The sequence below is a fragment of the Pedobacter sp. AK017 genome (assembly GCF_014200825.1).
In the GTDB taxonomy this organism is placed as follows: Bacteria; Bacteroidota; Bacteroidia; order Sphingobacteriales; family Sphingobacteriaceae; genus Pedobacter; species Pedobacter heparinus.
In genome coordinates this window covers 1-57,671 of record NZ_JACHCW010000021.1, presented here as the reverse complement: position 1 = coordinate 57,671, position 57,671 = coordinate 1, and the positions used below count along the sequence as shown (strand labels likewise).

50 protein-coding genes (1 of these 50 running past the window's edge) are annotated in these 57,671 nt (G+C 42.4%); 33 read left to right on the top strand and 17 right to left on the bottom strand.

Annotated features, from left to right (window positions below; genetic code table 11):
• From HDC92_RS22565 to HDC92_RS22535, 7 genes are all read left to right on the top strand, one after another.
• Nucleotides 1-1,028, top strand: partial view of a RagB/SusD family nutrient uptake outer membrane protein gene (locus HDC92_RS22565; protein WP_183877205.1) — the 3' portion only. 499 nt of this gene lie to the left of the window's left edge; 1,028 of the gene's 1,527 nt are visible here — the last part of the coding sequence; its start codon lies beyond the left edge, outside the window; the stop codon is at nucleotides 1,026-1,028.
• Nucleotides 1,029-1,047: 19 nt separating this feature from the next.
• Nucleotides 1,048-1,971: a LamG-like jellyroll fold domain-containing protein gene (locus HDC92_RS22560; RefSeq protein WP_183877204.1), complete on the top strand. Its 924-nt coding sequence runs from the start codon at nucleotides 1,048-1,050 to the stop codon at nucleotides 1,969-1,971.
• A 55-nt stretch (nucleotides 1,972-2,026) separates the two neighbouring features.
• A complete protein-coding gene (locus tag HDC92_RS22555; protein ID WP_183877203.1) occupies nucleotides 2,027-3,694 on the top strand; it encodes a glucoamylase family protein in 1,668 nt (555 codons plus the stop codon).
• Nucleotides 3,695-3,707: 13 nt separating this feature from the next.
• Entirely contained in the window at nucleotides 3,708-5,081 is a 1,374-nt protein-coding gene (locus HDC92_RS22550) for a glucoamylase family protein (protein ID WP_183877202.1), read from the top strand.
• 24 nt (nucleotides 5,082-5,105) lie between these two features.
• Entirely contained in the window at nucleotides 5,106-7,406 is a 2,301-nt protein-coding gene (gene bglX, locus HDC92_RS22545) for a beta-glucosidase BglX (protein ID WP_183877201.1), read from the top strand.
• Nucleotides 7,407-7,488: 82 nt separating this feature from the next.
• On the top strand, nucleotides 7,489-7,836 hold the full coding sequence (locus tag HDC92_RS22540) for a hypothetical protein (protein WP_015809439.1): 348 nt from the start codon (nucleotides 7,489-7,491) through the stop codon (nucleotides 7,834-7,836).
• A gap of 401 nt (nucleotides 7,837-8,237) precedes the next feature.
• The gene (locus HDC92_RS22535; protein WP_255484651.1) at nucleotides 8,238-9,026 is read left to right on the top strand and encodes a prolyl oligopeptidase family serine peptidase; all 789 of its coding nucleotides are present in this window, start codon (nucleotides 8,238-8,240) and stop codon (nucleotides 9,024-9,026) included.
• Here the strand turns inward: HDC92_RS22535 and HDC92_RS22530 are convergent.
• Both HDC92_RS22530 and HDC92_RS22525 read right to left on the bottom strand, forming a co-directional pair.
• On the bottom strand, nucleotides 9,023-9,751 hold the full coding sequence (locus HDC92_RS22530) for a YebC/PmpR family DNA-binding transcriptional regulator (RefSeq protein ID WP_015809442.1): 729 nt from the start codon (nucleotides 9,749-9,751) through the stop codon (nucleotides 9,023-9,025). The two genes, HDC92_RS22535 and HDC92_RS22530, sit on opposite strands and share 4 nt — an antisense overlap.
• A gap of 86 nt (nucleotides 9,752-9,837) precedes the next feature.
• Nucleotides 9,838-10,782 carry an NAD-dependent epimerase/dehydratase family protein gene (locus tag HDC92_RS22525; protein WP_049772322.1) on the bottom strand — a complete coding sequence of 315 codons (945 nt, stop codon included), beginning with the start codon at nucleotides 10,780-10,782 and terminating at the stop codon, nucleotides 9,838-9,840.
• 270 nt (nucleotides 10,783-11,052) lie between these two features.
• Between HDC92_RS22525 and HDC92_RS22520 the strand changes: the two genes are divergently transcribed.
• From HDC92_RS22520 to HDC92_RS22450, 15 genes are all read left to right on the top strand, one after another.
• On the top strand, nucleotides 11,053-11,742 hold the full coding sequence (locus HDC92_RS22520) for a gluconate 2-dehydrogenase subunit 3 family protein (protein ID WP_183877200.1): 690 nt from the start codon (nucleotides 11,053-11,055) through the stop codon (nucleotides 11,740-11,742).
• A gap of 21 nt (nucleotides 11,743-11,763) precedes the next feature.
• A complete protein-coding gene (locus HDC92_RS22515) occupies nucleotides 11,764-13,467 on the top strand; it encodes a GMC oxidoreductase (protein ID WP_183877199.1) in 1,704 nt (567 codons plus the stop codon).
• 2 nt (nucleotides 13,468-13,469) lie between these two features.
• Nucleotides 13,470-14,627: a Gfo/Idh/MocA family protein gene (locus tag HDC92_RS22510; protein ID WP_183877198.1), complete on the top strand. Its 1,158-nt coding sequence runs from the start codon at nucleotides 13,470-13,472 to the stop codon at nucleotides 14,625-14,627.
• Between the two features lie 4 nt (nucleotides 14,628-14,631).
• On the top strand, nucleotides 14,632-15,684 hold the full coding sequence (locus HDC92_RS22505) for a sugar phosphate isomerase/epimerase family protein (RefSeq protein ID WP_183877197.1): 1,053 nt from the start codon (nucleotides 14,632-14,634) through the stop codon (nucleotides 15,682-15,684).
• A gap of 11 nt (nucleotides 15,685-15,695) precedes the next feature.
• A complete protein-coding gene (locus HDC92_RS22500) occupies nucleotides 15,696-16,103 on the top strand; it encodes a c-type cytochrome (RefSeq protein WP_183877196.1) in 408 nt (135 codons plus the stop codon).
• 12 nt (nucleotides 16,104-16,115) lie between these two features.
• On the top strand, nucleotides 16,116-17,537 hold the full coding sequence (locus tag HDC92_RS22495) for a Gfo/Idh/MocA family protein (protein ID WP_015809449.1): 1,422 nt from the start codon (nucleotides 16,116-16,118) through the stop codon (nucleotides 17,535-17,537).
• 44 nt (nucleotides 17,538-17,581) lie between these two features.
• Complete coding sequence (locus tag HDC92_RS22490) at nucleotides 17,582-18,274, top strand: DUF1080 domain-containing protein (protein ID WP_183877195.1); 693 nt, start codon at nucleotides 17,582-17,584, stop codon at nucleotides 18,272-18,274.
• A 32-nt stretch (nucleotides 18,275-18,306) separates the two neighbouring features.
• Entirely contained in the window at nucleotides 18,307-19,509 is a 1,203-nt protein-coding gene (locus HDC92_RS22485; RefSeq protein ID WP_015809451.1) for a nucleoside permease, read from the top strand.
• Between the two features lie 12 nt (nucleotides 19,510-19,521).
• Nucleotides 19,522-20,403 carry a hydroxypyruvate isomerase family protein gene (locus HDC92_RS22480; protein ID WP_183877194.1) on the top strand — a complete coding sequence of 294 codons (882 nt, stop codon included), beginning with the start codon at nucleotides 19,522-19,524 and terminating at the stop codon, nucleotides 20,401-20,403.
• A gap of 10 nt (nucleotides 20,404-20,413) precedes the next feature.
• Entirely contained in the window at nucleotides 20,414-21,292 is an 879-nt protein-coding gene (locus HDC92_RS22475; RefSeq protein WP_183877193.1) for a sugar phosphate isomerase/epimerase family protein, read from the top strand.
• A 154-nt stretch (nucleotides 21,293-21,446) separates the two neighbouring features.
• Nucleotides 21,447-22,439 (top strand): aspartate-semialdehyde dehydrogenase, encoded by a 993-nt coding sequence (locus HDC92_RS22470; RefSeq protein WP_015809454.1) that lies wholly within the window; start codon nucleotides 21,447-21,449, stop codon nucleotides 22,437-22,439.
• A 64-nt stretch (nucleotides 22,440-22,503) separates the two neighbouring features.
• Nucleotides 22,504-23,910, top strand: coding sequence for a D-alanyl-D-alanine carboxypeptidase/D-alanyl-D-alanine-endopeptidase (gene dacB, locus HDC92_RS22465; protein ID WP_183877192.1), 1,407 nt, complete (start codon nucleotides 22,504-22,506; stop codon nucleotides 23,908-23,910).
• Nucleotides 23,911-23,958: 48 nt separating this feature from the next.
• Nucleotides 23,959-25,926, top strand: a complete 1,968-nt coding sequence (locus tag HDC92_RS22460) for a beta-N-acetylhexosaminidase (RefSeq protein WP_183877191.1) — start codon at nucleotides 23,959-23,961, stop codon at nucleotides 25,924-25,926.
• Nucleotides 25,927-25,938: 12 nt separating this feature from the next.
• Nucleotides 25,939-26,748, top strand: coding sequence for a tRNA pseudouridine synthase A (locus HDC92_RS22455; protein WP_183877190.1), 810 nt, complete (start codon nucleotides 25,939-25,941; stop codon nucleotides 26,746-26,748).
• Nucleotides 26,749-26,837: 89 nt separating this feature from the next.
• Nucleotides 26,838-27,293, top strand: a complete 456-nt coding sequence (locus HDC92_RS22450) for a DoxX family protein (protein WP_015809458.1) — start codon at nucleotides 26,838-26,840, stop codon at nucleotides 27,291-27,293.
• A gap of 3 nt (nucleotides 27,294-27,296) precedes the next feature.
• Here HDC92_RS22450 and HDC92_RS22445 read toward each other — a convergent pair whose 3' ends face one another.
• From HDC92_RS22445 to HDC92_RS22430, 4 genes are read right to left on the bottom strand one after another with little or no spacing between them, the layout of a single operon-like run.
• A complete protein-coding gene (locus tag HDC92_RS22445) occupies nucleotides 27,297-27,806 on the bottom strand; it encodes a shikimate kinase (RefSeq protein ID WP_183877189.1) in 510 nt (169 codons plus the stop codon).
• Nucleotides 27,807-28,862 carry an ABC transporter permease gene (locus HDC92_RS22440; RefSeq protein WP_183877188.1) on the bottom strand — a complete coding sequence of 352 codons (1,056 nt, stop codon included), beginning with the start codon at nucleotides 28,860-28,862 and terminating at the stop codon, nucleotides 27,807-27,809.
• A 2-nt stretch (nucleotides 28,863-28,864) separates the two neighbouring features.
• The gene (locus tag HDC92_RS22435) at nucleotides 28,865-30,016 is read right to left on the bottom strand and encodes a BT_3928 family protein (RefSeq protein WP_183877187.1); all 1,152 of its coding nucleotides are present in this window, start codon (nucleotides 30,014-30,016) and stop codon (nucleotides 28,865-28,867) included.
• Entirely contained in the window at nucleotides 30,016-30,558 is a 543-nt protein-coding gene (locus HDC92_RS22430) for a DUF1599 domain-containing protein (RefSeq protein ID WP_183877186.1), read from the bottom strand. Before HDC92_RS22430 ends, HDC92_RS22435 begins: the two co-directional genes overlap by 1 nt.
• Before the next feature lie 72 nt (nucleotides 30,559-30,630).
• Here HDC92_RS22430 and folP point away from each other — a divergent pair, with 72 nt between their 5' ends.
• Together folP and cdaA are read left to right on the top strand one after the other, a co-directional pair.
• Entirely contained in the window at nucleotides 30,631-31,488 is an 858-nt protein-coding gene (gene folP / locus HDC92_RS22425; protein ID WP_255484650.1) for a dihydropteroate synthase, read from the top strand.
• A 28-nt stretch (nucleotides 31,489-31,516) separates the two neighbouring features.
• Nucleotides 31,517-32,308, top strand: a complete 792-nt coding sequence (cdaA, locus tag HDC92_RS22420; RefSeq protein ID WP_015809464.1) for a diadenylate cyclase CdaA — start codon at nucleotides 31,517-31,519, stop codon at nucleotides 32,306-32,308.
• 45 nt (nucleotides 32,309-32,353) lie between these two features.
• On the opposite strand, the gene HDC92_RS22415 is transcribed toward cdaA, so the two are convergent.
• From HDC92_RS22415 to HDC92_RS22365, 11 genes are all read right to left on the bottom strand, one after another.
• Nucleotides 32,354-32,917 (bottom strand): hypothetical protein, encoded by a 564-nt coding sequence (locus tag HDC92_RS22415; protein ID WP_183877184.1) that lies wholly within the window; start codon nucleotides 32,915-32,917, stop codon nucleotides 32,354-32,356.
• A 99-nt stretch (nucleotides 32,918-33,016) separates the two neighbouring features.
• Entirely contained in the window at nucleotides 33,017-34,180 is a 1,164-nt protein-coding gene (gene porV / locus HDC92_RS22410) for a type IX secretion system outer membrane channel protein PorV (RefSeq protein WP_255484649.1), read from the bottom strand.
• A 26-nt stretch (nucleotides 34,181-34,206) separates the two neighbouring features.
• Nucleotides 34,207-34,611: a hypothetical protein gene (locus HDC92_RS22405; RefSeq protein ID WP_183877182.1), complete on the bottom strand. Its 405-nt coding sequence runs from the start codon at nucleotides 34,609-34,611 to the stop codon at nucleotides 34,207-34,209.
• Nucleotides 34,612-34,613: 2 nt separating this feature from the next.
• Nucleotides 34,614-41,075 carry an FG-GAP-like repeat-containing protein gene (locus HDC92_RS22400; protein WP_183877181.1) on the bottom strand — a complete coding sequence of 2,154 codons (6,462 nt, stop codon included), beginning with the start codon at nucleotides 41,073-41,075 and terminating at the stop codon, nucleotides 34,614-34,616.
• A gap of 19 nt (nucleotides 41,076-41,094) precedes the next feature.
• On the bottom strand, nucleotides 41,095-41,565 hold the full coding sequence (locus HDC92_RS22395) for a T9SS type A sorting domain-containing protein (protein WP_183877180.1): 471 nt from the start codon (nucleotides 41,563-41,565) through the stop codon (nucleotides 41,095-41,097).
• A gap of 130 nt (nucleotides 41,566-41,695) precedes the next feature.
• Nucleotides 41,696-42,100 (bottom strand): ATP-binding protein, encoded by a 405-nt coding sequence (locus HDC92_RS22390; protein WP_183877179.1) that lies wholly within the window; start codon nucleotides 42,098-42,100, stop codon nucleotides 41,696-41,698.
• A gap of 98 nt (nucleotides 42,101-42,198) precedes the next feature.
• Entirely contained in the window at nucleotides 42,199-42,609 is a 411-nt protein-coding gene (locus HDC92_RS22385) for a BrxA/BrxB family bacilliredoxin (RefSeq protein ID WP_183877178.1), read from the bottom strand.
• A gap of 126 nt (nucleotides 42,610-42,735) precedes the next feature.
• Nucleotides 42,736-43,665: a bestrophin family protein gene (locus HDC92_RS22380; RefSeq protein WP_183877177.1), complete on the bottom strand. Its 930-nt coding sequence runs from the start codon at nucleotides 43,663-43,665 to the stop codon at nucleotides 42,736-42,738.
• A gap of 25 nt (nucleotides 43,666-43,690) precedes the next feature.
• A complete protein-coding gene (locus HDC92_RS22375) occupies nucleotides 43,691-44,176 on the bottom strand; it encodes a hypothetical protein (protein WP_015809471.1) in 486 nt (161 codons plus the stop codon).
• 114 nt (nucleotides 44,177-44,290) lie between these two features.
• Nucleotides 44,291-45,670 (bottom strand): sensor histidine kinase, encoded by a 1,380-nt coding sequence (locus HDC92_RS22370; protein ID WP_015809472.1) that lies wholly within the window; start codon nucleotides 45,668-45,670, stop codon nucleotides 44,291-44,293.
• A gap of 7 nt (nucleotides 45,671-45,677) precedes the next feature.
• Nucleotides 45,678-46,361 (bottom strand): response regulator transcription factor, encoded by a 684-nt coding sequence (locus HDC92_RS22365; RefSeq protein WP_183877176.1) that lies wholly within the window; start codon nucleotides 46,359-46,361, stop codon nucleotides 45,678-45,680.
• Between the two features lie 544 nt (nucleotides 46,362-46,905).
• Between HDC92_RS22365 and HDC92_RS22360 the strand changes: the two genes are divergently transcribed.
• From HDC92_RS22360 to HDC92_RS22320, 9 genes are all read left to right on the top strand, one after another.
• On the top strand, nucleotides 46,906-47,553 hold the full coding sequence (locus HDC92_RS22360; protein ID WP_183877175.1) for an RNA polymerase sigma factor: 648 nt from the start codon (nucleotides 46,906-46,908) through the stop codon (nucleotides 47,551-47,553).
• A 42-nt stretch (nucleotides 47,554-47,595) separates the two neighbouring features.
• Nucleotides 47,596-48,741, top strand: a complete 1,146-nt coding sequence (locus HDC92_RS22355; RefSeq protein ID WP_183877174.1) for a FecR family protein — start codon at nucleotides 47,596-47,598, stop codon at nucleotides 48,739-48,741.
• 220 nt (nucleotides 48,742-48,961) lie between these two features.
• Nucleotides 48,962-52,369 (top strand): SusC/RagA family TonB-linked outer membrane protein, encoded by a 3,408-nt coding sequence (locus tag HDC92_RS22350; protein WP_183877173.1) that lies wholly within the window; start codon nucleotides 48,962-48,964, stop codon nucleotides 52,367-52,369.
• Between the two features lie 17 nt (nucleotides 52,370-52,386).
• Nucleotides 52,387-53,820: a RagB/SusD family nutrient uptake outer membrane protein gene (locus tag HDC92_RS22345; RefSeq protein ID WP_183877172.1), complete on the top strand. Its 1,434-nt coding sequence runs from the start codon at nucleotides 52,387-52,389 to the stop codon at nucleotides 53,818-53,820.
• A gap of 62 nt (nucleotides 53,821-53,882) precedes the next feature.
• Nucleotides 53,883-55,175, top strand: a complete 1,293-nt coding sequence (locus tag HDC92_RS22340; protein WP_183877171.1) for a TlpA family protein disulfide reductase — start codon at nucleotides 53,883-53,885, stop codon at nucleotides 55,173-55,175.
• Nucleotides 55,165-56,535 (top strand): alkaline phosphatase family protein, encoded by a 1,371-nt coding sequence (locus HDC92_RS22335; RefSeq protein WP_183877170.1) that lies wholly within the window; start codon nucleotides 55,165-55,167, stop codon nucleotides 56,533-56,535. Before HDC92_RS22340 ends, HDC92_RS22335 begins: the two co-directional genes overlap by 11 nt.
• Before the next feature lie 8 nt (nucleotides 56,536-56,543).
• Nucleotides 56,544-56,843, top strand: coding sequence for an IS66 family insertion sequence element accessory protein TnpB (gene tnpB / locus HDC92_RS22330; RefSeq protein WP_183877169.1), 300 nt, complete (start codon nucleotides 56,544-56,546; stop codon nucleotides 56,841-56,843).
• A gap of 15 nt (nucleotides 56,844-56,858) precedes the next feature.
• Entirely contained in the window at nucleotides 56,859-57,173 is a 315-nt protein-coding gene (locus HDC92_RS22325) for a helix-turn-helix domain-containing protein (protein WP_183877168.1), read from the top strand.
• Nucleotides 57,174-57,291: 118 nt separating this feature from the next.
• Entirely contained in the window at nucleotides 57,292-57,651 is a 360-nt protein-coding gene (locus HDC92_RS22320) for a hypothetical protein (RefSeq protein WP_255484648.1), read from the top strand.
• The last annotated feature ends 20 nt before the right edge of the window (nucleotides 57,652-57,671 follow it).

Below are 57,671 nucleotides of genomic sequence, written 5' to 3'. Positions count from 1 at the left end.
TTGGCAGGGTGCCCTTGATAGACAAAGTATTTGATGATCCCGTTGTCCAATCTAACGTTGCCCAAAGTGAACCGGCCGCTACCTATACCTTAATTGAAAGTGACCTGCAGTTTGCCGGAACCAACCTGCCCTTAAGCTGGGATCCAAGCAAGTTTCCCGGACGAGCAACCAGAGGTGCGGCGAACGGCTTACTGGCCAAAGTATACCTTACCCGTCAAAACTGGGCAGCTGCCCAAAGTGCCGCTAACCTGGTTATTACCTCACAACAGTACAACCTAAGCACTCCATATGATGATATTTTTAAAGAAACAGGTGAAAACAGTAAAGAATCTGTATTCGAAATTCAGGCAACAGCTAACCTGACGGAAAAAAGAAGTTTCGGAAGCCAGTTTGCAAGTATCCAGGGTGTAAGGGGAACAGGTATCTGGAACCTTGGCTGGGGCTTTAATATCCCAAGTCCACAACTCGAAGGTACTTATGAAACCGGCGATCCACGTAAAGCCAGAACCATTTTATACGCCGGAGGCACCTCAGTTTTTGGTGAAGTTGTTCCTACCGGTTTACCAAATACCAGGTACAACCACAAAGTACACAGTAATCCTGCAACGCGAAATGCACTGCTTGACAATTTCAGCTATTGGATGAACATCCGGATCCTGCGTTATGCAGATGTATTACTGATGTATGCAGAAGCTGCAAATGAAGTAGGTGGCACCGCAAATACCACTGCTGCGCTAGATGCATTGAACAGTGTAAGAAAAAGAGCAAGAGGAACAACTCCGGGTATTTTACCAGACATCACGGTAACTGATCAGGCGCAGCTGCGCGAGATCATCCGCCACGAAAGAAGGGTTGAGCTAGCCATGGAACATGAGCGTTTCTTTGACCTGGTACGCTGGGGCATTGCCGGACAGGTACTGCAAAATGCAGGGAAAAATTTCGTTACCGGCAAGCACGAACTCTTACCTATCCCTTTTGCACAGATAGAGATCAGCAAGGGTGTATTGAAACAAAATTTTGGTTATTAATCATTAAAAATATACGAACATGAAGTTTTCAACATCATATTTCAATTATTGCGTTCTTTCCCTTACAGTCGGGCTCCTAATCAGTTCCTGTAAAAAAGACGGCAATCCAAATAACCTGCCCGATGCAGACGCATCAAAATATGCGGGGACGATTGATGGCTATAACAATTCCGATGAAGTTGCCTCGGCAAATCTGATTGCTTACTGGGATTTCGATGGCACAAACAATGAGAAAATCAGCGGTGCTGCCCCAACAACAGCAGCCGGCAATTCGTTTATTGATGGTGGTGTTAAAGGCAAGGCCCTCAGCCTCAGCGCCGGCTACCTTTATTATGCCACACAGTTTGCCAAATTTAAAACAGATGTTTTTGCCAATTTTACCATCAGTACATGGGTACAGATTTTGAACAATGGTTCAAAAAAAACCATGGTCTTCCAGTTGGCGCGTCCGGGTATATTTAACGGAAACATCAATTTCATTTTAAATACCCAAAGTTTTCCGGCCAGCAATACGGATGAGCTCAAGATCAATCCAACTTTTACAGCAGTAAGTGGTGGCATGCAGGACAATGTCAATACCAAAAGGGATAACCCTGGTGATGCCAATTATTTTCCTTACCTGACCCCAAAAATAGGCGCGAGTAAATGGACACACCTTTTGCTGACCTATGAAGGTACTACAGGTGTATTTAACATCTGGGCCGATGGCATAAGGGTTGGCGCCTTTTTTAGCAGAGGCCTTGGAACTGCACTCTTTAAATCCTATGAGCCAAGCGAAGTGATCATTGGAGGAAACTATAATGTTATACCTGGCAAAAGTGTAAGTACCGATGTAAGTTTTGCAGCAATGACTGGCAGAATTGACGAATTGAAAGTCTGGAACATTGCTTTAACAGACGCACACATCCAGGCCATTTATAAATTAGGCCTTGCCGGAAAATAAATATGTAGCGGAGCTACAACATGCAGCTCCGCTCATTAAACACCATTTGAACCCTATGACCCAATTTAAAAAGCTATTGTTTTACACCGGATGTTCCTGTCTTTTGCTACTGCTTGCCAGTTGCAGTAAAAGCAAAGAATCGGGCGTGTCAGCTACCGATACCTCCTTATCCTTTACCGTAAACGGAGCTTACAATGGCACTTTAAATTATGAGGTAAATGGAAAACCGGTTATCAAATTCAGCTTTACAGAAGCGATAGATCCGGCAACAATAGCTGCAGGTGTTAAACTTACCGATGCAGCCGGCGCAAATGTGGCCTTTAGCCAGGCTTTACAGGATGCAGATAAAACCCTCAGCATTACCCCACAAAACAACTTTTTGTCCTTTGCCGGTTATCACCTCGAAATAACCAATGCCATAAAACCGGCAAAGGGTGGACGACTGCTCAATCCGGTAAGGATCAGCCTCAGTACCGGTTTTGACGATACTGATAAATTTCCTCGGATTTCTGATGATGAACTGCTTACACTGATCCAGCAACAGACTTTTAAATACTTTTACGATTTCGGACATCCCGTAAGTGGCCTGGCCCGTGAAAGGAGCACTTCCGGCAATACAGTAACTTCCGGTGGTTCCGGATTTGGTGTTATGGCGCTGGTTACCGGTGTACACCGCAGTTTTATTACCCGTGCCGCGGGCCTGGCAAGAATGCAGAAAATCGTAGATTTTTTAAAAAACAAAGCCAGCCGTTTTCATGGGGCTTACCCCCACTGGCTGGATGGCAATACCGGGGCCGCATTGCCCTTTAGTACAAAAGACAATGGCGGCGACCTGGTAGAAACTTCCCTGCTGATGCAGGGTTTGCTTACTGCACGCCAGTATTTTACTGGCAGTGATGCTGCCGAAACCGCTTTAAGGAATGACATTACTTCCATTTATAACGGAGTGGAATGGGACTGGTACCGTAAAAACAACAGTGATGTATTGTACTGGCACTGGAGCCCGGATTACAACTGGGAAATGAACCTGCCCATTAGCGGCTATAACGAATGTCTGATCACTTATGTGCTGGCCGCATCTTCCCCTACCCATAGCATCCCCAAATCGGTGTACGATATAGGCTGGGCAAAAAACAGTGCCGTAAAAAATGGCAACAGCTATTATGGCATACCATTGCCATTGGGCACTGCCAACGGCGGTCCGCTGTTTTTCGCCCATTATTCCTTTCTCGGCCTGAATCCTATGGGCTTAACAGATACTTATGCCAATTACGAAACACAGAACAGGGCGCATACCCTCATCAATTATAAATACTGTGCAGACAATCCTAAAAAATATGCCGGTTATAGCGAGAACTGCTGGGGACTTACCGCCAGCGATATTCCTAATGGTTATGCAGCAAGCTCTCCAACTAACGATCGTGGTGTAATTGCACCAACAGCAGCCCTTTCTTCTTTCCCTTATACACCTGTAGAATCTATGCAGGCCTTAAAATTCTTTTATTACAAACTTGGCGACAAACTCTTTAAGGACTATGGCTTTGTAGATGCCTTCTCGCTACAGGAAAAATGGTTTGACACCCAAACCCTTGCCATAGACCAGGGACCAATTGTCATTATGATCGAAAACTACCGCAGCAAATTGCTATGGAATTTGTTTATGACTGCGCCGGAAGTTAAATCGGGCTTGCTTAAACTGGGTTTTAACAGCCCTAATTTATAAATTACACTTTAACATGAAACGAAACTTATTTTACCTGTTTTTACTTTTAACCCTTTTTACAAGCTCTACTTATGCCCAGGTAAAAACACTGCCCAATAAAAATGAAGGCATAAAGCCTGAAATGAAAATCAGGAAAGACCTGAACGACGAACAGCTGTTAGACCTGGTACAAAAACAAACCTTCCGCTATTTCTGGGATTTTGGACATCCGGTAAGCGGTATGGCCCGCGAACGCAGCAATACTACCTTAAATTATGGCCCTGAAGTGGTTACCACCGGCGGCACCGGATTTGGCGTAATGGCCATCATTGTGGCTGCCGAAAGAAAGTTCATTACCCGCGAACAGGCCGCTGCAAGAACAAAAAAGATTGTCGATTTTCTATATAAAGCAGATATGTACCATGGCGCATTTCCACATTGGCTGAACGGAGAAACAGGCAAGACCATCAGGTTTAGCCTTAAAGATGATGGGGCCGACATTGTAGAAACTTCCTTACTGTTTCAGGGCCTGCTTACTGCGCGCCAGTATTATACGGCAGACAACCCGGTCGAAAACAGTATCAGAAGTAAAATAAACGAAATGTGGAATGCCATAGAATGGGACTGGTTTACCCAAAACCAGCACGTGCTGTACTGGCACTGGAGCCCCAACAACGGCTGGGCTATGGACCACCCCATCAAGGGATACAATGAATGCCTCATTACCTACGTCCTGGCAGCATCCTCAACACGCCATAGCATTGATTACAAAGTATATAAAGATGGTTTTGCCAACAACAACACCTACCTGAATGGTAAAAAATTTTACGACATTACCCTGCCTTTGGGCTTCGACTATGGTGGCCCTTTGTTTTTTGCCCATTACTCTTTTACTGGCCTCGATCCCCGTGGTTTAAATGATGCCGGTGCCGATTACTGGGAACAGAACAGGAACCACACCCTGATCAACAGGGCTTATTGTATCGATAATCCTAAAAAATACAAGGGCTACGGTGCCAATAGCTGGGGTTTAACAGCCAGCGATAGCTGGTCTGGCTATGCTGCACATTCTCCAACTAACGATGATGCTGTAATTACCCCTACCGCAGCTTTATCTTCCTTTCCTTATACACCTGCAGAATCTATGCAGGTCTTAAAACATTTCTATTTTAACATGGGCGATAAGTTATGGACTGAATATGGTTTCATTGATGCCTTTAGTGAAGAAAAAAACTGGTATGCAAAATCCCACCTGGCCATTGATCAGGGACCGATCATTGTGATGATCGAAAATTACCGAAGTGGCTTGCTCTGGAAACTTTTTATGAGCAGTCCCGAGGTACAAAATGGTCTGCGCAGCCTGCATTTCAAAAGTCCCGCTCTCCAGAAACCTGTCATCAAAAACTAACAGCACAAACGAACACGCACCACCATGAAAATAGCTAACTTTTTTATCCTTACGCTCATTTTTACTGCCCATATAACTTTTGCCCAAACCAAAAAAACGGGCAAGGCTGCCCATCAGCAAATGAATACCTTCATCAGTAACCTGATGTCAAAAATGACATTAGACGAAAAGATCGGGCAGCTAAATCTGCTTACCGGTGGCGAAGCTACTACGGGCTCGGTAGTAAGCACCGATGTAGAAAGTAAAATCAAGAAAGGACAGGTAGGGGGTATTTTTAGCTTAACCACCCCTGCACGCATCCGTAAGGCCCAGGAAATAGCCGTTAATCAAACCCGGCTCAAAATACCCATCATATTTGGTCAGGATGTGATCCATGGATACAAAACTACTTTCCCTATTCCGCTGGCCTTATCCAGTACCTGGAACATGGAAATGATCCAAAAAACAGCCCGGATTGCCGCCATAGAAGCTACAGCAGATGGGCTGAACTGGACCTTCTCGCCCATGGTCGATATTTCCAGAGATCCCCGCTGGGGCCGTATTTCTGAAGGTTCAGGAGAAGACACCTATCTGGGCTCAGAAATTGCCAGGGCCATGGTAAAAGGCTATCAGGGTGATGACCTTGCTAAATACAATACCATGGTGGCCTGTGTAAAACATTTTGCTTTATACGGGGCCTCAGAAGCGGGCAGAGACTACAATACCACGGATATGAGTCTGGATCGCATGTATAATGAATACTTGCCGCCCTATAAAGCTGCGCTTGATGCGGGCGCAGGCAGTATCATGACCTCCTTTAACGACATCAATGGAGTGCCTGCCACTGCAAACAAATGGTTCATGACTGATCTTTTGCGTAAAGAATGGGGGTTTAAAGGTCTTGTGGTTACCGACTATACTGCGGTTAACGAGCTGATAGACCATGGCCTGGGCGATCTGAAAGCCGTATCGGCCCTGTCCATTAACGCAGGTGTAGACATGGACATGGTTGGCGAAGGCTTTTTAACCACCCTGAAAAAATCTGTACAGGAAGGCAAAGTAAAAGCACAACGCATAGATGAAGCCTGCAGATTGGTTTTAGAGGCCAAATATAAGCTGGGCTTATTTGACGATCCTTTCCGTTATTGCAATGAAGAAAGGGCTAAAACGGAAATTTTAAAACCTGAACACCTTGCTTTTGCCCGAGAGGTAGCTGCCGAATCTTTTGTGCTCCTGAAAAATGAAAACCAGACCTTGCCCCTTAAAAAAACGGGCACCATAGCTTTAATAGGCCCCCTGGCCAATACAGGGGCCAATATGCCTGGTACCTGGAGTGTAAACAGCGACCTGGCCAATACCGCCTCTCTTTTAACAGGCATGAAGGCCGTTTTGGGCAAACAGGTAAAAGTGGTACACTGCCTGGGTTCAAACCTGGTAACAGATGAGGCCTACCAGCAGCGTGCCACCATGTTTGGCCGCGACATTCCAAGAGACAACCGCCCTGAAGCAGAAGTGATAAAAGAAGCTGTGGAACTGGCCAAAACTGCAGATGTAGTTATTGCTGCATTAGGTGAAAGTTCTGAAATGAGCGGCGAAGCCTCCAGCCGTACCAACCTGGAAATCCCGGAAGTTCAGCAGCGTTTGTTACAAGCCCTGTTAAAAACAGGTAAACCTGTTGTACTGGTCTTGTTTACCGGCAGGCCACTGGTACTGAACTGGGAGCAGCAAAACGTACCGGCCATTTTAAATGTCTGGTTTGGTGGTACAGAAACGGCAAAAGCAATAACTGATGTACTGTTTGGCGATGTGAACCCTTCGGGAAAATTAACAGCCACCTTCCCGCAAAATGTGGGGCAGATTCCCTTATATTATGCGCATAAAAATACCGGCAGGCCATTGGCAGATGGAAAATGGTTCAGTAAGTTCCGCTCCAACTATCTGGACGTAAGCAACGAACCCCTATACCCTTTCGGTTACGGCCTAAGCTATACCAGTTTTGCCTACAGCAATTTAAGGTTAAGTAAAAACAGCTTTAAACCTGGTGAATCTATTACCGCCAGCATCGATATTAAAAACATCGGTTCAAGGGAGGGCAAGGAAGTGGTACAATTGTACATACGCGACCTGGTGGGCAGTTCTACCCGTCCGGTTAAAGAACTAAAGGCTTTCCAAAAGATCAGCCTAAAACCCGGAGAAAGCAAAACTGTGAGCTTTAAGCTGACCGAAAATGATTTGAAGTTCTATAATACGGCTTTAAGGTTTGTTGCCGAACCCGGTGATTTTAACTTGTTTATTGGCGGAAATTCCAGAGATGTGCTGGAAACGAAGTTTAGTTTAAGAAATTAATAGCAAATGTCCCTCTTTTGCAGGGACATTTTGTTAAAAACATTTCCTTATCTTACCACATCTAAAAACGCATTTCAAAAAAATGAACCAAACTTTACGAATCATTTCATTTAGCGCCTTTGCGATTATCTCTACATTTAAAATAATCCGCTATGTTAACAGGCCTGATGGTAACGCAGAAATCATTGACAAATATTTTCAAACTGAATGGCGTAATGACGGCAGATCAATGGAGCAATGGGTAAAATTAGCCCTGAAGGAACGTCACATCAACTATTCCAGTTTTTTCGTTAAAACAAACGGCAGCGACAATAATGAGGCCGTTGTGGCTTGTACCAATGACGACGAAACATTTCAGTATTATAAATACAATTATACCTATAAAAGCCTGGAACCTATTGAAGATGATGGGATAGCGAAGCCTAAATGAGCTTTACAATAAGATAGCTATAATAATTCAATAACCATGAACCAGCCCGATTATTCAACGTTCCCAACATTAAAAACCCCAAGACTGCTACGCAGAAGGCTTTTATTAGCCGACACTCCTGTAATTTATGAGTTGCGTTCTGATCCTGAAGTAGCAGTTTTAACTTACTCTACCTCTTCCTAACAGTTCATTGAAGGCTTGGTTGAGGTTTGCTGGGCTAAAGGGTACCTCTACCCCAGCAAACCCCAACCAAAGTTGCACTAAGCTCCCTTTCAGCCCAATATCAATGTGCCCCGCCACGTTCTTCTGCGTTTCCGATATTATTGCTGCGATTCCGTCATCGCTTCGAAATAAATACAGATTGCTTTTTTAATCCTGCGCAAAATCGATATTTTAGCCTGATGAGCAGATTCAAAATGACCTTTATGATGGTTTTACTGTTTTGCGGATTAAACGGTATTGCCCAGGATTTCACCAAATATGAAAAAGGGAGCTTTATTAAAGGAAAGGACAGCATTTTATACCGGGTACTTTTTCCTGAAAATTTCGATGCTGCAAAACAGTACCCCATTCTGTTCTTTTTACATGGAAGGGGCGAAAGCGGCAACGACAACCAGAAGCAACTGACGCATGGCGCAAAACTGTTTTTAAAACCCGAAATCAGAAAACAGTTCCCAGCTATTGTGGTGTTTCCGCAATGCAGTTCAGACAGCTACTGGGCCAATGTAAACATCAGTACAGAGGCTAACGGCAAACGCGTTTTCAATTTTCAGGAAAAAGGAAAACCTACAAAGGCCATGCAGGCTTTACTGGGCATGGTAAATAATTTTATGGACAAGCCTTATGTAAACAAAAAGCAGGTTTATGTGGGCGGCTTGTCTATGGGGGGGATGGGTACCTACGAACTGCTGAGGCGTAAACCCCGCTTGTTTGCTGCTGCTTTTGCCATATGCGGGGGCGACAATGTGGCCAATGTACAGCGCTATCAAAAGGTTCCCCTATGGATTTTTCATGGTGAAAAAGATGACGTAGTACCGGTAGGCTGCTCAACCATTATTGCTGATCAGTTAAAAGTACTGGGCCATCCTGCTAAACTTACCTTGTATCCTGAAGCCAATCACAACAGCTGGGACCCGGCCTTTGCAGAGCCGGATCTGTTGCCCTGGTTATTTTCTAACAGTAAAAATTAATCTGGCATGTTGTGGTAAACGGCCTGAACATCATCGTCCTCTTCCAGTTTATCGATCAGCTTCAATACATCAGCAGCCTGTTCTTCGGTCACTTCATGGTGTGAAAGGGCAATGCGTTCCAGCTTGGAACTTTTGAGTTCTATGCCCTTCTCTTCCAGTGCTTTTTGCAGGGATCCAAAACTTTCAAATGCGCCCTGTGCAACTGCAATATCGTTACCTTCTTCATCAGCTTCTACATAGAGTTCTTCCAATCCGGCATCAATCAATTCAAACTCCAGTTCTTCCAGGTCCAGGTCATCGGCAGGCACAAACCTGAATACAGATTTCCTGTTGAATACAAAATCCAATGAACCCGTTTTACCTAAAGTACCATTGGTTTTATTGAAATAACTACGCACATTGGCAACGGTACGGTTGGTATTGTCAGTAGCAGTCTCTATCAGTACTGCCACCCCATGCGGAGCATATCCTTCATAAACAATTTCCTCATAGTTGGCCATGCTTTTATCGGAAGCCCTTTTTATGGCGGCATCCACACGGTCTTTAGGCATGTTTACAGCTTTCGCATTTTGTATAGCCGTACGCAGGCGCGAATTGGTTTCAGGATGTGGCCCGGCCTCTTTCACTGCCATCACAATATCCTTACCTATCCTGGTAAACTGTACGGCCATTTTGGCCCAACGTTTAAATTTTCTTTCTTTTCTGAATTCAAATGCTCTTCCCATTTTCTTGCTATATTTTTCGTCAACCTGAAATTTCCAGGGTTTGATCTGGTCTTGCAGCCACTAACGGACAGGTTGCGAATTTATAGTTATTTTTTTAAATTTTTCAACATATCGGTTGTCAGTTTTGCGAGGTCAAATTCCGGCTTCCAGTTCCAGTCGCTGGCTGCATAGCTGTCATCAATAGAACGTGGCCAGCCATCGGCAATATGCTGGCGCGGATCATTGGCGGTATAAGTTAATTTAAAGTCCGGAATATGTTTCCTGATCTCAGCAGCCAGAATCTCTGGTGTAAAGCTTACACCGGCAAAATTATAACTGGAACGGATTGAGATTTTGCCGGCCTCGGCATCCATCAATTCAATGGTCCCCCTGATCGCATCGTCCATATACATCATCGGCAATTCGGTTGCAGCATTTAAAAAAGAAGCATAACTTCCTTTTTTGAGTGCATCGTGAAAAATATGGATGGCATAATCTGTAGTACCCCCACCCGGTGCAGCCTTCCAGCTGATCAGTCCTGGATAACGGATACTGCGCACATCAAGCCCATACTTCTGGTGGTAATATTCGCACCAGCGCTCGCCTGCCAGCTTGCTTATCCCATATACCGTGTTCGGATCCATCACACAAAACTGCGGGGTCTGGTCTTTAGGCGAATTGGGACCAAAAACGGCTATAGAGCTTGGCCAGTATACTTTTGCAGTTTTATAGGTGATGGCCAGCTCTAAAATATTGAGCAGACCGTTCATGTTCAGGTCCCATGCCAGCTTTGGGTTTTGCTCACCTGTAGCCGATAACAAAGCGGCCAGCAGATATACTTGTGTAGGTTTATATTTTTGGAAAATGGTGTTCAGTGTTTCTTTTTCCAGCACATTCACAAATTCAAAAGGTCCGGAATTCTTAATGTCATAATCAGGCCGGCGGATATCGCAGGCGATCACATTATCTTCACTATAGGTCTTCCGCAATGCAGTAACCAACTCTGTGCCGATCTGACCGTTGGATCCCAATACTAATATTTTTTCGATCATCATTTGATATGAATTATAGTAATCAGTAAGTATAAGAGCAAACCTATTTAAAATTGTTCATAGCGACCAAATTTGTGCCCAATAATTAAGGATAAACCTGTTTATCCGTTCAGATCTGTGAACTATGTAAATACACAAAAAATTGATTTAGTAACAAAAACATTATATATTTACTTTATGGTGTATTTATAACACTATCTATTTTTTTTTGCTTAATATTACAAAACAGAACACACTTTAAATACACACGGACACCCTTAATAACCAAATATGAACAGAAGAGAAGCGGTGAGAAGTGTTGCCTTTTTAATGGGCGGCGCACTATCGGCAACTACAATTGGCGTATTTTTAGAAAGTTGCAATTCACCATCCACTAAAACAAACGGAACTTTATTTACCGACGATCAGCAAAAGCTGATCACCGAAGTTGCAGACATTATTATTCCTACCACCAGCTCTCCCGGGGCCAAAGCCGCAGGAGTTGGGCCATTCATCAGCATGATGGTTAAAGACTGTTATCCCGATGATGCGCAAAAGGCTTTTGTGAAAGGGCTGGAGGACCTGGACAAGCAGTCGAAGGAAACCTACAAGAAATCTTTTCTGGAACTGAGCGTGGCACAACGCCAGGAACTGCTGGGTAAAGTAAGGGATGAAACAGTTGCAGCTACCAAGGCCGAAAAGGAAAATCTTGACAAGCAGCAGCAGGCCGAACAAGATAAACAAAAGACAAATCCGGCAGATGCCGCCAAATCGCAGACAGAGAATGCGGGCAACATTTCGATCTTACCGAAGGACAAGCCTAAAATGGAACCTCGTTTTTTTGCCATCATCAGGGATTTAACGTTACTGGGCTATTTTACTTCAGAGATAGGTGCTACACAAGCATACGCTTTTGTAGAGATCCCGGGCCGTTACGATGGTTGTGTAGACCTGAAACCAGGTCAGAGAGTTTGGTCGTAAACCTTTTATAGAATTAAATAAATGAGCAATTTAAATACTAAAGCAACTGCGCAGAACACTTATGATGCGATTGTTGTAGGATCTGGCATTAGCGGCGGCTGGGCAGCAAAAGAACTGACAGAAAAAGGTTTAAAAGTTTTACTGCTGGAAAGAGGCAGGAACATTGAACATATAAAAGATTATACCACGGCCATGAAAAAGCCCTGGGAATTTGAACACAGGGGTAAACTGACTGAAGAACAGAAGGCCACGCACCCTGTACAGAAAAGAGACTATCCTTATACAGAATTTAACGAAAGCTTTTGGGTGAACGACCTGGAATGCCCTTATACAGAGGTAAAGCGTTTCGACTGGTACCGTGGCTTTCATGTGGGTGGCAAATCACTGATGTGGGGCCGTCAGAGCTACCGCTTCAGCGACCTGAACTTTGAGGATAACCTGAAAGACGGACATGGGGTAGACTGGCCGATCCGCTACAAGGACATTGCGCCATGGTACGATTACGTGGAGAAATTTGCCGGGATAAGCGGACAGGCAGAAGGCTGGCCGGCATTACCTGACGGACAGTTTTTACCGCCCATGGAAATGAACTGCGTAGAGAAAGAGGTAAAAAAACGAATTGAAGCCAAATGGAACAAATCAAGGATCATGACCATTGGCCGCACGGCGAACCTTACGGTACCCCACGGCGGACGTGGCAGTTGCCAATACCGCAACCTGTGTAGCAGGGGCTGTCCTTTTGGTGCTTACTTTAGTACCCAATCATCTACCCTTCCGGCGGCTGTGGCTACCGGAAACTTAACACTTCGTCCTTTTTCGCTGGTAAATACCATCATTTACGATAAAGAAACACAAAAAGCAAAAGGCGTGGTTGTGATCGATTCCGAAACCAAAGAAACGACAGAATACTTTGCAAAGATTGTATTTGTAAACGGCTCTACACTGGCCTCGACCTTCATTTTATTGAATTCTGTATCTGATGAACATCCCAACGGATTGGGCAATGGCAGCGGACAGCTGGGCCATAATTTAATGGACCACCATTTCCGTTGCGGTGCCAACGGGCGGATTGAAGGTTTTGACGATAAATATACTTACGGCAAACGGGCCAATGGCATTTACATTCCGAGGTATCGGAACATGGGCAATGATAAACGTGACTATGTGAGGGGCTTTGGTTACCAGGGCGGCGGAAGTAGAGGTAACTGGCATGCCGATGTAGCAGAAATGGCTTTCGGTGGCGAGTTTAAAGACCAGATGACCGTACCTGGCTCCTGGAATATGGGCCTGGGTGGTTTTGGTGAATCGCTCCCTTATTTTGAAAACAGGGTGTATATCGATAAGAGCAAGAAAGACAAATGGGGACAACCTGTACTGGCCATTGATTGCGAGTTTAAAGATAACGAACGTAAAATGCGGGTAGACATGATGAACGATGCCGCTGAAATGCTGGAGGCATCTGGTGCAAAAGATGTTAAAACTTTTGACAATGGCTCGGCACCGGGCATGGCCATTCATGAAATGGGTACGGCACGTATGGGCCACGACCCTAAAACATCTGTACTGAACAAATGGAACCAGATGCACGAAGTAAAAAATGTTTTTGTAACAGATGGTTCATGTATGGCCTCTGCTGCCTGTCAGAATCCATCATTAACATATATGGCTTTAACTGCAAGGGCCTGTGATTTTGCAGTTAGTGAATTAAAAAAAGGTAACCTTTAATAATGAAAAGAAAATTAAGAATGGGCATGGTTGGCGGCGGTAAAGATGCTTTCATCGGAGCCGTTCATCGCATTGCTGCAAACATTGACGGGCAAATAGAACTTTGCTGTGGTGCATTGAGCGTCCACCCTGATGTGGCTAAAGAATCAGGAAAAATGTTGTTTCTTCCGGAAGACCGCACGTATTTGAATTTTGAAGAAATGATCCGCAAGGAAAGTCAGCTTCCTGCTGATCAGCGGATTGATTTTGTAACAATAGTTACCCCTAATTTTGCCCATTTTGCACCCGCAATGATGGCATTGGAGCATGGCTTTAATGTGGTGATAGAAAAACCAATTGCCCTTTCGCTGGATGAAGCAAAACAATTGCAGCAGAAGGTGGAAGAAACCGGATTGATTTTATGCCTTACCCATACCTATTCTGGCTATCCTATGGTAAAACAAGCCAGGCAAATGGTAAAAGAAGGAAAATTAGGTGCCATCAGGAAAGTAGTGGTTGAATATCCTCAGGGCTGGTTGAGTACGCTGACCGAAAGGGAAGGCAATGCACAGGCGGCCTGGCGTACTGATCCTTCAAAAAGCGGAAAAAGTGGATGTATGGGCGACATTGGCACCCATGCGGCACAACTGGCCGAATATATTTCCGGCTTAAAGATCAGCAAGCTGTGTGCCGACCTGAACATTGTGGTTCCTGGAAGGGCCCTGGATGATGATGGCAACGTACTGCTGAAATTTGACAACGGTGCAAATGGTATTTTAATGGCTTCGCAAATTGCTGCCGGAGAAGAGAATGCTTTAAAAATAAGGATTTACGGCGAAAAAGGTGGCATGGAATGGCACCAGATGGAACCCAATACCCTGCTGGTTAAATGGCTGAATGAGCCTGCACAGGTTTACAGGGTTGGACAGGCATACATGTCTGACATTGCCAAACACAATACCCGTGTACCGGGTGGACATCCCGAAGGGTACCTGGAGGCCTTTGCCAACATTTACAGGAATTTTGCCTTAACTGTAGCTGCTAAACTTGAGGGCAGTACACCTACTGAGGCCATGCTGGATTTTCCAAGGGTTGAAGATGGGGTAAGAGGAATGGCTTTTATTGAAAACGTAGTGGCATCGAGCCAGTCTGACCAGAAATGGTTTGATTTTAAAATCTGAATAAATGAAAACAATTAAAGGACCGGGTGTATTTTTAGCCCAGTTTATAGGAGATGAGGCCCCGTTTAATTCCTTAGATGCGATATGCGAATGGGCAGCAGGCCTGGGTTTTAAAGGTATACAGATGCCTACCCTGGATGCGAGGTTCATAGACCTGCAAAAAGTATCGGAAAGTAAAACTTATGCCGATGAATTAAAAGGCAGGGTAGCTGGACACGGACTGGAGATCACAGAATTATCTACCCATTTACAGGGACAGCTGGTAGCGGTAAACCCGGCTTACGACCTTGCCTTTGATGCTTTTGCACCAGATGCTTACAAAAACAATCCAAAAGCAAGAACAGAATGGGCGGTACAGCAGCTGAAATATGCGGCCAAGGCCTCTCAGAACCTTGGCTTAAATGCACATGCCACTTTTAGCGGTTCGCTGTTATGGCATATGTTCCATCCCTGGCCGCAACGCCCGGAAGGATTGGTGGATGCCGGTTTTACAGAGCTGGCAAAAAGATGGATGCCCATCCTGAACGAATTTGATGCCTGTGGCGTAGACGTTTGTTATGAGATCCATCCGGGTGAGGACCTCTTTGATGGCATCACTTACGAGATGTTCCTGGAAAAGGTGAACAACCACCCCCGCGCCTGTTTGCTTTACGATCCTTCACATTTTGTATTGCAGCAGCTGGATTACATCCAGTACATAGATTTTTACCATGAGCGCATCAAAGCCTTCCATGTGAAGGATTCTGAATTTAACCCCACTGGTCGGCAGGGTACTTTTGGCGGCTACCAAAGCTGGGCCAACCGTGCCGGAAGGTACCGTTCGCCGGGTGATGGACAGGTTGATTTTAAGACCATCTTCAGCAAATTGGCGCAGTACGATTATACCGGTTGGGCGGTGATGGAATGGGAATGCTGCATCAAGGATGCGCAGGTTGGTGCAAAGGAAGGTGCAGAATTTATCCGCAAGAACATCATTAAGGTAACCGACAGGGCATTTGACGATTTTGCGGCTTCGGGCGGGAATGATGATTTTAACAAGAAGATCTTAGGCTTATAATAAATACACAAATGAAAAAAACACTATTTATCCTGGGCTGCTATGTACTCGCAATGACAGCTTGTGCTAGTCCGGAAGAAAGGGCTGCTGCCCTTAAACAAGCAGAAACTACTAAAGATACTGCCGGGAATGGGGCGGCAACTTCTGCATCTGCGGCCGACATTACAGCGGGGGAACAACTGATTGCAAAGAATGACTGCATTGGCTGCCACAATAAAGACAATAAGATCATTGGCCCAGCCTATGTAGACATTGCGGCCAAATATCCTTTAAATGAAGGAAATGTGAACCACCTGGTAGAGAAAGTCATCAGTGGTGGTAAAGGGGTATGGGGCGAGATCCCGATGACACCTCACGATGCCTTAAATAAGGATGATGTAAAAAAAATGGTTACTTATATTTTATCGGTCAAAAAATAAACCAGCAAGGTCATGGAAAAATCGAGACGTAATTTTCTAAAAACAAGCGCAGTAGCAGCTTCTGCATTTATGATTGTGCCCCGTCATGTACTGGGTGGCAAAGGTTTTTTAGCCCCAAGCGACAGGCTGATCGTTGCCAGTATAGGTGCCGGTGGCAAGGGCAAAGCAGATATTGCGGGAATTTATAAAAGTGGCAAGGCCGATATTGCTTTTCTTTGTGATGTGCACGACAGCAGGGCTGCCGATAGCGTAAAAGCTTTTCCTAAAGCAAAATATTATAAGGACTACCGTCAGATGCTGGATAAAGAAGCCAAACATTTTGATGCAGTCTCTGTTTCTACACCCGACCATAACCATACCATTCAGGCACTTGCTGCTATGCAGCTGGGCAAGCATGTATATGTGCAGAAACCACTGACCCATGACATTTATGAAGCGCGGATGCTGACTTCAGCTGCCGATAAATACAAAGTGGTAACCCAGATGGGTAACCAGGGCGCATCTAACGATGGCCCCAGGCTCATGAAAGAATGGTATGATGCCGGCCTGATTGGGGATGTACATACCGTTTATGCCTGGACTGACAGGCCGGTATGGCCACAGGGTATTCCCTGGTCGGCCAATAAAGCACAAGTACCTGCAGACCTGGCCTGGAACTTATGGCTGGGTACCGCACCCTATAAAGATTATGTAGACAAACTGGTACCTTTTAACTGGCGTGGCTGGTGGGATTACGGTACCGGTGCACTTGGCGATATGGGTTGCCACCTGCTGGAAGCCCCATTCAGTATACTGAACTTAAAATATGCTACCGAGGTTCAGGCCAGTGTGGGCTCTGTGTATGTAGATGAGTTTAAAAGAGGATATTTTCCAGACAGCTGCCCGCCATCCAGCCATGTAACCTTAAAATTCCCTAAAACCAATAAAACCCAGGGCGACATTGTGGTACATTGGATGGACGGTGGCATTCAGCCGGAAAGACCAGAAGAACTGGGTGCCAACGATGTGTTTGGCGATGGCGGCAACGGAACTTTGTTTATAGGCACTAAAGGTAAAATGATGGCTGGCACTTATGGCCGGAACCCCCGCTTATTGCCATTGAGCAGGAACGAAAATTTAAATGTGGCGCAAAAATTTGCCCGTGTACCGGATGGCGAGAATGGCCATTACAAACAATGGGTTGATGGCTGTATTGCCGGCTATGGCAAACAGGAACTGAGCTCGCCCTTTTCAATTGCCGGCCCGCTTACAGAATCACTGCTGATGGCAAACCTGGCCATCAGGGCTACAGACATACAGCGCAAAGATGCAGAAGGCAAAATTAAATATCCGGGCAGAAACATTAAGCTATTGTGGGACAATGCCAACATGAGGATCACCAATTTTGATGACGTAAACCAATTTGTAAAAAGAGAATACCGTACAGGATGGTAAGCAAAACCTGCTAACTTTAAACAACCAAAACCAATTATAAAAACATGAAACAATATATTTTTTCGGCCATGATACTTACCCTGATGGGCGGTAGTATTGCAAACGCCCAGTCGGGCAAAAAAGGATTTACTAAATTATTTGATGGCAAAACCACCAAAGGCTGGCATACTTACGGTAAAACCACTACCGGATCAAAATGGAAAGTTGAAGATGGCACCCTTCATTTTACACCTGCGGGAGATAAAAGTGAGGGTGGCGACCTGGTAACAAACGATGAATACAGCAATTTCCACTTAAAACTCGACTGGAAGGTTGCCCCTAAAGCCAATAGCGGTATCATTTTTTATGTACATGAGGATGCAGCAAAATATCCGCAAACCTATAGTACGGGGCTGGAAATGCAGGTGCTGGACAATGATGGCCATCCTGATGGCAAGATCACCAAACATCGTGCAGGCGACCTGTATGATCTGGTAAAAAGCAGCTCAGAACCGGTTAAACCTGTGGGCGAATGGAATACTGCCGAGATCATTTCTAAAAATGGCAAGCTGGAACAATACCTGAATGGCGTAAAAGTGGTATCTACCACGCTTTGGGATGAGAACTGGAAAAACCTGGTTGCAGGAAGTAAATTTGCCAAATGGGAAAACTGGGGTACTTTTAAATCTGGTAAAATTGCTTTGCAGGATCATGGCAATGAGGTATGGTACCGCAACATCATGATTAAAAAGCTGTAATTCACCGAAAAAATAAGAATAATCAACCAAACATGAATTTAAACAACCGCATTAAATTATCCACCATGATGTTCCTGGAGTTTTTCATCTGGGGCTCCTGGTTTGTGACCATGGGTACTTACCTGGGCAAAAACCTGTTGTCAGATGGTGTACAAATTGGCTCTGCCTATAGTACCCAGTCGCTGGGCGCTATCATTGCCCCATTTATTATTGGCTTAATTGCCGACAGGTTTTTTGCGGCACAAAAAATACTCGGGGTTTTACACCTGGCTGGAGGTGCCCTGCTGTGGTTTGCTTCTACCTCACTAAATTTCGAAAGCTTTTTCCCTTTCATCTTAGGCTATATGATTGCTTATATGCCTACGCTGGCACTGGTCAATTCCATTTCCTTTAAGCAAATGAAAGATCCGGAAAAAGAATTTCCTTCTATCCGTGTGTTTGGAACCATTGGCTGGATTGTAGCCGGGATCATCATTGGCTGGTTAAATTGGGAACAATCAGGAAACCTGGTGCTTACCTTTAAAATGGCAGCTGTAGCCTCAATAGTCCTGGGCTTGCTGAGTTTTGCACTTCCACATACACCTCCGGCAAAAAAAGGAGAAAAAACGAGTTTAGGGGATATTCTTGGCCTGGATGCACTAAAACTGCTTAAAAACAAGTCTTTCCTGATCTTCTTTATTGCCTCCATTGCGATCTGTATTCCACTGGCCTTCTATTATAATTTTACCAATCCCTTCCTGAACGAAATTGGGGTAAAAGCTGCCGCCGGGGTCCAGGTATTGGGCCAGGCCTCAGAAACCTTGTTTATGTTGCTGATGCCATTGTTCTTTATCCGCCTGGGCGTTAAAAAGATGCTGGCCATCGGAATGATTGCCTGGGTAGCCAGGTATTTGTTTTTTGCGTTTGGCAATGCCGATGCAAATTACTGGATGCTGATTGGCGGTATTGTACTGCACGGCATCTGTTACGATTTCTTTTTTGTTACCGGTCAGATTTATACGGACAGGCTTGCCGGAGAGCGGTTTAAAAGTGCTGCACAGGGTTTCATTACATTGGCAACTTATGGTGTAGGTATGCTGATCGGCTCTATTATTTCTGGCATGGTAGTAGATAAATATGTAGTAGATGGCAGCCATTTATGGAAAGAAATATGGATGATACCTGCAGCTATTTCTGCAGCAGTAGCCATTATGTTCCTCTTATTCTTTAGTGACAAAAAGAAGGTTGAGGCTTAAGAAAACAGAAAAATGAACAAAGATTTAAGCAGAAGAACTGCATTGAAAAACATTGTTGCCGGAACTGCTGCTTTAGGCGTTTCGGCAGCAATACCCGCTTTTGCTGCAGCATCACAACAATCCACTATGTTAAAAGGAAATGTAAACCACGCTGTGTGCCGCTGGTGCTTTAGCAAGATGGACCTGGACAGCCTGTGTATAGAAGCCAAAAAGATTGGCATTAAAGCCATTGATCTGGTAGGGCCTAAAGACTGGCCTACACTTAAAAAACATGGCCTGTACTCATCTATGTGCAACGGCGCCGAGATTAACCTGGTAGACGGGTGGAACGACCCGCAATTTCACCCTACATTGATCAAAAACTATTCGGAAATGATTCCTAAAGTGGCAGAAGCCGGTTATACCCAGCTCATCTGTTTTAGTGGGAGCCGTCGCGGTAAAGATGACGAAACAGGATGGAAAAACTGTGTAGATGGTCTGAAACAGGTATTACCACTGGCAGAAAAACATGGTGTGGTACTGGTTATGGAACTGCTGAACAGTAAGGTTAACCATAAAGATTACCAGTGCGACCATACAGAATGGGGTGTTGAACTGTGCAAAAGACTAGGTTCTGAAAATTTTAAACTGCTATACGACATTTACCACATGCAGATTGATGAGGGCAATGTCATCAGCAATATACAAACCTATCACCCTTACATTTCGCATTATCATACTGCCGGTGTACCTGGAAGGAATGAGATTGACGATACCCAGGAACTGTATTACCCCGCCATTGTTAAAGCGATTGTGGCTACGGGCTTTAAAGGCTACCTGGCACAGGAATTTATTCCTAAATATGCAGATAAGATCAAATCATTAAGAGACGCCGTAAATATATGCGACGTATAATCCAATCCTTATGAATTCGAGAAGAACTTTTATTAAACATGCGGGCCTGGCAGCAGCAGGGGCGGTACTCCTGCCCTCTTTTGCCTGCAGCGGAGCTGCTGCGGAACAAAAAGTCGGGCTCCAGTTGTACACCCTAAGGGAGCAGATCCCCCATGATGTAAAGGGTGTAATTGAAAAAATTGCCCAGGCTGGCTACAAAGAGGTTGAGACCTTTGGTTATTCGGCAAATGCTGGCTATTGGGGCCAGGATCCCAAATCCTTTAAAGACCTGCTTAAAGCCAATGGATTAACCAGTCCGAGCGGGCATTTTGTGATTGACGATTTCATCACCTCTGACAATAAGGAATTGTTAAAGCCACTTATAGAAGGTGCGGCCGCCATCAACAACCAGTATTTTACTGTCGCCCACATAGCCGAGCCGATCAGAAAAACGCTGGATGATTACAAAAAAATTACTGCACGTCTGAACGAGGCCGCAGAGCTGGTGGCACAATCGGGCTTAAAACTGGCTTACCATAACCATGCATTTGAGTTCGATAAGCACGAAGGGGGAAGTACTGGATACGAGATCATGCTGAACGGAACCGATAAAAACCTGATCAGGTTTGAAATGGACCTGTACTGGGTGGTGCGTTCGGGGAATGATCCTGTTGCGTTGTTTAACAAATATCCCGGCCGTTTTGTGATGTGGCATGTGAAAGATATGGACAAAGCCAATCATGCCATCAATACCGAAGTAGGTACCGGTACAATTGATTTCAAAAACATTTATAAGCATGCCAAGCAGGCCGGACTGGAGCACCTGATCGTTGAACAGGAAAACTTCTCCAAGGACCCTTATGTCAGCATCAAGCAAAGCTTTGATTATGTAAACCAGAAACTGATTTAGGCAGAAATAGCTGAATAAATTAACAGGGATTGGTTGCAGACAGCCAATCCCTTTTTTATGATGGAAAAAATGCCCATCTTTGGAGCCTATTATTCACCATAAATACAACTGATTAAATAAATTAAAAACAAGTAAAACAACAATTAGAGAAAACATGAAAATTGCAGTAGTTGGTGCTACCGGTCTGGTAGGCACCGTAATGTTAAAAGTATTAGAAGAGCGTAACTTCCCGTTAACTGAATTGATCCCTGTAGCTTCTGAAAAGAGCGTTGGTAAGCAAATCACGTTCAAGGGTAAGCAGTACGCTGTTGTAAACATGGATACTGCGATTTCGATGAGACCTGATATTGCGTTGTTTTCTGCAGGTGGCAGCACTTCATTGGCTGAAGCCCCTCGTTTTGCTGCGGTAGGTACTACAGTGATCGACAATTCATCTGCATGGCGCATGGATCCGTCGAAAAAGCTGATCGTACCTGAAGTAAATGCCAATGTTTTGTCGGCCGACGACAAGATCATTGCCAATCCTAACTGTTCAACTATCCAAATGGTAGTGGCCTTAAAGCCACTTCATGATAAATATAAGATCAAACGCGTAGTCGTTTCTACCTACCAATCCGTTACCGGAACAGGTGTTAAAGCTGTTGACCAGCTGATGAACGAGCGTAAAGGTATTACAGATGGCCCTATGGCTTATGCCTATCCTATTGATTTAAACGTAATCCCTCAGATTGATGTTTTCCAGGATAACGGCTATACCAAAGAGGAAATGAAAATGATCCTGGAAACCCAGAAAATTATGGGCGATAACAGCATCAGGGTTACGGCAACTACAGTACGTATCCCCGTAATGGGAGGGCACTCTGAATCGGTAAACATAGAGTTTGAGCATGATTTTGATGTTGCTGAAGTAAAAGACCTGCTGGCCAATACTGAAGGGGTGATTCTGGTAGACGACCCGGCAAACCTGAAATACCCGATGCCTAAAGATGCACATGAGAAAGATGAAGTATTTGTAGGCAGGATAAGAAGGGATGAATCGTTACCAAATACATTGAATATGTGGATTGTAGCAGATAACCTGCGTAAAGGTGCTGCAACAAATGCTGTTCAGATTGCGGAATACCTGGTAAAAGAAGAACTGATATAATTTTTCTTTTGTAAACGTTAATAAGGGTGTCCGGATTTTTTGGACACCCTATTTTTTTAATCCTATGTTTAAAACACCACTAAGCCTGTTATTGCTGCTGATCAGCAGTATTACCTGGGCTCAGACACCGGTTCAAAAGCTGGAAAGGGCCTTTAATGATTTTCTGGCCGATCCTCAGACCAGGTATGCCTCAACTTCCCTGCTGGTGCTGGATGCCAATACCGGAAAAACCTTATTTGGCAGAAATGAAAATATTGGCCTGGCCACGGCCTCTACCTTAAAAACCATTACTGCAGCAACCGCATTCAATATCCTTGGAAAAGATTTTCAGTTTCAGACCACACTGGGTTACACAGGGCAGCTGACTCCCGACGGTACGTTAAAGGGGAACCTGGTGATTACAGGAAGTGGAGATCCGACCCTGGGTTCAGCCCGTTATCAGAACAAAGAAAAGGCGGTGCTAGACCAATGGGTGAATGCCATTAGTGCAGCAGGTATAAAGCGGATTGAAGGAATGGTGATTGGTGATGACCGTATTTTTGGAACACAGACCACTCCTGAAGGCTGGACCTGGCAGGACATTGGCAATTATTATGGTGCCGGAACTTCCGGACTGGCCTGGCGTGAAAATCAGTTTGACATTCATCTGCAGCCCGGACAGGGTATAAATACAGCGGTAAAGCTTTTACGTACTGTTCCCGAAATGCCTTATTTAAAGCTGGTGAACGAGCTCAAAACGGGGGCTTCAGGTACTGGCGACAATGCTTATGCTTTTCTGCCGCCTTACAGCAATATTGGCTATCTGAGAGGCAGCTGGGGCATGGGGATCGGTAAAAATGGGATCTCTGCGGCGCTTCCCGACCCGGCGTTCGACTGCGCCTACCGTTTACAGGATACCCTGAAAAGATTGGGGATCAGTACAGCAAAACCTGCAACAAGTGCACGTCTGATGGCGCTAAACGGTGAAGAACTACCGGGAATTACAAAGAACTTAAGCAGCATCAGCTCTCCACCCTTAAGTGAAATTGTATTCTGGTTCCTGAAGAAAAGCATCAACCTGTATGGAGAAACACTATTGAAAACACTGGCATTAAAATCAGGAAAAATGGCTAAAACTACTGAAGGGGCTAAGGCTGAAATTAACTTCTGGGCAGATAAGGGCATCGACAGAAATGCGCTGAACATCATCGATGGCAGTGGCCTGTCTCCTGCAAACCGTGTAACCGCCGCAGCTATGGGCAGCATTTTATTTATGGCCCAGACGGCCTCCTGGTTTAACGATTACTACAAGGCCTTTCCGGAATATAACGGAATGAAAATTAAAAGCGGCACCATTAACGATGTATCAGCCTTTGCAGGCTATTATACAAATGGGGCCGGTAATAAATACATCATTGTCATCAATATCAACAATTATTCAGGGTCGGGCATCAACCGTAAACTCTTTAAAGTATTGGATGCTTTAAAGTAATTGGTAAATTGCAACCTTTTCCAGAATTAGAACCCATTAACTGATTAAATGAAGAACATCATTGCCTTATGCTGCTTTTGTTTAGTAAGCTACACCGTTACAGGTCAGACTTCCGTTTCCCCTGCTCCTGCTTTATCTGCTGAAACCGCCAGTATATTGAACAGCCCTCCGGAGATAGCCATTATACCAGAACCGGTGGCCATAGTTAAACAGGAAGGCTATTTTATTTTACCTGCCAATGTAACCATACAATGTGCCGATGTGCCGGAAAACAAGCAGGCGCTTGCCTTTCTGGAAGAGCGGCTTTCTGCCGCAACAGGCAGTTATGTTTCGGCAGTGAGCAAAACTACGCCATCGGCCAGCATTAAACTGCTCATCAACGATAAAGCTGACCATACACTGGCTGCAGAAGGGTACCATTTGCAGGTTACACCCAACCACATTACCATCAGGGCCAATAAACCAGCCGGACTTTTTTATGGTGTACAAACACTGTTGCAGCTTTTTCCTGCGGCCATAGAAAGCAAGGAAAAGGTGCAAGATATAGAATGGAAAGCCCCTTGTGTTGAAATCACAGACTATCCGCGTGTAGGCTGGCGGGGGTTGATGTTTGATGTTGCCCGTCATTTTTTTACCAAAGAAGAGGTAAAACAATACATTGATGCGATGGTACGCTACAAATACAATGTACTGCATTTGCACCTGACTGATGATGAAGGCTGGAGAATAGAAATTAAAGGCCTGCCTAAATTAACTGAAGTTGGGGCATGGAATGTAAAAAAAGTGGGTGAGTTTGGAAACTTCATCCCCCCTGTAGCAGATGAGCCGCGTAATTATGGCGGTTTTTATACCCAGGACGACATCAGGGAGCTGGTAGCCTATGCCAAAGCAAGGTTTGTAAATATTTTACCCGAAATAGATGTACCTGGCCACAGTTTGGCAGCAGTGAGTTCCTATCCGGAGCTTTCCTGTACACCGGGTGCTGAAAATTACCGCGTACGTTCAGGAGAAAGGATCATGGACTGGTCTAGAGGTGCCCCTCCTATTGCCCTGGTAGACAACACACTTTGTCCGGCCAATGAAAAAGTATACAGCTTTCTGGATACCATAATTACACAGGTTGCAGCTTTATTTCCGTTCGACTATATCCATATGGGCGGTGATGAGGCCCCATTCAATTTCTGGGAGAAAAACGACTCCGTTAAAGCACTGATGCAGAAAGAAGGATTAAAAGATATGCATCAGGTACAGGGTTACTTTGAAAAACGCGTACAGAAAATTGTAGAAGCAAAGGGCAAGAAATTTATTGGCTGGGATGAGATTTTAGATGGCGATCTGCCATCCAGCGCTGCTGTGATGAGCTGGCGGGGCATGAAATACGGAACCGAAGCCGCAAAAAAGAAACATGAAGTAGTGATGAGTCCAAGCACTTTTGCTTACCTGGATTATATGCAGGCCGATGCCATTACCGAACCCAGGGTGTATGCTTCATTGCGTTTAAGCAAGTCTTACGAGTTTGATCCGGTACCGGCAGATGTGGACCCTAAATACATTAAAGGCGGACAGGCAAACTTATGGACGGAACAGGTATATAACATTCGTCAGGCCGAATACATGACCTGGCCAAGGGGCATGGCCATTGCCGAATCGGTATGGTCGCCAGCCGCCAAAAAGAACTGGACCAATTTCTTTGGCCGTGTAGAACAGCATTTCAAGCGACTGGATGTGGCCGAAACCAAGTATGCACCAAGTGTGTATGACCCGATATTTAAGGTCAGCAGATCGGCAGACAGGCAGCTCCAGATAGAGCTGAGCACGGAGGTAGAGGGCCTGGACATTTATTACAGCTTTGACAATTCTTTTCCTGACCGCTTTTATCCGAAGTACACAGAGAAATTGACACCGCCAAAAGATGCGACCATGTTAAAGGTGATCACTTACAGGGGGAAAAACCAGGTAGGCAGGATGATGAACATGCCAATAGAGGAGCTGAACAAAAGAGCAGGTAAAAAATAAAGATTATAGAAATTGAGGTACTTCGTACACATCGGTTACAATGGCTTAAAATACAATGGCTGGCAAAAACAGCCTGGGGTGATGAACGTGCAGGGTGTGATAGAAAATGCGCTCAGTCAGGTGTTAAAAACACCCGTATTTATCATCGGATGCGGGCGCACGGATGCGCATGTACATGCAAGCCAGTTTTTCTTTCATATGGATGTGGAGCAGGGCTGGGATTTTGATCTTGTGTTCAGGATGAACAAGCTGCTGCCTGCGGGAATTGCCATTTTTGAGGTTATCCAGATGGATGGTTTGCAGCATGCCCGTTTTGATGCTGTATTGCGCTCGTACGATTATTTTATCCATACCTATAAAGATCCCTTTTTAAGTGGCCTCAGCTCATTTTACCTGCTGGATAAGCTGGACTTTGATAAAATGAAACAGGCCGCGGCGATATTACCGAAATACAAAGATTTCAGGGCCTTCTGTACCAGTCCGGATAAATATGAACATACCCTGTGCAATGTGATGTCGGCCAGTCTTGCTGTAGATGAAAATGGCGATAAACTCCGCTTCCAGATCTCTTCGAACCGTTTTTTGAGTAAAATGATCCGGATCATTATGGGACAGCTGTTGAAGATTGGGCGTGGGGTATTGAGTGTGGATGAATTTGAACATTACCTTATTTACAACCAAACGCCCGAACTGATTACCCCGGCACATCCACAGGGGCTGTATTTATCTAAAGTTACCTACCCCTACCTGAATTTGCCACCCCGAACTGAATTTTCGTCTATCCTGCAAAAGCAATCGGACTTATCCTGGCAGCTGCTATAAGCCTGCAGATGTGCATAAACTACTATTGATATTCTGCACGGTTTTTGCTAGCTTTAATAGAGGGCTTCATTAAAAAGAAGACAATCTGTATGACAGTTATTCAAAAAATTGAGCGTTGGGGCGATGTCCATCATGCCAAATGGCTTGACGTGATCCGTATTGTATTGGGCATACTTATTTTTAGTAAGGGCATTGCCATTGTGAGCAATACCAATTCGCTACAGGACATGCTGCTGCAAAATAATACATTTGGTTTTTCGGGCATGATGTGGAGCGTGGCCATTCATATTGTTGGCTTTGTGCACCTGGTTGGCGGCCTTTTAATTGCCATTGGCCTGCTTACACGCTTTGCAGCAGTGATCCAGATCCCTATTTTACTTTGTGCTGTACTTTTTGTGAACCTGGCCCAGGGCTTTTCGGCCCTTAACAGTGAGCTTTGGTTATCCATTATTGTATTGCTCTTGCTGGTATTGTTCTGGGTAATTGGCTCGGGTCCCTTTTCTGTTGATCAGGCCATGAAAAAGAGACCTAATATTTACAGATAAGCTTTATTCCTGACTTAATATGAGGGCCCTCATTGCATCTGCATTGAGGTTAATGCCATCTATAACCAGGGCAGCGCGTTTGTAAAAAACGTCGCGTTCAGCTAATCTGTTTTCAATAAACTCAATCATCTGGGCTTCATTAAGATCGCGTAACAGCGGTCTTTTTTCTTTACCGCTTTCCAGGCGTTTGGCCAGCGCAGCAGGGGGCATTTCAATATACATGGTTAAACCGTTGGCATTCATCCAGTCCATATTGTCAAAAAAGCATGGCGCACCGCCTCCGGTGGCAATAACCACGTTTGCAGGGTAATCAAAATGCTTCAGGGTATCACTTTCCAGTTTTCTGAAAGCCGCTTCGCCATGTTCAGAAAAATAAGCGCCAATAGTTTTACCTATATTTTTTTCTATCTGCTGGTCCAGATCAATAAAGTCGTACCCAAGTTTTACTGCCAGTTTTTTACCCATTGTGCTTTTACCGCAGCCCATAAAGCCAATCAGAAATATCTTCATCATTTACGCCAGTTTTACCCTTGGATCTACAAAGGCATACAATACATCCACTAAAATATTAATTATTACAAACACCAGGGCAATAAAAAGAATAGAACCCATGACCACCGGGAAGTCGGACATTTCCAGTGCATTTACCGTAGTACGCCCCAAGCCATTATACCCGAAGATATATTCTACAAAAAAAGATCCTGCCAGTAAGGAAGCAAACCAGCCTGATATGGCTGTAATAACAGGGTTCAAAGCATTTTTTAAGGCATGCTTATAAATGATCGCATTACGGCTCAGGCCTTTTGCCCTGGCCGTACGGATATAGTCCTGTGCCAGTACATCCAGCATGGCACTGCGGGTTAACTGTACAATAATGGCCAGTGGCCTTAAACCCAGGGTGAGCATTGGGAGCCAAAGGTTTTTCCAGGTCATGACCTCACCTTTAAAAGGATCATAACTGTACAGACTGCCAGACATATTTAAACCTGTATAATCGCTCAGCACAAAGCCGAACAGCCAGGCAATGATGATCCCCGCAAAAAAAGAAGGTGCCGAAATGCCCAGTATGGCAAACGAATTGGCGGCCTTATCAATCCAGGTATCTTTGTGCACCGCAGAAAGCACGCCCAGGAACACGCCGACCAGGGTAGCAAAGATCATGGCAGTGAGGGCCAGGATAAAGGTATTGGGTACGGTTTCGGACAAAATGGTGGTCACATCCCTTTTGGTCTGATAAGAACGGCGCAGGTAAGGCCATTTCAGGGCCAGTACCTCATCTCCAAAACCAATCAGTTTAACGTAGTGGTATTTCTCTTTCGCTTCAGGGGTATTTTCATGCAGGCCGATGGGTGAAAGGTCGTTCAGGTAAAGAAAAAACTGTACAGGCTTCGACTTATCCAGTCCGAATTCCTTTCGCACTGCTTCCAGCGAGGAAACATCCGACCGCTGGCCCATTGTCATCCGTGCCGGATCACCTGGCAGGATATTAAACAGCACAAAGACCACCACTATTACACCAGCCATTACCGCTACTCCATATAAGAACTTTTTGACAGCGTAGCGCAGCATAATTATTTGTTAAAATATTTTTCAGCTAATTTATCAAAAGAGGGCATAGTATGGTAATGCCATTTGTTAATGACCACACCATTTTTTAGCAGCAATACGCCCGGGTTAGACCTGACCATACTTTTTAAGGGTACCGCATCGGCATAAAAAACCTCGGCAAACAACTTCATCTGCTTGCTGAAAACTGCGGCATCACTGGCAGAACTGGAGGTTAGCAATACAGTTCTGATGTTGTACTGTTCAGCAGCATTCAGGGCCAGGGCGTTGAATTCGGCTATGGCCCCGTCATTGGTTTCGTTCAGGTTATAGGCCACAATGATGAAGTTATAATAGGGGTTCTCTATCAGCTCTTTGGTATAATCCGTTCCGGAGGCATCGCTGATCTGCAGATCTTTTATTTTAGGTTCGTAGCCTTTTTTTACCAGTACTTTATCTGGATCGCCTGTAATTTCCCAGTTCTCGTCCTTCCAGATCTCGGTTTTCAGGTAATCTTTATCACTCATCACTTTCTTCTCCCCTGTCTTTTTATTGTGCATATTGTACATGATGGCATATTCGTCGCCTTTGGCCCCTTCAGGGATCTTCATCAGTTCAGGGATGTTTGCCCCTATTTTGTACGGCAGAAAATCTAAAACCGGTAAGGTACTGTAGGTAAAGATACCAAAGCCGGTAGAGGCAAGCAGTACAACAGCAAGCAGTATCTGCTGCACCTTAGGGTCCACCACTATGGGCTGGATCAGGTTGCGGTTAACGAACAGGTAAATGATCAGTACCAGTAAAACGAGGTCTTTGGAAAAGGACTGCCATGGGGTTAAAGGGATGGCATCACCAAAACATCCGCAGGAAGTTACGACTTTAAAGGCTGCAGATACAAAGGTTAAAAAGGTAAAAAAGATGATGATGGCCAATAAACCCGCAGTTACCTTTTTAGCCCAGAAACCCAACAGCAGCAAGGCCCCCAGTACAATTTCCAATACGCAAAGCAAAATAGCTATACCGGTTGCCATGCCCCCCAGAAAGGACATATGGAACACATCAAAGTATTCCTGTAACTTATAGCCAAAGCCCAGGGGATCATTTGCCTTAATGAGTCCTGAAAAGATGAAAAGGACACCAACAATAATTTTCGAAATGTTAAATGCAATTTTCCTCATTATCGAACCCCCAGTTTTATCAGTGCAAAAACAGAATAGTTTAACATGTCCTGGTAATTGGCATTTACCCCTTCAGAGGCCAGTGTATACCCCATATTGTCTTCAATCTGCTTTACTCTCAGGATCTTCATCAGAATCAGATCGGTTAAGGAGCTGATGCGCATGTCACGCCAGGCCTCGCCATAATCGTGATTTTTGTTGAACATCAGGGCCTTGGTTTCTTCTACCTTTTGGTTGTAGGAGGCCTCTACCACTGAAAGCTCCAGCTCAAGCGGGGCATTTTCATCCAGTTCCAGCTGCATCATTGCGATGATACAATAATTGATGATACCGATATATTCTGAGCTAATGTCCTCCCCTACTTTAGAGATCTTTTTTTCTTCCAGAGTACGGATGCGCTGGGCTTTGATAAAGATCTGGTCTGTTATAGAGGCCGGGCGTAAAATGCGCCAGGCTGTACCGTAGTCTTTAGTTTTTTTTAAAAAGAGCGATTTACAAACCGCTATTACCGAATCAAATTCCTGAGCTGTATTTGTTGCCAAAACAATAATAATATTTAGTTCAATCCTATTTTCCTACACAAGCATTTTTTTATCTAAGTTTGCATGGAAACAATGGCTAAAGATACATTTTTAAACCGAAAGACAACACTAAACCTGGGGGGTAAACTGGTCGATCTAAGACCTCCGGCTGTAATGGGCATCCTGAATCTTACAACAGATTCCTTTTACAGCAAGAGCCGCACAGCTACAGTAGAGCAGGCTTTAGAGCGCGCTGAAATTATTCTGAAAGAGGGTGGGCAGTTTATTGACATTGGGGCTTATTCTTCCAGGCCAGGGGCCGCTGATGTGCCTGCACAGGAAGAAAAGGAAAAAGTAGTCGCCGCTGTTGAAGCCATTGCCGCAGCCTTTCCGGAAGCATTGCTTTCTATCGACACTTTCCGGGCAGAGGTTGCAAAAGCCGCTATTGAAGCTGGCGCATACCTCATTAACGACATATCGGCCGGTAGTATGGATGAAGCCATGTTTGAAACGGTGGCAGAGCTGGGCGTACCTTACATTATCATGCACATGCGGGGTACGCCAAAAACCATGCAGCAAAATACCTCTTATCAATACCTGTTGCCGGAAATGCTGGACTATTTTTCAGATAAGGTATCCCGGCTTAAAAAGCTGGGTGTTAAAGACATCATCCTTGATCCGGGCTTCGGTTTTGCAAAAACCCTTGACCAGAATTACCTTGTAATGCAAAGGCTGCAGGAACTGGATATTTTTGAACTACCAGTTTTGGCCGGGCTTTCCAGAAAATCTATGATCTATAAATTTCTGGGCGAAGGGCCTGAAGGGGCCTTAAACGGGACAACAGTATTAAATACCATGGCCTTACTAAAGGGGGCTAACATTTTAAGGGTGCATGATGTAAAAGCTGCTGCCGAATGCATTGCCCTTGTTCATAAAACACTGGAACAATAATATGGTTAAAATTCCTAACTTGGCATAAATGAAAAGCTTGGATTTCGATTTCCTGAAGGTATCTTTTACCGATGCGGTAGACATTATTCTTGTCGCGCTGATCATTTATTATATCTATAACCTGATCAAAAATACACTTGCTGTAAATCTTTTATTGGGTATGGTGATTATCCTGGTGATCCACTGGGTGGTAGATGCCCTGCACATGAACCTGCTGTCGAGCATTATTAACCAGTTTATGAGTGTAGGGATCATTGCACTGATCATCATTTTCCAGCCCGAGATCAGGCGTTTCCTGCTCCTTATTGGTAAGAACACTTTTTTACAGCAGAACAAGGCCTGGTGGGGTTATCTCTTTGGCAGTAAGAATATAGAACAAAACAACCTGATCAGGATTAAGCCTGTTATTGATGCCTGCAAAAGCATGAAAAAATCAAGAACGGGTGCGCTGATCGTTTTTGTTAAATTTTATGACGACCAGCTTTTTGCGAACAGCTGCGAAATTATAGATTCTAAAATTTCCAAACGCTTACTGGAAAGCATTTTTCAGAAATACAGCCCGCTGCATGATGGGGCGGTGGTGATTGCCGAAAATAAGATTAAAAGTGCCAGCTGTATTTTACCACTGACGGACAATGATAAATTGCCACCACAGTTTGGCTTAAGGCACAGGGCCGGTATTGGCGTATCGGAAACTACAGATGCTGTTGCGGTGATCATCTCTGAGGAGACCGGTGAGATTGCCTACGCCAAGCAGGGACGGGTAAGGATGAATGTTTCTTTTGGAGAGCTGGAAAAATTGCTGAACAAAGATTTTTAAAATGCCGAAGACAATTTAAATTCTATTTAATGTTTTCATCCTTTATCAAAAAGTTAATGTTACACCTTTCCTTGCCCTAATTTTCGAAAGTTCATCTTTGTTCATTGGACCATACAAAGAGTCACTCTTTTTATCAATTAAATAGTAGTTTAATTTATTTTTAAAGATGCTTTTGAGCGAAGCATTGTTTTTCACTATGCTATCGCTTACACGCTGTAAATTATCTTCGCTAAGCGTTGTAAGCAAGTTATTAATATGTTTAATTGACATCTTATCACCAAATACGTTAATTACAGTATCTTTTTTATTCTCCACATAGTAGTTGCTCCAGAAGCTCAAATCATCCTTAATGTTTTTATCCATTAATTTTCTATTAGGTCTTTGCTCTACCAAAATATATCTGCTGTCTGACTCATATTGCTCCACATCGGAATATATCAATATATCTTCAAATGAGTTTTTCTGAGTGGATTTATAAACGATAGATCCAAATGGAAAACCCATGTCTACAGCATCGTCCATTGGTAAATAGTAATAACGCTTACTATTTTTCTCCTTTATGCAGCTTAATAGATTAAGCACTACAAAAAGCATTAGTAATTTTTTCATTAAAATCTAATTGTTGGATTAAATCTGTCTCTTCGCCACCGTAATACATATGTGATCTGCTCAATTCTGCATTATTCAATTATGGTTTCTGAAACCGTATTATTTTTGCTGGTCTAATTTCTGCCCAAACCGGGCTTGAATCCCTACTCTTAAGGTATTGGCCATAGGGTTATTGGTTGTTGAACCTGCCAGATAGGCCAGATCAAAAGACAACACATTATATTTAAACCCAGCGCCCAAAGTAAAGTAAGTACTATTCCCCTTTTCTGGGCTTTGATAATTGTAACCGGCCCTTAAGGCAAAAGTATTTTTATAACTGTATTCTACTCCGGTTGAAATATTGATTTCCTTCAATTCTTCAGAAAATCCTCCAGGAGCATCGGTAAAAGAACCAATGATACCCGCAGGAACCGACCTGTTAGGATCTTTTCCTTTACTTATCTTGGCATCCTGATCATAAATTGGTTGTGTAGGCACCATTAGTTTGTCAAGATCAAGCGCAACAATGAAACGGTTATCATTTCGAAGAAAAGTGGCTGCTCCACCAATTCGAAAATTAGCAGGAAGAAAGTAAGTAACATTGCTGGCACTATAAGCAATCTTAGTCCCTATATTAGAGAGATTTATTCCTGCAGACCAGATTACAGGCTCATTAAAAAACAGGCCTTCGCGTTTATAAAGCCCTGAAATATCCACCGCTATAGCCTTACCAGCCTCAACCTGCGCACTGCCTACTGTCTGTCCACTAAAAAGATTTGAATGTATATATCTCACAGCCCCACCCAAGCTAAAATCCGGACCAAAGCTTCTCGCATAACTGATGTCAAAAGCCAGTTCATTGGGATTGAACACACCAATACTCTGCTGATTATTGTCAGTAAACTGGACATTCCCTATAGAGAAATATCTCAAGGATGCCCCTATTGTATTGCGGTCATCAAGGCGGTAATAACCACTCAAGTAGGACAAACTCATGTCTGGCACGAGGCTCTTTAGCCAAGGGCTATAAGTAACTGAAGCTCCACACGTCCCTTCAGGAAGAAATGCGACTGCCGCATTATTAATAGCAGAAGCATTCGCATCAAGCGCAACGCCTGCATTCCCCATTGCTCCAGATCGCGCTTGTGGCATAATGAGCAGAAAAGGCACTGCAGTAAGTATATTGTTATGTTGACGCCCGTCTATCTGAGTGCCTTTGATAGATTGAGCAGATGTTTTACTTAGCATCAACATTCCTACCAAGAATGTTAATACTTGTATCATAAATCCGTTGTTCATTTTGAGAGCTATTAATAATATACCCTGTCGTTTGTAAGGTCAATCAATGCGTCGCGCATAATACCGTAAAAAATAACCTTACTAGAATTCATTTCTATGTAGCCAAACTCTTTTAATGGCAGAACCTTTATAGGCATGTATTTATGGTTTTTTTTGTTTATAAAAAAATGCGCCAAATAATCCGGACCTTCTTTTTTTAGCAATGGAAGTCTATTTCTGTTATTACTTAGGGCCCGTTTAATACCAATATTTTTCTTATCCCATTTAACGACTGAATCATCATATAATTTGTAACTGTAATTTTCTTGGTTATCTTTAAATAAAATATGGACAGTTTTAATATTACTTTTTAGTAAAGGTTGGTAAGCACAACCAGATAAACTAATCAAACCATATATGAACAAAAAGTATTTCATAATTAATTGTTTAAAAAATGTGAATATAAACTTGGTCTAAGGCCAAGTTGTCTTAACTGAATAGACGCTCTGATAAAATACGGATGAATACCTCCAATTGCAAAGTAACCGGATGCTGCTAACGCTCGTGAGCCAACAGAAGAACAACTATTTAATAAGAAATTGTATGAGCCTGGATTGCTTTTCAAGTTATTCGAAATTTTTGTCAAGCGATCCATATTTACACCTTTTATATTAATAGCTTTATTATGTAGATTTCCAGGAATATTAATGGTTTGTTTTGTTGGATTGGGTAATGCAGCAGTAGCATATTCGGTCCAATTATTTCTTGCCTCGCTGAATCCAAAATATCTCCCTTCTGATGCGTTAGCCGGTCCAAAATCAATTAACGATGTCCCTTTTTCATCTAGGACCTGAAAATGGCCTATTTTATCTTTTTGTCCGGGGAGCTCTGCTGTTGCTTCCGTAGTTGCGTTTTCAGTTTGCACTTGAGCACTACCAGGTTTTAATCCAGCTAGTATATCTTGCGCATTCGCTATTGCTCCAAGTCCATATCCAATATTTTCCATCAATGAGTTTCCTGTTTTACCTAAAAACCCAATTTCTCCTGTCAGTAAATTGATACTCCCTACACCAAAACTTACGGATATATCTGTTTTTCCACCTGTGTAAAAATATGTACCCAAGCTATTAATACCAGAACTTGCAACTATTGCGAGTGTGTTGGCGAAGGCTCCACCAGCGGCAGATATTGAATTTCCGACTCCCCCGGATAAAGCACCACTGACAGCACCACCTAACATGTAGCCCCAGGTTTTCCCAGAACCATAATCCCATTTAAAGGGATTCATTGTTCCATTCGCCAGGCTGCCACCACTCCACATACCTATATCAGCACCAATTGCCCAAGGCAACAGAGGTGGCGCAAAGATTGCTGCAAGTACTGTAAATATAAATTCCCCATTTGGATCTGTATATTTCAATGGGTTATTCATTACATAACCAAATCGGTTAAAGTTCTGAGTATTGTAAGGATCCTGTACATAGTTATCTGGTGAAAGAAACCGATGTAGTTTTGAGTCATACAATCTTCCATTCATGTGGATGAGTCCAACACCAAATAAATGTTCATGTCCCGTAAAGCCCCTGTCTGTAATTAAAAAAGCGGAAAGGGAATTTCCGTTACCATCGGTCAGCTTTACAACATTACCCCAGGCATCAAACTGGCGATTTTCCATAACCGTTCCAGAGTCGTCAGTAATCATTACGATACTGCCCAGATAATCACGGTGTAGGTAATATAAATTTTGTACAACTGATGATGCAGAATGTATTTCTTTCCAGATCGCCGGTGCGGTATATGCATCTCCACTTAAGTAGAATATAAAGCTCGTAGTGCCATTCTGGAGGTCATTGGTAATTTCCATGCTTCCGTCTTCTGCATAATGTCTACGATAACGACGAAGCATTTTATCCGTCTGGTCACCTCCGTAGTACATATGTGACCTTCCCAACTCAGCATTATATTGGAAGCTGATCCTTTCATTTCCATCTTCTATGATTTCAACTGGGCTTTTGAAAGCATTATAGCTAATCTGTTGTAATACCCTGGCCTGATAATATGTGTCAGCTGCAGAACTCAATTCTAATTCACTTTGTTTGTAAGTGTTACCATTATAGCTGTAATTGCCCAAATCATTAGAAGTGATACGTCCACGTGCATCATATGTCTGACTATTATTCCCGTTATTATCATTAAAATTGGTTAACCTGTCAAGGTTGTCGTAATCAAAGGTCTCATTCCAACCAAAGACGCTGTTGCTTCGACTGTTTAGTAGGCCGCGTTGGCTGTTAAAACTATAACCAATGTTCATCAGGTTTGCAGCAGTTCCCGATATCCGATCCAATGTTCTCTGTTGTGGAAGGCCATAAGAATCGTATTGAAAAGTAGTTTTTAATGCATTTCCTTGTAAAGCTGCGCTCAATCGGCCTTTGCTATCTAATGAATGTATTTTCCACAGAACCTGCCCAGTACCCTGCAGAGTGGTTTGGAGCAGCTCTCCATTTTGGTACTGAAACTCAATAGTTTTTTGAATTATTATATTATTCAACTTATTTTTTGCTTCATTACTTTCTGCATTGACTCGTCCATATGTATCATAACTGTATGTCCTGGAAAAACGGGCATGAAGATTATCCTCTATTCTGGAAGTTAATCGATTGTAACTATCGTAATTATATGTTGAGGTCGAATTATTGCCATCAGCATTGATTAAGCTTTTTGATGTAAGTAACTTCGTGGTTGGATGATACATATAGCTATATTGCATATTAGTATCGTCACCGCTTATTGTCGTTTGTATTACCTTTCCGGTTCCATCAAAAGTGTATTCAGTTACCCCTTTTGGAGTAATTTCTTTTGTTACCTGGTCAAATCCATCATACTCATATTGATACACACCTGCCGATGGATCAGTTAACTTTATTTTCCGGCCAAATCCATCCTGTTCAATAGTTTGGGAAATACCGTCAAAGTCTGAACTTTTTAAATTACCATTAGCAAAATAGCTATAGTTGACTGTTCCACCCGGATCTTGTAAAGAAGTAATTTGACCTAATTGATTTCTGATTGTTATAACCGATTTTGTACCATCATTGACGGTTGCAGTAGATCCATTATAGCTATAATTAGTAACTTTACCTGTAAAAGTTGTAGTTTGGTTCACCCGACCATACTCATCATACGCAGTATAATTCCATTGATTATAATTCCCCTGCTGTTGCAATTCGCTCTCACCAACCTGCCTGCCATAAACATCATACTGAATCCTAACACCAATATATTGTCCATCAATGGTTTTCTCTTGCCGTTCAACTATTTGACCCAGACTATTAACTATCTGAATCTTGCTTCGACCTTCATCGTCACTGTCAGTGACAACTGCATCATAGGAACTTTTTACATAAGATCGATAAGCCTTAACACCTAGATAATTTGTGGTAGTTAATAAACGTCCCCAGCTATCGTATATATAGGTTTCTGTTTGGTTAAAAGGATTGGTTTTACTTAATGTGTTGCCTGAAGACGAATCATTTATAAATGATGTACTCAAACCTTCCACATCTACAGTCTGAACGATAAATCTTCCTGTTGCATCATACGCCATAGATACCGTCCGCTGACCGCCACCTGGCACGGTAACCGTTTTCTGTGTTACATTTCCATAAATATCGTATTCAAGACTTTCTATGTCAAATGGAGTATTGTTCGTTTTCTTTTTTATTGTAGTGGGTAAAAACCCTATATAACTATATTCTTCAAGCTTTGTAAAACTGTCTGATCCATTATTTAGTGTACTTTTTGATGTTAGCGGTCTTCCAATGTAGTATCCACTACCAGGGTTGTTGTTATAAGTAACTTCAATGGTTTTGGTTCCAGAACCACCAAAATTGCTGGTACTTTTAGTTGTATTATAATATTCGTCAAACTCCATTGTTTGTAAAGTATTCGTCTGGTTCAGCAAATCCTTCGTGCTAACAGACTCCGTTGCATTAACAAATACCTTACTGGGTAACAACTGGGTGTTGTAGGTATAATCCGTTCTGTTAATGTAATCGCTTAAGGTTCCCCCATCATTTATCCCCTGTGCAGCAACAATTGTACTACTTATGTAGGGAGTTTTTGTAGTAAACGTTTTCAATGGTGCACCCCTTAATCCAGGACTGTTGATACTGATATTAAACATTCTATTCTCATCACTTTCATCAACATGCCAGTTGCTACGAATCGACTCACTAAAGCCTAAAAATCCCAAGCCCCCAGCATGCGTTACCGCCTTTCCATAGCCAAATACTTGACTCACTTGTTCACTCTCAAAATATCTGGTCAGTTTGCTTACTACATTCACACTTGGGGCACTCTGCAGATCTATGTAAGGATAAGTTTGATCCAAACTTGTCTGATATAATGGAATATCTCCTGTATTCAGATTTGGCATTAATGGCTTATACTCAATCTGGTGATAAACGCCATCCTGTGAAATGGTAGTCATTTGTGTTTCCGTCCTTGCATCTTTTGAGAACTTAAACAATGAAATGCTACTGTTACTCATAAATCCAAATTCTAGCTTGTGATTGGGCTTATCGGGATTTAAAAATACCGGAATTGGATAATGGTTCAAATTGGTATATTGACTGCCCGAAGAGCCGGCAACAAAGCTAGTTAGCGTCCCTGGTGCCGCGATATTATGGTAAACTGTAATGTTAGCTGTGCCGTAGTCATTATTATTCCTGGTAATGGTGTGGGTAGATATGATATCTGTTTTTCCATCCCCATCTATATCATTGGATATAAGGTAATATGAATCCAGTTTTTCAATTCCTGGAGTGCCATCCCAGGTTGCCGCAGTATTGCTGAAAGGCTGAAAATTTTCAAATTTCTCAAACGAACTGCCGTTCGACATAAAAGTTGCAAACAGTGAATTATTCCCAGTAGAGAACATGATATCCGTTTTGCCATCTCCATTATAATCACCTATCAGGGCAGGCTGGTTATTGGTAATCCTGCTGTCCGATGTTTGCCATAAAAGCTCTAAAACGTTATTATTGTTCATTGTATAAACATACATCACGTTATTAGGAGTGACATGTAAAATATCGGTTTTTCCGTCTCCGTTAAAATCAGCGGTATAAAGCTTATCCAAGTAGGTACCACTGTATGTCTCATAAAATGCGCCCAAATTGATAACATAATTTGATGTTAAGCGCCTATCCATATTTATAAAATAAGCATATGAGCCCATACTTCCGTAAACATCAGTACAATTCCAGTTATTAACAGAATCAGCGGCAATCCGGCTTGTTACTACATTATGATCATTAATAGCGATCACATCGGTTAGCCCATCACCATTAAAGTCCCCTGAAATGAAATCAAATCTCAAGGGTTTTCCTTCTACAGATCTATTCTCACATGCATCCCAATAATTTGGGCTTAGAGGGACATTATTCCAAATCCTATCATACTGATAATAAACCGGAGCGACCGTACCTGATGACCACATTTCAAACTTATAAGTATTATTTGGGGCATCTTTAGCTATAATCATCCCTTGTCCTGCCAATATTTTATTGTCGTGTGTTAACCAGGTAGCTGGAAAAAGTTCTCTAAAATACCCGGTATTTATTTGATACCCCAATTGCATATAGGGTGATCCCGGATCCAGATCATAAAAAGCCCAGAATTTATCCTTCGCATTTGGATACAATAAAAAATCCATGGAACCATTGCCAGTAAAATCACTAGTAATAACCTGAGAATTATTGTTCGCAATCCCCTGAACGCTCAAATTAGAAATCGTATGGCTGGTGATCACATCTCCCGTACTTCCATAAGTAAAATAAATAGGATCAAAAGCTTTGATTTCTCCGCCATCAGACTCCTGTATACTGGTCAGGCGTTGATAATTAAGAAGTGGCATGACATCAAAATTAAGTTCATAATGCCTGAAATTGATACCATTTGCCACTATAGATATTTTGTTTAGGATATCAGTCTTGTAAAATGATAACCCACCCATATAAATTTTTTCATGTCTGTTGGCACTTATATAGTTAAAATTTATCTGATTGATCCCAGGGGCAGATCCTAAAGTTCCATAGGTAATTTGTGAGATATTTAAAGTGTTGCCGTTGGGCGCATAATGGTAATTTATCCTGGCCCCTAAAGGACTTTCGGTGTAGGTAACTGCGTAGTCTGCTGGTGTTCTGGAATTCGGGGTGAGACCATAGTAAGCTTTGGAGCCATCTGCAAAGTTTACTTCAAAATATTCTGGGCCATAATTTTGACCATACGGGGATACTCCACGCGAAATAATCTTTGTGTTCGAATAGTTTTCGGTTTGATATTCCGCTCCATCAGCACCATATGTACCGCTTTTTAATATCAGCCGTTGACCATCCAGTGCAAAACGGTCATGTTCATCAAAGTTTACTCCGCTTATCTGTCCATCATGAAATACAGTTGAGAGAATTCTGGATATGGCTGACAAGCCTGAAATGTTCCAGCCATATCCGGCAGCACCGTAACCGGATTGGCTATTATAAATTAATCCCAATTGCGGCACGACATTCCCCAAGCCTGGGGGTAAGGTAAAAGGCACCGAAAACGTTGCACCCCCACTTGCAGAAACATCTAATGTAGCAGCAGTTCGGCCTGCATCAATGGTTCCTGTGGATAAGGTCGACAATTGAGGTTTGATTAAACCAGGAGTTTTTTTTAAAGTGGTTTTTGCCGCCGATGAGTCCGATTTGAACTGAGGCTTAGCTCCTGTAACTACTTTTATCTCCTGCGAGATTTCAATAGCTTTTTTTGTTGTATCAACCGTTTTTTTATTGGTATCAATCTGTGCAGTTGCAATTTGGATACCGATAATAAATAAGAGAGGAGTTAGATAGCGTTTCATTTAGTTGAGGATTACAGGATCATATTTTGATAACTTTGATAGATTGTGTTTTTGAATCGGAATAATATCCGATAAGGATATAGGTTCCGGGAGGGAGCCGGTTAAAGGGAATTTCCGCTTGTAGCTGTCCTGGCGCATAGGTTGCACGAAACACACGGTTTCCTGACATACCAAATACCTCAATACTTTTTAAGAATATCTTTTCTGGTGTTTGCCAATTAACATTTAAGGTCTCACTAACAGGATTGGGATATACTTTTATGATTCTTCCTGCGTTAAAGTCCTCTCCCTTTTTGAGGTCAATGTTACTGTCGTTGGCTATTTTTTGTGCTGCAGCCTGGTTGTTATTGGTTAGACAATTTACACAGACCCATCGTCTTTCAATCTGATTTCCTGATGCATCATAGCTGAAAGTTAATTTTTGGGCAAACCCTGGACTTGCAAAGCTTGCTATAAGCAATGATACAAGAATAAGATAAAGTTTATTCATGATTTGAGCGTTAATTAAAGGTAATATACTAAATTACAGTTGAATATAGTAAATATTATTAAAACAAGAATTATTTTTTATTTTTTTACATTCCATAGCTTACTTTATTATCAAGGAAAAATTAGCGGGGCTAAAACTTCAGTACGGAATTGAATCTTCTGACAAAGGCAGTATCAATATTGCTTTTTTTCTTTGTAGCAAGGATGACCATTCCTTTATGTGTGTCCATTAGCTGTAAAAGACAGGACGCTTCCTGGTTGGCATACTTGTCATGGGCATCCTTTATCTCTGTACGCTTACCAAATAAGGCATCGGCCTCATCGAAAAACAGGATCCAGCCTTTCTCTTCTGCCTCAGCAAAAAGACGTTTAAGGTTCTTTTCTGTTTCGCCAATGTATTTGGAGATTACTTTTGACAGCTCTACCTGATGGACTTCCCTACCCAGTTCTTTTCCCAATAAGGCAACGGTTTGTTTTTTTTCGCCACCTGCAGGGCCATGGAACAATATTCGGTTGCTGTTTATTTTAAAGTTCATGCTTAATGGTGTTCACGAGATACCTATTAAAGATAAGGAAATAAAAAACGGGATGCAATTTACCATTGCATCCCGTTTTTTATTTCTTTACAGTTTAACTAGCAATACTGATCAAATGCACCGATCAGGCTATCAGCAATCATTTGGGCCGGACGGCCTTCAATCTGATGACGCTCGATCATGTGGACCAGTTTACCATCTTTAAACAAGGCCATAGCAGGTGATGAAGGTGGGAAAGGCATCATATAGCTCCTTGCTTTATCAACCGCTTCTTTTTCCATTCCTGCAAAAACCGTTACCAGTTTATCAGGATGCTTTGCATTGGCCGCAGCAATTTTTGCTGCCGGGCGTGCATTAGCTGCAGCGCAGCCACAAACAGAGTTTACCACTACAAATACAGTTCCTTCGGCACTGATTGCACTGTCCACATCGGCGGCTGTTTTTAATTCCTGAAAACCTACATTAGCAAGCTCTGCACGCATGGGTTCTACTAAATATTCTGGATACATATCTTTAAATGCTTTGTTAATTTCTTCTTTATGATACAAAGGTACGGCACTTGCATGTAGTATCAAAGGGTTAGCAGGAAAGGCGTACAGTTTTTACCTTCAAATGATGCGCTAATACCTTTTTTGCTAAAGGATATAATACATTTTTGCTTTGGTAAGATGCAAGCCTGTCTGCTTTTCTTCCTGCCTGTAGTTTTCTTTGAGCATCTGTTTAATGTCCCTTTCAATAGTCCGGCAAATGGTGGTTGTAGGTGTATCTGTTGGTTTATTCTCAAAAGGGTCCTGTAAATGAATGGCCATTTTTTCAATCAGAAAAAAAGAACAGGCGATGGCAATAACCAGTGGAACTGTCGCAAAGCTGAAAAACTCTATCAATCCGAAGGGCAGCAACATGATGAAGAGGATGATGGAGAAATGAATATAAACACTATACGTCACCGGAAAAATTGTATTCTTGATGCGTTCGCAACCACCCATTTGATTAGAAAAGGCCGTAAGCGTCTTATCCATCTGTACCTGCTGGTATTCATTTATCCAGCCCAGCTTATAGGCATTGCGCAAATCGCTGCCCTGCAGCTCCAGCAGTGCCAGGGGTACGTTGGTATAGTTTTTTACATACTCCAGATCATCATTACTAATGAGCCGGCCAAGCTCTTCCAGTGGATCTTGTTTGCGCAGGTGCCGGCTAAGGGCATAGCACCAGGCGATCTGCCTTTTTGCAAGGCGTTCGCAAAATGCTTTCTCATCTTCGGCACTATATGGATTGTCGACAAAGGTAAGCAACTGCCTTGTCAGCGATCTGGAATCATTTACGACTGCACCCCAGATGGTACGGGCTTCCCACCAGCGATCGTATGCCTGGTTGGATTTAAAAGCCAGCAGCAATGAAATTACAGTACCCAGAATAGTGGGCACTGCAATAGGTATGGAAATTCTGGTAATGTGAAAATTGCTGTATAACATGGTGATTAAGGCAGCGTATAGTGCAACGATCAGCATTTCCTTACCAATCTTTCCAAAGATATATTTTACCGGTATATTTTCTTTTAGTAACATGTCATAAGATTTAAGGGGTATCAAACTAAACAACCATCAAGCTTTCTTCTTCCTGCACCTGTACCGATTGAGCAAAGGAGTCTTCGCATTTTTTTAACAGAGTTAAAACCGGGAGACCACATTTGGCAATCAGCGCTGAAGGATCAATACTGGTTTTATTCAGCTTTTCACACGAACAGAAGTCGGGATGCAATATGTAGTCTACCTCATTTGCCTCAAGAAAATTTCTGAACATACTGAGTGTAGTCCCATAAAAAAATTCAATGCTAAAAGATTTGATTTCCGGCAACTGCCTTTTCAATTCATGGCATCCTTTATGAAAATCTGCGCTCACATATTCAAACTCCCTCGATCGCCTGCTGAGCATGAGCAGGTCGGTGATAGAATCGGAAAGCCTGAATAAATGAACAAAAACAATATTTACTGGTGTTCCCTTCATATTTGAACAAACTTGCGGGATACACTTCAACGTTGAGGCATTAAAATCTGTTGGGATCAGGATCGTTTTCATGACTTTTTTTTAAAGGGTTAATGATCAATTATTTGTTGATACAATATTACCCTGAGGTCATTAAAACGATATAAGAGCCCTATTAGAATTTTGTTAGAAAAACAGGGGCAAAAACTAAGCAGTTATTAGAAAGTTATTAGAAACCGGCAATATGATCTGCATTTCGGTGCCTTTTTGTTCTTCAGAACGGATACCTATAGAGCCCTTGTGCAATCTGATTATGTTTAAGGTGAGTGGCAGGCCAATTCCATGGCCTTCGAAGTCGCTGGTATTAGATGCCCTGAAAAAAGGTTCAAAGATATGTTGCTGTTCACTTTCAGGAATACCAATCCCCCTGTCGGTGATGGAGATGGCAATACGCCCGTTTTCGACGCTGACCCTGATGTCAACCAACTGATTATTAGAATATTTACAGGCATTGCCTACAATATTGCTGAGCGCCAGTTGCAAAAGGTTAATATTGCCTTCGGTACAGAGCAGTGACTCCTCTGTAGGTAAAGAGGAAAAATCGATCTGGATGACGCTGTCGGGATGTATCTTTTTTACAGCATCCGCTACAGTTATGATCAGTTCATCAATACGGATCTTTTGCCAGTTTTGTTTCTTGCCATCAAAACCGGACTGGGCCAGGCCAAGCAGGCTGGTAATGATATGCCCAAGCTTATCAGCATGATAGAGAATGGTCTTCGCCGATGCTTCGGTTTCCGGACTGATTCCTTTTTGTGCCAGCACCAATTCTGTTTCAGCAGTAATGATAGTTAGCGGCGTCTTCAGTTCGTGGGAGGCATTGCTTACAAAATTATTTTGTGTGGCAAATGCCGTCTCGAGCCGGTTGAGCATGTTGTTGAATGTCAGTACCAATTCCGACATTTCATCATTTCCATCCAGCTCTTTGAGTCGGAGGTGCAGGTTATTGGCCGAAATGTTCTTTACATTACGGATCACTGCAGTAAGCGGCCTGACAGAATAACGAGAAAAGATTTTACCTCCAACGTAAGTAAGCAATACGGAAATGACAAAGACAATGAGCAAGACTTTCCGCAGGGTTTCCAGCTCATGAAAGCCGGAAGGATCAGAGGCAGTAACGATTACGATATAATTGCCATGTTGGGTTTTGAAAAGTTTACCATAATAAAAGTTATTGTTTTTATTGTACCTGGCGTCTCCTTTGGAAACAACTGTTTTATAGAAAGTTTCGGGCAGGCTCACCGGTCTTTCAAATTGCATCCGCGTTAAAGAGTCGATCCTGATCACATAATCTTTTTCATCTTCCATCTTCTCCAGGTAGCGGCTCCGCATCTCCTGGTAAGCAATCGATTTTTCATCGGGATAGATATTGATCTCGGCAGCAAGTTTAGCCCTGGCCTGAAGGCGCTTAAAAAAATCTTCGAAGTTAAACTCAGATACAAAATAAAAGATAGCTGCATGGAACAGGACTAGTCCGATGGTACCTATGGAAAAGAACAAAAGGGTAAGCTTATTCTGGAGTTTCATTCAATACTTATTCTTTTAAAATATACCCCATTCCAAAAACAGTATGGATTAGCTTGCCCCCGTTTACATTGTCGATCTTTTTACGGAGATAATTGATGTAAACATCTACCACATTAGTTCCTAAATTGAAATCGATGTCCCATACATTTTCAAGGATCTGGATCCGTGACAGAACTTTGTTGTGATTTTTGAGCAGGTATTCGAGCAGGCGGTATTCTGTTGCAGTAAGGTTAACGGGTTTTCCGGTTTTAGTAACGGTTTTGGAAGCTATATTTATTTCAAGATCGGCTATACTGATGCGGTCTGTAACTGCAGCCTGTTTACTGCTTCGCCTGATCAGTGTACGCATACGGGCAACCAGTTCTTCCAGTTTGAATGGCTTTACCAGGTAATCATCGGCACCGCTTTCCAGTCCGGTTACAATGTTTTCCGTGCTACCAAGTGCAGTAAGCATAAGGATAGCGACATCGGTATTCCGCTTTCGGATCTCTTTGCACACCTGGATCCCGTTCATGACGGGCAACATGATGTCGAGCACGATCAGGTCAAAATCATATTTAAAAGCCATTTCCAGACCAGTTACTCCATCAGCAGCAACGCTGATCTCTATTCCTTCTTCGCTAAGCCCCCTTAAAATGACCGACACAAGATCTGGAGTATCTTCAATTAGCAAAACCTTCGAACCCTTCATATTTTTTGAAAATAAAATATGAAATGTTAAATAGCGCTTAGATTTTTAGACTTTACTTTTAAATGACTGATGAGCATTCCTTTCCTTTTCTTTTCCTATGTCTGTTCTGTTAGCACAATCTTCAAACATAGTTACCGCATAGTTGCTTCATCCCTGCTTCGGTTGTGGGTGTATCAGGTATGGCGTAAGGTTGACGTACTTACACTTTAATAGAAGATGCATAGACCAGGCGTAGCAGACACAAAGGCCTGCCAGGGTAAAATGATAACAAAATATGTATTTAGCCTTGGGGAGCCTCTACGCACTTTATGATTCGTATCTGGCCAGGTTCAGGGTTGAACAGAACTGTACGGTAAGTTTGCCTTAGTTTTATTGCCTGATGAAATTTATTTTCTTTTAAAAACAGGCTTTGGGCATAACTCAAAGCCTGTTTTGTTGCTAAGTATCTGAGTGTCAAAAGTACACCATTTGGTTTATTTGCGTAAAAATGTATAGAATTGCAGAAAATATTCAGTAATTTTAATAGGGAAAAATACAAAGGGAAATGGGTGCTTACAGTACTTATACTGATCAGGAACTGACGGCTTTATTAAAAGGCGGGGATAGGATTGCCTACACTGAAATTTATGATCGTTATAAATCGCTGTTATATAGACATACTTACAAAAAACTAGGTGATGCAGATGAAGCACAGGATGTGCTGCAGGATGTATTTTTAAATCTTTGGAATAAGAGAGAGCATTTATTGGAAGCACAAAACGTCTCTGGTTATCTGTATACTGCAATTCGTAACAAGGTGCTGAATCTTTTTGCGCAGAAAAAAGTACGGTCTAAGTATGAGGTTTCTTTATTGGAGTTTTCAGAAAGTGAATCGGCCATTACAGATCATTTGGTTAGGGAGCACCAGCTTAGTGCTTTAATAGAGCAGGAAATTAATGCTATGCCCGAAAAGATGAGAGCGGTTTTTACCCTGAGCAGGACTGAACATTTAAAGAATAAGGAAATTGCTGAACGCTTAGGTATTTCGGAACATACTGTGGCCACACAAATGAAGCGGGCTCTGAAACACTTAAGGGTACGTTTAGGGCTGGTGGTTTACCTGACTGTAATGCTGCAGGCAAAGTCGCCAATAAAAGCACAAAAAATAAATCAAAATATTTTTCAGGTCTTGTACCCGATTGTTGTTTCATAACTGTATTGGTATTATGGAAGGGCATAAACCTTCCTTTACGTTATGCAAAGGGAAGACATTAATCAATTATGGGATCGGTACAAGGCCGGTAAAGCAACGGTCGAAGATATGGCTTTGCTGGAATCCTGGTACCTGAAGTTTGACCATGCCGCACCGGATTTGAGCGAAGAGGAATTTGCGGCCAGAGTAGAAGCTATTCGTCTAAATCTTCCTGTTTCTGATTCACAAACCAGTATTCAAAAAAGGTTATGGCCACGCGTTGCAATTGCTGCAGCTGCGGTAGCAGCCATTGTTTTTGGCGTGTTCTTTTTTAAAGCGCCAAGTAAACCTGAACCTAGTTCAGGTTCTGCAAATTATACAAACGACATTGCCCCGGGTAAAAACACCGCAACCCTTACCCTTGCCAATGGTAAAACCATTATCCTAAGCGATGTTAAAACCGGGGTAATTGTTAATGCGAACAGTTTGAAATATGACGATGGCACGGCTGTAGAACGCGGGGATGCCAGCCTGCCTCAGGATGACCAATCCCTTACCCTCAGCACCCCTCGCGGTGGCACATATCAGGTGCGTTTGCCTGATGGCAGCAAGGTTTGGCTAAACGCCGCATCGAGTTTAACTTATACTGCGCCGCTAAATGAGCGTGGTGGTGTACGTAAAGTTGAACTGAGCGGCGAAGCCTACTTTGAAGTATTTAGGAATAAAAATCAACCCTTTGTAGTAACTGCCAAAAATTTGACAACAACAGTATTGGGCACACATTTTAACATCAATGCCTATGAGGATGAAAGCAGCACGAAAGCGACCTTAGTAGAGGGTAGTATTAAGCTCACGTCTTCCCGGATGAAACCTGGTGAGGGATCTCCTAGCGAAGCGGTGGTATTACGCCCCAACCAACAAGCTGTATTAAAGGGCAGTACCATTAAAGTTAGCCAGGCAAATATAGAAGAAGATATAGCCTGGAAAAATGGTTACTTCCGTTTTAACGATGAAAAGATAGAAAGCATTATGCGCAAGTTGAGCCGCTGGTATAACCTGGAAGTTATTTATAAAGGAGATGTACCGGAAGAAGAATTTACAGGTACGGTATCCAGGTATAAAAACATTAGCCAGGCGCTAAAAATGCTGGGCTATTCGAACAAGGTGCAGTTTAAAATCGAAGGAAGAAAAATATATGTTTCAAAATAATAGTTAATGGCTCTTCATCCACTATGAAAAGAATTAACCGGGTTATTTAACATAAACAGAAAGGATAAAAAAGATATAAGGAGAAGATTAAAAAAAACAAACCAGAAGTGCTTAAACACCCCTGGTTTTAGTTTGGAACCACTTAAAAAATATTAAATGTTTAACCGCAGGAGTCTGTTCCGTCGAAAGTAAAGACATACTGCTTACCAAACCAAAACAAATGTATAAAATTTATACTAACAAACTTGGTATACCTGATGGGCTGTACCATAAAATACTGCTAATTATGAGACTAACCACCATCATATGTATAGCATCCCTTATTCATGTAAGTGCAGCCACACTTGCACAAAAAATAACGCTGTCTGAAAAAAATGCGCCATTGGTTAAGGTATTTGACCAGATCAGGCTGCAAACCGGCTACGATTTCATTGTTACCAAATCAATTTTGCAACATACTAAACCTGTAAGCATCAATGTTAAAAATGCCGAACTTGACGTGGTCTTGGAAAATATATTTAAAGCGCAAATGCTTGAATATGTAATAACAGATAAATCAATTCTGATAAGGGAAAAAGAGCCTTCCTTTCTGGAAAAGGTGGTGGATGCCCTTACTCCTCCTGCTGATATTAGGGGCAGGGTATTGGATGATAAGGGTGAGCCGTTGGCGGGGGCAAGTGTAAAGGTGAAAGGTACTTCTAAAACAGCTACTACAAATAACAAAGGCGAATTCTTCTTACAGGGAGTGAATGAAAATTCTGTGTTGCTGATTTCTTATATAGGCTATCAGACAAAGGAAATAGCGGCAAGTTCTAGCCTGAGCGAAATTAGATTGGAACTGAGTACTTCAAAGCTAGATGAAGTACAGGTGATTGCTTACGGTACGACAACACAAAGGTATAATGTGGGGTCGGTAAGTAAGGTCACCGCAGAAGAGATAGCCCAACAGCCAGTTATGAACCCTTTGGCAGCTTTAGCTGGAAGAGTTCCAGGCCTAGTAATCACGCAAACCAGTGGGCTTGCAGGGTCTTCTTTTAAAGTGCAGATCAGGGGACAAAATTCATTGTCTCCGACTGGTACTGGAGTTCAGCCATTAGACAATCCATTAATTGTTGTAGATGGGGTTCCTTTTGCAGCAAACAATTCCAATATTAATCAAATGAGGTGGTTGGCATCACCAGGGGGTGGAGAATATCAAAATGAGTATGGGGGAACCAGCCCGCTTAATAGCATTAATCCAAATGACATTGAAAGCATTGAAGTATTAAGAGATGCTGATGCCACCTCTATATATGGCTCCAGAGGGTCTAATGGCGTTATTTTGATCACAATAAAAAAAGGTAAACCCGGAAAACTTAGCCTGCAAGGTAATGTTTCCAATGGTGCTAGTAAGGTAACGCGAACAATGAAAATGATGGATACAAAACAATTTTTAGAAATGCGTAGGGAGGCATTAACGAATGATAATGGGCTGCGAAACATTTTCCTTAATCCTCAATTCGCTAATTTTTTTCCAGATTTTTACGTTTATGATACAACCAGAAATGTGGACTGGGTAGATAAATTCATTGGTAATACTGCATCTACAACTGATGCAAATATCTCAACTTCAGGAGGTAGTTCAACTACTCGGTTTATGCTAGGGAGCGCCTATCATAGGGAGACGAGCGTTTTTCCAGGAGATCTGGCCTATCATAGAAATACGGTAAATGCCAGTTTTCACCATAATACGATGGATAGCAGGCTTTCATTTGATTTCTCCGTAAACTATGCCATCGATAAGAATAACTCAGCTGGGAATGCAGAGGCATTACAGGCATTTACTTTGGCTCCGGATTTTCCCGAATTAATGGATTCCCAAGGAAACCTTATTTGGAGTTATAAAGGCATTTCCTTTTCATCTTTCGCTAACAATAATCCATTTCAGTATTTGAAAAGAAAATATTCATCTGCGGCCGAAAACCTGTTAAGTCGTTTTCAGGTTTCCTATCAGTTATTGCCAGAACTGAGCTTGCGTTCCAATTTTGGATACAACACCATAAGGATTGAAGAAAATTCACAAACTCCAATCTCTGCACAACCACCTGCAAACACTGTAAAAGGCGATGCCTCGTTTGGGAATAATAATTTCAAAACCTGGATAATAGAGCCTCAAGTGGAATACAAGAAGGATATAGGAAATGGAAAGTTTACTTTTTTGGCTGGCGGGACAATACAAAAGAACCTGAACAATTCAACCCTAATAAATGCATCCGGATATACCAATGATGCTTTCCTGGGATCTGTTTCAGGTGCAGCTACCACAAGGGCATCTGGAGGATCCAGTGAATATAAGTACACTGGGATATTTGGGCGGGTGAATTATACAATGGCAAATAAATACATTATTAATTTAAGTGGCCGAAGAGATGGATCTAGCAGGTTTGGTCCCGGAAGACAATTTGGTAATTTTGGATCAATTGGAGGAGGATGGATCTTTTCTGAAGAGTCCGTAATAAAAGAAGCGATACCACTTTTAAGTTACGGAAAATTAAGGGGTAGCTTTGGAACGACCGGAAATGATGCCATTGGCGATTATCAATACTTGCCAACTTGGTCGCCTGTAAATGATATTAACTATCAAGGATCTACAGGTTATGTGCCAAACAATCTGTTTAAACCGGACTATAGTTGGGCGATAACAAAAAAACTGGAATTCGGAGTTGAACTCGGATTGAACAAAGATAAAATTTTGTTAAATATTGATTGGTATAGAAATCGATGCGGGAACCAATTAGTAAATTACCAATTGCCAACACAAACAGGATTTTCAAATGTCACCCAGAATTTCCCGGGTTTGGTTGAAAATTCAGGATGGGATTTTCAACTAAATACAATATTATTTAAAACTAAGGAGTTTAGTTGGAATACCTCTGTAAATTTGACAATTCCGAAAAATATGCTGGTTGCATTTCCTGGCATTGAAAGCTCCCCGTATTCCAGTATTTATATTGTAGGACAATCGTTAAGCGTAATAAACAAATTATTATTTGCGGGTGTTAATCCTACTACAGGTATTTTTGAATACCAATCAGCTAACGGGCCAACAATTGCCCCTGACCTTCTCATTGACAAACAAATTATTGGTAATCTTGATCCAAAATTTTACGGGGGACTGAAAACTAATTTCTCTTATAAACGATTTCAATTAGATCTCTTTTTTGAATTTAAGAAACAATTAGGAGTTAATTATCTCTATTCCATTTACTCTGGAGGTGCAATCGGTCGCACGCAAAGAAATTTACCTGCCATCATGTTGTCAAGATGGCAAAATCCGGGTGACCAGAGCGATATTCAGAGATTCTCTACAAGCTTGACTGATAATGGGTTCAAGGCGGCACAATACTTAGTTAACTCAAGTGGTGTTTATAGCGATGCCTCATTTATAAGATTTAAAACGGCTTCACTTTCATACAGTTTTAATGATTTTTTGTTAAAAAAAATTAAAATGCAGGGCTGCCGTTTATATGTGAATGCACAGAATCTCTTTACCATAACAAAATATAAAGGCCCCGATCCGGAGACACAAAGCTTATATGGTGTGCCACCTCTAAAGACAGTAGTTGCGGGAGTTCAGTTTTCCTTTTAATTATAAAAACAGATAACATGAAACGACAAGTTTTAATACATACACAGATAATAGCAGGTCTCGTCTTAATTTTTAATTTGACATTTTTAATGTCCTGTAAAAAAATGGTTGAGATTGAATTACCAAGCGATAGATTAAATTCAATAACTGTATTCTCTGATAGCGCAAATGCAACTCAGGCAGTTTTAGGTTTGTACATAAAAATGCTGGGTGGCGGATCATCAGCAGATATTTTAAGTGGAGGTGTTTCCTTATACGGTGGTCTATCTGCTGATGAGTTGGTGCCAACTGATCCCGGAGGACTGGGCGGCGTATTTTATATGAATAATGTACCTTCAACTAATGATGAAAATGAATCTAGAATATGGACAACAGCTTATAAAGTGCTTTATCCAGCAAATGCGTGTATAGAAGGCATAACTAAAAGTACCACGCTAAACGAGAATTTAAAAAGCAAATTGTCGGCAGAGGCTAAATTCGTAAGGGCACTGTGCTATTTTTACCTTCTTAACCTTTACGGAGAAGTCCCATTGATTATCAATACTGATTTCAAAAGCAATGCGATTTTGCCACGTACACCAGTTCAAGACATCTATGCGCAGATTATTAGAGATTTGAAGGATGCACAACGGGATTTGCCTCCATCGTATGTTACCAGTGGAAGGTTTAGGCCAAACCAATACACTGCTACTGCTTTGTTGGCTCGCGTATACCTATTTCAGACAGAATGGGAGAAGGCCGAAGCAGCGTCATCGGAGGTGATCGGCAATGCGACCTATCAATTGGAGCCGGATTTAAATTCAGTATTTCTAAGCGGAAGCAGAGAAGCAATTTGGCAAGTTCTCCCAGGTATATCTGGTTTTGAAACATCCGAAGGATATACATTTATTCCAGGTCGTGGATTTAGCCCTCCTGCTGGTTTAATTCCAATATACATAATAAGTACACATTTGCTGGACGCTTTTGAAACCGGAGATTTGAGGAAGAGCAACTGGTTGGCGAGCAATCTTGTAAACAATCAGACTTATTATTATCCTTACAAATATAAGCTGGGATACGATGGTAATACTTCACCTAAGGAAAGCTATATGATAGTCCGTCTTGCTGAACAGTTCCTCATTCGCGCTGAAGCAAGGGTTCGGCAAAATAATATTTCCGGTGCCGTATCCGACTTAAACAGAATAAGAAACAGGGCTGGCCTGGCAAATATTAGTAGCAACGACCAGGAAGGTGTTTTAGCAGCAGTTTTACGGGAAAGAAGGATGAAATTTTTCTGTGAATGGGGAACCCGATGGTTTGATTTAAAAAGAACAGGGCAGCTCGATGCCGTAATGACAGTTGTATCTCCTCAAAAAGGTAGTGTATGGAATTCAAATAGACGACTGTTCCCAATTCCATATTCTCAAATTCAGGCCAACCCTTATCTGGTGCAAAACCCTGGTTATAATTAGTCGATTGTTATCGAATATCCATTGGAGCATACGCTGTGCCAGTGGATATTTTAAAAAAATTTATGAAAAAAATACAATTAAGCCTGCTGATTGCATTGATATGCCATATCGGCGTAAAAGCACAAGGGACGGAGAATTGGCCTAAAATCGGAGAACCACTCCCGGCTATAGAATTTAATGATGTTCAGCATCATTCTTCTAAGCAATTGAATTTGGGTGATCTTAAAGGCAAATGGATAATTCTTGACTTCTGGAATTTTTTCTGTACCTCTTGTGTAAAAGAATTTCCAAAGCTTGATTCTTTGCAAAAGAATTTTGAAAAAGAGGTGAAAGTTGTCTTGGTGGGATATACAGGATCTCAATATGGCACCCATGATAATCAACATATTCAACAGCTTTATGAAAAAGTAAAAAAGAGAAACCAACTCTCATTAAGTATCGCTTATGACTCGACAATGTTTCATAAGCTGCAGATATACAGCCCACTAAAGCTGATTATTGATCCGAAAGGTGTGTTGCGGGCAGTTACCTATCGAATCACTGATGCAGATATGCAATCATTCATGTCAGGGAAAGAGCCCAGATTACCAAAGGCTTGGTTTAAAAACGAGAATAGAGTGACCTATGATCCTGAATTGCCATTTCTTTTAAATGGTAATGGTGGCAATGATAAAGATTTTTTATACAGATCTGTATTAGCTGAGTTTAAAGATTATATGAACGGAGACAATCAATATAAGTTCGACATTAAAGGGAATAAACTTCAAGTATTGGGAACAGACCTAGCTTCATTGTACAGATTCGCTTATGTAGGAGCTGGTATTATCAATTACGGCGATGTGCTCTATGGGAAAGTTGCATTAAAACCAATCCTTGAGCTAAAAAATACCGCTCCTTTTAAAGTGGATTTAGATATACGATCAGGCTTGTATGCATATAGCATTAACTTTCCGCCTGATAAATCATCAAAAGCCAAAGTAATGAAAATGGTACGGAGAGACCTGCAGAATTATTTCGGATTTATAGTTGAAATCGAAACCAGAAAAATGCCTATTTGGAACTTAGTTGTGACAACAAAAGTACCACCAACGTCAAAACTACCTGAAGATGTTGCTAATTATCCCTTTGATTCTGTCAGAAGTATGCTTTACGGCATTGCTTCAGCCTATAGTAACGATGGATATGTGTTTGTTGACGAAACCAATTCAAAGGTGAAGATTGATATCAACCTGAGATGCAAAATGGACAACCTGGAGGATGTAAAACGTGCATTAAGCGAAAACGGTTTTGATCTGGTAAAAGGAGAAAAAGAAATGAAAGTAGTAGTCATAAAAGACAGTACAGATGAAGATTAACGCTCTTGTTTTTAGTTTACTTTTCCCCGTGCTGGTGTGGGCGCAGGAAAAGCATGTGATTTTGGTTAGTATTGATGGTCTTCGCCCTGAGTTTTATCAGGGTGGAGGCTATCTTTTGCCTAACCTGCACAGGCTGATGAATGAAGGGGTGTATGCGAAACATATGAAAAGTGTATTTCCCAGTTATACCTATCCATCCCATGTGGCGATGGTCTCTGGGGCAATGCCGGGCCGTGGTGGCATTTATTATAATGCACCTATAGGCGGTGATGGTGAATGGTATTGGTTTACTAAGGACATTAAGATCCCAACGCTTTGGCAAGTGGCTAAGCAGGCTGGTTTAACTACTTCTGCTATAGAATGGCCAGTAAGTGTAGGTAATGAGATTACCTATAATATTCCGGAAATCTGGGATGTGAAACATCCATCGGACAGGATAACCGAAGTAAGAAAGTATGTTACTAAAGGGCTGATCGAGGAGGTTGAGAAAGCCATAGGTAAGCTAGACAGTGTAAACATGAGCGAGGAGAATCTAAGCCTTGATGCAAATACTGCTAAGATGGCAGCTTACATTTTCAAAACTCACAAACCTAATTTCATGGCCCTGCATTTTGCCTGCGTGGATGGTGCCCAACATGAGCACGGCAGGAATCATGAAAAGGTTACTGCGGCAATTGTTAATGCTGACAAAGCGATTGGAACTGTATTAGATGCTATTGAAAGTTCTGGGTTAAAAGAAAATACAACGGTTTTGATTGTAGGCGATCATGGCATGTCGGATATTCATACGGTGTTTAGACCCAATATGCTGATTAAGGATTTGCCTGCAAAGTTTGTTGCCGCGGGCGGTTCTGCTTTTTTATATGTCAAAAAAAATGTTTCCAATACTGAGTTTGCTGGAATTGTACAATCGGTAATCAGGCAATTGGATGCTTTACCTGCTGAAAGGCGAAAACTGTTTAGGATTATGGACCGCAAGGAGCTGGACAAAATGGGTGCGGATTCCAGCGCGGTAATGGCTTTAGCTGCTGTTCCGGGTTTGGTATTTAGCGGAGCAATTCAAGCGGCAAAGCCTGTAAATTTTGGCCCCGGGACGCAGGTGCAACAGAATTCCCTAGAAGGATTGTTTGTACCAACAACAGGCGGGCATCATGGCTATGATCCGAACTTACCAGAAATGTATACCGGCTTTATTGCTGCTGGTGCAGGTATTAATAAAGGGAAGGTGATCGATGAATTGTGTGTAACCGATATAGCACCGCTGATAGCCAAACTTTTGGGGCTTGAGTTTAAGACGCCTGATGGGAAGCTGGTACCAGGAATTTTAAACAGCAGTATGATCAACCAAACTATTAAATGAAGTTAAAAATGAACAAATTAATAAAACTATCCACCAATTCGTTTTTTAGAGCTGCTGTTGGCGACCGCGGCCTAAGGGTTTACAAACGCGAAGTAGACGGTCGGCTTGGGATGCCTGGCCTAAGTGCATTGGTTATAAAAGTTACCGGGCATAAGCCCAGACACGATGAGGCGTACTGTTTTGTAGTGCGCAACCAAAATAGGGTTAAAATATTGATCACGAACCAGGACAGCACCAGTATGTTGGAAGTATTTGACCAGCAGGCACAGGGCATTAAGGAAGAGTTTGTGGAACTGGGCTTGCTTTAATAAAACAATGCGATCATGTTCGATATCAACATCAGCCAAAAACTAAGGGCTTTGCGGAAAAATCGGGGCTGGACACAAAGCGATATGGCAGCGCAGCTGGATATTTCTGTGCCGGCTTATTCGAAAATAGAATGTGCGCAGACGGAATTGACGTTGAGCCGCTTAAAACTGCTTGCTGCTATGCTGAAGGTAAAGGTTTGCTGGTTGCTTGACGAAGAAGAAGCTGTGCTGCACCAGGAGAATGAGGAACTGAAAGAGAAATTGAGGATGAGCAATATAGAAGTGATGGGCTTACAGAAAAGATTGCTGGCTTGTTTTGAACGGCGGTAAAATTAACGTCTCTCCTTTCATAAACGGGTGGGTTTATAATGGAACCGGGAGTGTAGGCAGCTCCCGGTTTTTTTAAGGTTGAGGTTCATCAAAATATTGATAATGTAGCCAAATAATTATGATTGACAAAAATATTTTACTGGCCCGTTTCTGGGCAAATGCAAACCAGTTTACAACTGCCGACGGGATTGAGATTGACCTGCATGGGGATGACATCGTAGTGGTATCTACCACATTGAAAAATACGGCCGGATCCCTTCGCGAAATACAGATGATGGCAGAGTTTGGCCTGGATGCTTTTATAGCCGAAATGGAGGTTCAGCTGCTGGATGATGTGATGGAAATTGACCTGAACATGTTGTTTGCCTGGCTAATTGGCGGCATTTTAAAGGGTAGCTATTGTAAAACTGGAAGAATTTTTTTTCTGCTTTTCCATTTATCGCAAAAAAATATTGTAGTAAGAACCAAAATAATATAAAAACGACTAATTAACTGAAC

Bases quoted from the DNA above. Each gene is read 5' to 3' on its own strand.
- HDC92_RS22555 (WP_183877203.1), top strand. From the start codon at position 2,027: ATGACCCAATTTAAAAAGCTATTGTTTTACACCGGATGTTCCTGTCTT.
- HDC92_RS22400 (WP_183877181.1), bottom strand. From the start codon at position 41,075: ATGAAACGCTATCTAACTCCTCTCTTATTTATTATCGGTATCCAAATT.
- HDC92_RS22500 (WP_183877196.1), top strand. From the start codon at position 15,696: ATGAAAAAAACACTATTTATCCTGGGCTGCTATGTACTCGCAATGACA.
- HDC92_RS22435 (WP_183877187.1), bottom strand. From the start codon at position 30,016: ATGAGGAAAATTGCATTTAACATTTCGAAAATTATTGTTGGTGTCCTT.
- HDC92_RS22495 (WP_015809449.1), top strand. From the start codon at position 16,116: ATGGAAAAATCGAGACGTAATTTTCTAAAAACAAGCGCAGTAGCAGCT.
- bglX (WP_183877201.1), top strand. From the start codon at position 5,106: ATGAAAATAGCTAACTTTTTTATCCTTACGCTCATTTTTACTGCCCAT.
- HDC92_RS22485 (WP_015809451.1), top strand. From the start codon at position 18,307: ATGAATTTAAACAACCGCATTAAATTATCCACCATGATGTTCCTGGAG.
- HDC92_RS22440 (WP_183877188.1), bottom strand. From the start codon at position 28,862: ATGCTGCGCTACGCTGTCAAAAAGTTCTTATATGGAGTAGCGGTAATG.
- HDC92_RS22415 (WP_183877184.1), bottom strand. From the start codon at position 32,917: ATGAAAAAATTACTAATGCTTTTTGTAGTGCTTAATCTATTAAGCTGC.
- tnpB (WP_183877169.1), top strand. From the start codon at position 56,544: ATGAACAAATTAATAAAACTATCCACCAATTCGTTTTTTAGAGCTGCT.
- HDC92_RS22320 (WP_255484648.1), top strand. From the start codon at position 57,292: ATGATTGACAAAAATATTTTACTGGCCCGTTTCTGGGCAAATGCAAAC.
- HDC92_RS22375 (WP_015809471.1), bottom strand. From the start codon at position 44,176: ATGAAAACGATCCTGATCCCAACAGATTTTAATGCCTCAACGTTGAAG.
- HDC92_RS22335 (WP_183877170.1), top strand. From the start codon at position 55,165: ATGAAGATTAACGCTCTTGTTTTTAGTTTACTTTTCCCCGTGCTGGTG.
- HDC92_RS22460 (WP_183877191.1), top strand. From the start codon at position 23,959: ATGAAGAACATCATTGCCTTATGCTGCTTTTGTTTAGTAAGCTACACC.
- folP (WP_255484650.1), top strand. From the start codon at position 30,631: ATGGCTAAAGATACATTTTTAAACCGAAAGACAACACTAAACCTGGGG.
- HDC92_RS22520 (WP_183877200.1), top strand. From the start codon at position 11,053: ATGAACAGAAGAGAAGCGGTGAGAAGTGTTGCCTTTTTAATGGGCGGC.
- HDC92_RS22515 (WP_183877199.1), top strand. From the start codon at position 11,764: ATGAGCAATTTAAATACTAAAGCAACTGCGCAGAACACTTATGATGCG.
- HDC92_RS22510 (WP_183877198.1), top strand. From the start codon at position 13,470: ATGAAAAGAAAATTAAGAATGGGCATGGTTGGCGGCGGTAAAGATGCT.
- porV (WP_255484649.1), bottom strand. From the start codon at position 34,180: ATGATACAAGTATTAACATTCTTGGTAGGAATGTTGATGCTAAGTAAA.
- HDC92_RS22365 (WP_183877176.1), bottom strand. From the start codon at position 46,361: ATGAAGGGTTCGAAGGTTTTGCTAATTGAAGATACTCCAGATCTTGTG.
- HDC92_RS22445 (WP_183877189.1), bottom strand. From the start codon at position 27,806: ATGATGAAGATATTTCTGATTGGCTTTATGGGCTGCGGTAAAAGCACA.
- HDC92_RS22360 (WP_183877175.1), top strand. From the start codon at position 46,906: ATGGGTGCTTACAGTACTTATACTGATCAGGAACTGACGGCTTTATTA.
- HDC92_RS22350 (WP_183877173.1), top strand. From the start codon at position 48,962: ATGTATAAAATTTATACTAACAAACTTGGTATACCTGATGGGCTGTAC.
- HDC92_RS22380 (WP_183877177.1), bottom strand. From the start codon at position 43,665: ATGTTACTAAAAGAAAATATACCGGTAAAATATATCTTTGGAAAGATT.
- HDC92_RS22355 (WP_183877174.1), top strand. From the start codon at position 47,596: ATGCAAAGGGAAGACATTAATCAATTATGGGATCGGTACAAGGCCGGT.
- HDC92_RS22540 (WP_015809439.1), top strand. From the start codon at position 7,489: ATGAACCAAACTTTACGAATCATTTCATTTAGCGCCTTTGCGATTATC.
- HDC92_RS22345 (WP_183877172.1), top strand. From the start codon at position 52,387: ATGAAACGACAAGTTTTAATACATACACAGATAATAGCAGGTCTCGTC.
- HDC92_RS22395 (WP_183877180.1), bottom strand. From the start codon at position 41,565: ATGAATAAACTTTATCTTATTCTTGTATCATTGCTTATAGCAAGCTTT.
- cdaA (WP_015809464.1), top strand. From the start codon at position 31,517: ATGAAAAGCTTGGATTTCGATTTCCTGAAGGTATCTTTTACCGATGCG.
- HDC92_RS22340 (WP_183877171.1), top strand. From the start codon at position 53,883: ATGAAAAAAATACAATTAAGCCTGCTGATTGCATTGATATGCCATATC.
- HDC92_RS22475 (WP_183877193.1), top strand. From the start codon at position 20,414: ATGAATTCGAGAAGAACTTTTATTAAACATGCGGGCCTGGCAGCAGCA.
- HDC92_RS22405 (WP_183877182.1), bottom strand. From the start codon at position 34,611: ATGAAATACTTTTTGTTCATATATGGTTTGATTAGTTTATCTGGTTGT.
- HDC92_RS22525 (WP_049772322.1), bottom strand. From the start codon at position 10,782: ATGATCGAAAAAATATTAGTATTGGGATCCAACGGTCAGATCGGCACA.
- HDC92_RS22470 (WP_015809454.1), top strand. From the start codon at position 21,447: ATGAAAATTGCAGTAGTTGGTGCTACCGGTCTGGTAGGCACCGTAATG.
- HDC92_RS22325 (WP_183877168.1), top strand. From the start codon at position 56,859: ATGTTCGATATCAACATCAGCCAAAAACTAAGGGCTTTGCGGAAAAAT.
- HDC92_RS22560 (WP_183877204.1), top strand. From the start codon at position 1,048: ATGAAGTTTTCAACATCATATTTCAATTATTGCGTTCTTTCCCTTACA.
- HDC92_RS22480 (WP_183877194.1), top strand. From the start codon at position 19,522: ATGAACAAAGATTTAAGCAGAAGAACTGCATTGAAAAACATTGTTGCC.
- HDC92_RS22535 (WP_255484651.1), top strand. From the start codon at position 8,238: ATGAGCAGATTCAAAATGACCTTTATGATGGTTTTACTGTTTTGCGGA.
- HDC92_RS22490 (WP_183877195.1), top strand. From the start codon at position 17,582: ATGAAACAATATATTTTTTCGGCCATGATACTTACCCTGATGGGCGGT.
- HDC92_RS22385 (WP_183877178.1), bottom strand. From the start codon at position 42,609: ATGTATCCAGAATATTTAGTAGAACCCATGCGTGCAGAGCTTGCTAAT.
- HDC92_RS22505 (WP_183877197.1), top strand. From the start codon at position 14,632: ATGAAAACAATTAAAGGACCGGGTGTATTTTTAGCCCAGTTTATAGGA.
- HDC92_RS22390 (WP_183877179.1), bottom strand. From the start codon at position 42,100: ATGAACTTTAAAATAAACAGCAACCGAATATTGTTCCATGGCCCTGCA.
- dacB (WP_183877192.1), top strand. From the start codon at position 22,504: ATGTTTAAAACACCACTAAGCCTGTTATTGCTGCTGATCAGCAGTATT.
- HDC92_RS22550 (WP_183877202.1), top strand. From the start codon at position 3,708: ATGAAACGAAACTTATTTTACCTGTTTTTACTTTTAACCCTTTTTACA.
- HDC92_RS22530 (WP_015809442.1), bottom strand. From the start codon at position 9,751: ATGGGAAGAGCATTTGAATTCAGAAAAGAAAGAAAATTTAAACGTTGG.
- HDC92_RS22450 (WP_015809458.1), top strand. From the start codon at position 26,838: ATGACAGTTATTCAAAAAATTGAGCGTTGGGGCGATGTCCATCATGCC.
- HDC92_RS22370 (WP_015809472.1), bottom strand. From the start codon at position 45,670: ATGAAACTCCAGAATAAGCTTACCCTTTTGTTCTTTTCCATAGGTACC.